Source organism: Streptomyces sp. NPDC055243 (assembly GCF_044544025.1).
Classification (GTDB): domain Bacteria; phylum Actinomycetota; class Actinomycetes; order Streptomycetales; family Streptomycetaceae; genus Streptomyces.
In genome coordinates this window covers 225,199-279,389 of the sequence record NZ_JBITWR010000011.1, presented here as the reverse complement: position 1 = coordinate 279,389, position 54,191 = coordinate 225,199, and the positions used below count along the sequence as shown (strand labels likewise).

At 67.5% G+C, this 54,191-nt stretch carries 63 protein-coding genes and 4 tRNA genes (2 of these 67 only partly in view); 7 read left to right on the top strand and 60 right to left on the bottom strand.

Going from position 1 to position 54,191, the window contains the following annotated elements:
• The 39 genes from map to ACIGXX_RS30045 all read right to left on the bottom strand — a co-directional run.
• Positions 1-263: the 5' portion of a type I methionyl aminopeptidase gene (map, locus tag ACIGXX_RS30235; RefSeq protein WP_351170459.1), read on the bottom strand. It extends 574 nt beyond the left edge of the window; only the first 263 of its 837 coding nucleotides appear in the window; it begins with the start codon at positions 261-263; its stop codon lies beyond the left edge, outside the window.
• 97 nt (positions 264-360) lie between these two features.
• The gene (locus ACIGXX_RS30230) at positions 361-1,014 is read right to left on the bottom strand and encodes an adenylate kinase (protein ID WP_351170429.1); all 654 of its coding nucleotides are present in this window, start codon (positions 1,012-1,014) and stop codon (positions 361-363) included.
• A complete protein-coding gene (secY, locus tag ACIGXX_RS30225; protein ID WP_351170426.1) occupies positions 1,014-2,327 on the bottom strand; it encodes a preprotein translocase subunit SecY in 1,314 nt (437 codons plus the stop codon). The genes ACIGXX_RS30230 and secY overlap by 1 nt, the downstream gene beginning before the upstream one ends.
• Before the next feature lie 224 nt (positions 2,328-2,551).
• On the bottom strand, positions 2,552-3,007 hold the full coding sequence (gene rplO, locus ACIGXX_RS30220; RefSeq protein WP_249588330.1) for a 50S ribosomal protein L15: 456 nt from the start codon (positions 3,005-3,007) through the stop codon (positions 2,552-2,554).
• Between the two features lies 1 nt (position 3,008).
• Positions 3,009-3,191, bottom strand: coding sequence for a 50S ribosomal protein L30 (gene rpmD, locus ACIGXX_RS30215; protein WP_041985698.1), 183 nt, complete (start codon positions 3,189-3,191; stop codon positions 3,009-3,011).
• Positions 3,191-3,793 (bottom strand): 30S ribosomal protein S5, encoded by a 603-nt coding sequence (rpsE, locus tag ACIGXX_RS30210; protein WP_160506669.1) that lies wholly within the window; start codon positions 3,791-3,793, stop codon positions 3,191-3,193. Before rpsE ends, rpmD begins: the two co-directional genes overlap by 1 nt.
• 46 nt (positions 3,794-3,839) lie before the next feature.
• Positions 3,840-4,223 carry a 50S ribosomal protein L18 gene (gene rplR / locus ACIGXX_RS30205; protein WP_351170421.1) on the bottom strand — a complete coding sequence of 128 codons (384 nt, stop codon included), beginning with the start codon at positions 4,221-4,223 and terminating at the stop codon, positions 3,840-3,842.
• Positions 4,224-4,226: 3 nt separating this feature from the next.
• Positions 4,227-4,766 (bottom strand): 50S ribosomal protein L6, encoded by a 540-nt coding sequence (rplF, locus tag ACIGXX_RS30200; protein ID WP_160506667.1) that lies wholly within the window; start codon positions 4,764-4,766, stop codon positions 4,227-4,229.
• A 21-nt stretch (positions 4,767-4,787) separates the two neighbouring features.
• Positions 4,788-5,186 carry a 30S ribosomal protein S8 gene (gene rpsH, locus ACIGXX_RS30195; RefSeq protein WP_030359017.1) on the bottom strand — a complete coding sequence of 133 codons (399 nt, stop codon included), beginning with the start codon at positions 5,184-5,186 and terminating at the stop codon, positions 4,788-4,790.
• A 224-nt stretch (positions 5,187-5,410) separates the two neighbouring features.
• Positions 5,411-5,596, bottom strand: coding sequence for a type Z 30S ribosomal protein S14 (locus ACIGXX_RS30190; RefSeq protein ID WP_003948630.1), 186 nt, complete (start codon positions 5,594-5,596; stop codon positions 5,411-5,413).
• A gap of 5 nt (positions 5,597-5,601) precedes the next feature.
• Complete coding sequence (rplE, locus tag ACIGXX_RS30185; RefSeq protein WP_344522014.1) at positions 5,602-6,159, bottom strand: 50S ribosomal protein L5; 558 nt, start codon at positions 6,157-6,159, stop codon at positions 5,602-5,604.
• Positions 6,159-6,482, bottom strand: a complete 324-nt coding sequence (gene rplX / locus ACIGXX_RS30180) for a 50S ribosomal protein L24 (RefSeq protein WP_160506664.1) — start codon at positions 6,480-6,482, stop codon at positions 6,159-6,161. Before rplX ends, rplE begins: the two co-directional genes overlap by 1 nt.
• A 2-nt stretch (positions 6,483-6,484) precedes the next feature.
• Entirely contained in the window at positions 6,485-6,853 is a 369-nt protein-coding gene (gene rplN, locus ACIGXX_RS30175; protein ID WP_073768975.1) for a 50S ribosomal protein L14, read from the bottom strand.
• Between the two features lie 108 nt (positions 6,854-6,961).
• Complete coding sequence (rpsQ, locus tag ACIGXX_RS30170; RefSeq protein WP_055564830.1) at positions 6,962-7,246, bottom strand: 30S ribosomal protein S17; 285 nt, start codon at positions 7,244-7,246, stop codon at positions 6,962-6,964.
• Positions 7,246-7,470 carry a 50S ribosomal protein L29 gene (gene rpmC / locus ACIGXX_RS30165; protein WP_003998824.1) on the bottom strand — a complete coding sequence of 75 codons (225 nt, stop codon included), beginning with the start codon at positions 7,468-7,470 and terminating at the stop codon, positions 7,246-7,248. The genes rpsQ and rpmC overlap by 1 nt, the downstream gene beginning before the upstream one ends.
• Positions 7,470-7,889 (bottom strand): 50S ribosomal protein L16, encoded by a 420-nt coding sequence (rplP, locus tag ACIGXX_RS30160; RefSeq protein ID WP_135332557.1) that lies wholly within the window; start codon positions 7,887-7,889, stop codon positions 7,470-7,472. The genes rpmC and rplP overlap by 1 nt, the downstream gene beginning before the upstream one ends.
• Positions 7,890-7,894: 5 nt before the next feature.
• The gene (gene rpsC / locus ACIGXX_RS30155) at positions 7,895-8,737 is read right to left on the bottom strand and encodes a 30S ribosomal protein S3 (protein WP_160506663.1); all 843 of its coding nucleotides are present in this window, start codon (positions 8,735-8,737) and stop codon (positions 7,895-7,897) included.
• Positions 8,737-9,084: a 50S ribosomal protein L22 gene (gene rplV / locus ACIGXX_RS30150; RefSeq protein WP_016645177.1), complete on the bottom strand. Its 348-nt coding sequence runs from the start codon at positions 9,082-9,084 to the stop codon at positions 8,737-8,739. The genes rpsC and rplV overlap by 1 nt, the downstream gene beginning before the upstream one ends.
• 41 nt (positions 9,085-9,125) lie before the next feature.
• Entirely contained in the window at positions 9,126-9,407 is a 282-nt protein-coding gene (gene rpsS / locus ACIGXX_RS30145; protein ID WP_160506662.1) for a 30S ribosomal protein S19, read from the bottom strand.
• Between the two features lie 12 nt (positions 9,408-9,419).
• Entirely contained in the window at positions 9,420-10,256 is an 837-nt protein-coding gene (gene rplB, locus ACIGXX_RS30140) for a 50S ribosomal protein L2 (RefSeq protein ID WP_160506661.1), read from the bottom strand.
• 39 nt (positions 10,257-10,295) lie between these two features.
• The gene (rplW, locus tag ACIGXX_RS30135; protein ID WP_351170411.1) at positions 10,296-10,712 is read right to left on the bottom strand and encodes a 50S ribosomal protein L23; all 417 of its coding nucleotides are present in this window, start codon (positions 10,710-10,712) and stop codon (positions 10,296-10,298) included.
• A complete protein-coding gene (rplD, locus tag ACIGXX_RS30130) occupies positions 10,712-11,365 on the bottom strand; it encodes a 50S ribosomal protein L4 (protein ID WP_160506659.1) in 654 nt (217 codons plus the stop codon). The genes rplW and rplD overlap by 1 nt, the downstream gene beginning before the upstream one ends.
• A gap of 7 nt (positions 11,366-11,372) precedes the next feature.
• Positions 11,373-12,017: a 50S ribosomal protein L3 gene (gene rplC, locus ACIGXX_RS30125; RefSeq protein WP_160506658.1), complete on the bottom strand. Its 645-nt coding sequence runs from the start codon at positions 12,015-12,017 to the stop codon at positions 11,373-11,375.
• Between the two features lie 13 nt (positions 12,018-12,030).
• The gene (rpsJ, locus tag ACIGXX_RS30120) at positions 12,031-12,339 is read right to left on the bottom strand and encodes a 30S ribosomal protein S10 (protein ID WP_003948644.1); all 309 of its coding nucleotides are present in this window, start codon (positions 12,337-12,339) and stop codon (positions 12,031-12,033) included.
• 504 nt (positions 12,340-12,843) lie between these two features.
• A complete protein-coding gene (tuf, locus tag ACIGXX_RS30115) occupies positions 12,844-14,037 on the bottom strand; it encodes an elongation factor Tu (protein ID WP_351170407.1) in 1,194 nt (397 codons plus the stop codon).
• Positions 14,038-14,190: 153 nt separating this feature from the next.
• Positions 14,191-16,317, bottom strand: a complete 2,127-nt coding sequence (gene fusA, locus ACIGXX_RS30110) for an elongation factor G (RefSeq protein ID WP_351170404.1) — start codon at positions 16,315-16,317, stop codon at positions 14,191-14,193.
• A gap of 39 nt (positions 16,318-16,356) precedes the next feature.
• Complete coding sequence (rpsG, locus tag ACIGXX_RS30105) at positions 16,357-16,827, bottom strand: 30S ribosomal protein S7 (RefSeq protein WP_003974303.1); 471 nt, start codon at positions 16,825-16,827, stop codon at positions 16,357-16,359.
• 2 nt (positions 16,828-16,829) lie between these two features.
• Positions 16,830-17,201, bottom strand: coding sequence for a 30S ribosomal protein S12 (rpsL, locus tag ACIGXX_RS30100; protein ID WP_003948652.1), 372 nt, complete (start codon positions 17,199-17,201; stop codon positions 16,830-16,832).
• A gap of 502 nt (positions 17,202-17,703) precedes the next feature.
• A complete protein-coding gene (locus ACIGXX_RS30095) occupies positions 17,704-21,603 on the bottom strand; it encodes a DNA-directed RNA polymerase subunit beta' (RefSeq protein ID WP_351170401.1) in 3,900 nt (1,299 codons plus the stop codon).
• Positions 21,604-21,699: 96 nt separating this feature from the next.
• The gene (rpoB, locus tag ACIGXX_RS30090) at positions 21,700-25,185 is read right to left on the bottom strand and encodes a DNA-directed RNA polymerase subunit beta (protein ID WP_351170398.1); all 3,486 of its coding nucleotides are present in this window, start codon (positions 25,183-25,185) and stop codon (positions 21,700-21,702) included.
• A gap of 558 nt (positions 25,186-25,743) precedes the next feature.
• Positions 25,744-26,124: a 50S ribosomal protein L7/L12 gene (gene rplL / locus ACIGXX_RS30085; RefSeq protein ID WP_249588338.1), complete on the bottom strand. Its 381-nt coding sequence runs from the start codon at positions 26,122-26,124 to the stop codon at positions 25,744-25,746.
• A gap of 113 nt (positions 26,125-26,237) precedes the next feature.
• On the bottom strand, positions 26,238-26,768 hold the full coding sequence (rplJ, locus tag ACIGXX_RS30080) for a 50S ribosomal protein L10 (RefSeq protein WP_351170395.1): 531 nt from the start codon (positions 26,766-26,768) through the stop codon (positions 26,238-26,240).
• Positions 26,769-27,042: 274 nt separating this feature from the next.
• Positions 27,043-28,011, bottom strand: a complete 969-nt coding sequence (locus ACIGXX_RS30075) for a hypothetical protein (protein WP_383820239.1) — start codon at positions 28,009-28,011, stop codon at positions 27,043-27,045.
• Between the two features lie 65 nt (positions 28,012-28,076).
• Positions 28,077-28,967, bottom strand: coding sequence for a hypothetical protein (locus ACIGXX_RS30070; RefSeq protein ID WP_351170389.1), 891 nt, complete (start codon positions 28,965-28,967; stop codon positions 28,077-28,079).
• A gap of 155 nt (positions 28,968-29,122) precedes the next feature.
• A complete protein-coding gene (rplA, locus tag ACIGXX_RS30065; protein WP_351170386.1) occupies positions 29,123-29,845 on the bottom strand; it encodes a 50S ribosomal protein L1 in 723 nt (240 codons plus the stop codon).
• An 86-nt stretch (positions 29,846-29,931) separates the two neighbouring features.
• Positions 29,932-30,366, bottom strand: coding sequence for a 50S ribosomal protein L11 (rplK, locus tag ACIGXX_RS30060; protein ID WP_160506641.1), 435 nt, complete (start codon positions 30,364-30,366; stop codon positions 29,932-29,934).
• 166 nt (positions 30,367-30,532) lie between these two features.
• Entirely contained in the window at positions 30,533-31,477 is a 945-nt protein-coding gene (gene nusG / locus ACIGXX_RS30055; protein ID WP_351170382.1) for a transcription termination/antitermination protein NusG, read from the bottom strand.
• An 89-nt stretch (positions 31,478-31,566) separates the two neighbouring features.
• Positions 31,567-31,854 (bottom strand): preprotein translocase subunit SecE, encoded by a 288-nt coding sequence (gene secE, locus ACIGXX_RS30050; RefSeq protein WP_190084400.1) that lies wholly within the window; start codon positions 31,852-31,854, stop codon positions 31,567-31,569.
• Positions 31,855-31,959: 105 nt separating this feature from the next.
• Positions 31,960-32,032: transfer RNA gene (locus ACIGXX_RS30045), tRNA-Trp, on the bottom strand.
• Between the two features lie 192 nt (positions 32,033-32,224).
• Between ACIGXX_RS30045 and ACIGXX_RS30040 the strand changes: the two genes are divergently transcribed.
• Both ACIGXX_RS30040 and ACIGXX_RS30035 read left to right on the top strand, forming a co-directional pair.
• On the top strand, positions 32,225-33,451 hold the full coding sequence (locus ACIGXX_RS30040; RefSeq protein WP_351170379.1) for a pyridoxal phosphate-dependent aminotransferase: 1,227 nt from the start codon (positions 32,225-32,227) through the stop codon (positions 33,449-33,451).
• A gap of 142 nt (positions 33,452-33,593) precedes the next feature.
• On the top strand, positions 33,594-34,613 hold the full coding sequence (locus ACIGXX_RS30035) for an adenosine deaminase (RefSeq protein ID WP_351170376.1): 1,020 nt from the start codon (positions 33,594-33,596) through the stop codon (positions 34,611-34,613).
• Here ACIGXX_RS30035 and ACIGXX_RS30030 read toward each other — a convergent pair.
• Positions 34,603-35,202 carry a TetR/AcrR family transcriptional regulator gene (locus ACIGXX_RS30030; RefSeq protein ID WP_351170373.1) on the bottom strand — a complete coding sequence of 200 codons (600 nt, stop codon included), beginning with the start codon at positions 35,200-35,202 and terminating at the stop codon, positions 34,603-34,605. The two genes, ACIGXX_RS30035 and ACIGXX_RS30030, sit on opposite strands and share 11 nt — an antisense overlap.
• A gap of 87 nt (positions 35,203-35,289) precedes the next feature.
• On the opposite strand from ACIGXX_RS30030, the gene ACIGXX_RS30025 reads away from it, so the two are divergent.
• Positions 35,290-35,922, top strand: a complete 633-nt coding sequence (locus tag ACIGXX_RS30025; protein WP_361468974.1) for an NAD(P)H-binding protein — start codon at positions 35,290-35,292, stop codon at positions 35,920-35,922.
• A 100-nt stretch (positions 35,923-36,022) separates the two neighbouring features.
• Here the strand turns inward: ACIGXX_RS30025 and ACIGXX_RS30020 are convergent, their stop codons facing one another.
• The 6 genes from ACIGXX_RS30020 to ACIGXX_RS29995 all read right to left on the bottom strand — a co-directional run bounded on the left by ACIGXX_RS30020 (position 36,023) and on the right by ACIGXX_RS29995 (position 38,618).
• Positions 36,023-37,078, bottom strand: coding sequence for a UDP-N-acetylmuramate dehydrogenase (locus tag ACIGXX_RS30020; RefSeq protein ID WP_399980288.1), 1,056 nt, complete (start codon positions 37,076-37,078; stop codon positions 36,023-36,025).
• A gap of 109 nt (positions 37,079-37,187) precedes the next feature.
• On the bottom strand, positions 37,188-37,616 hold the full coding sequence (locus ACIGXX_RS30015; RefSeq protein ID WP_351170367.1) for a MaoC family dehydratase: 429 nt from the start codon (positions 37,614-37,616) through the stop codon (positions 37,188-37,190).
• Between the two features lie 4 nt (positions 37,617-37,620).
• On the bottom strand, positions 37,621-38,085 hold the full coding sequence (locus ACIGXX_RS30010) for a MaoC family dehydratase N-terminal domain-containing protein (RefSeq protein WP_351170364.1): 465 nt from the start codon (positions 38,083-38,085) through the stop codon (positions 37,621-37,623).
• An 83-nt stretch (positions 38,086-38,168) separates the two neighbouring features.
• Entirely contained in the window at positions 38,169-38,333 is a 165-nt protein-coding gene (gene rpmG, locus ACIGXX_RS30005) for a 50S ribosomal protein L33 (RefSeq protein ID WP_004571794.1), read from the bottom strand.
• Between the two features lie 91 nt (positions 38,334-38,424).
• Positions 38,425-38,497, bottom strand: a tRNA-Met gene (locus ACIGXX_RS30000).
• 48 nt (positions 38,498-38,545) lie between these two features.
• Positions 38,546-38,618, bottom strand: a tRNA-Thr gene (locus ACIGXX_RS29995).
• Between the two features lie 341 nt (positions 38,619-38,959).
• On the opposite strand from ACIGXX_RS29995, the gene ACIGXX_RS29990 reads away from it, so the two are divergent.
• From ACIGXX_RS29990 to ACIGXX_RS29980, 3 genes are all read left to right on the top strand, one after another.
• Positions 38,960-40,255 (top strand): amidohydrolase family protein, encoded by a 1,296-nt coding sequence (locus tag ACIGXX_RS29990; RefSeq protein ID WP_351170362.1) that lies wholly within the window; start codon positions 38,960-38,962, stop codon positions 40,253-40,255.
• A 143-nt stretch (positions 40,256-40,398) separates the two neighbouring features.
• The gene (locus ACIGXX_RS29985) at positions 40,399-41,055 is read left to right on the top strand and encodes an NAD(P)H-binding protein (RefSeq protein WP_351170359.1); all 657 of its coding nucleotides are present in this window, start codon (positions 40,399-40,401) and stop codon (positions 41,053-41,055) included.
• A 113-nt stretch (positions 41,056-41,168) separates the two neighbouring features.
• On the top strand, positions 41,169-41,546 hold the full coding sequence (locus tag ACIGXX_RS29980; protein WP_351170356.1) for a nuclear transport factor 2 family protein: 378 nt from the start codon (positions 41,169-41,171) through the stop codon (positions 41,544-41,546).
• A gap of 46 nt (positions 41,547-41,592) precedes the next feature.
• On the opposite strand, the gene ACIGXX_RS29975 is transcribed toward ACIGXX_RS29980, so the two are convergent.
• Together ACIGXX_RS29975 and ACIGXX_RS29970 are read right to left on the bottom strand one after the other, a co-directional pair.
• The gene (locus ACIGXX_RS29975; protein ID WP_366461893.1) at positions 41,593-41,823 is read right to left on the bottom strand and encodes a hypothetical protein; all 231 of its coding nucleotides are present in this window, start codon (positions 41,821-41,823) and stop codon (positions 41,593-41,595) included.
• Between the two features lie 104 nt (positions 41,824-41,927).
• Positions 41,928-42,009: transfer RNA gene (locus ACIGXX_RS29970), tRNA-Tyr, on the bottom strand.
• A gap of 201 nt (positions 42,010-42,210) precedes the next feature.
• On the opposite strand from ACIGXX_RS29970, the gene ACIGXX_RS29965 reads away from it, so the two are divergent.
• A complete protein-coding gene (locus tag ACIGXX_RS29965; RefSeq protein WP_351170350.1) occupies positions 42,211-42,699 on the top strand; it encodes a YajQ family cyclic di-GMP-binding protein in 489 nt (162 codons plus the stop codon).
• A gap of 105 nt (positions 42,700-42,804) precedes the next feature.
• On the opposite strand, the gene ACIGXX_RS29960 is transcribed toward ACIGXX_RS29965, so the two are convergent.
• The 12 genes from ACIGXX_RS29960 to ACIGXX_RS29905 form a co-directional block, all read right to left on the bottom strand.
• A complete protein-coding gene (locus ACIGXX_RS29960) occupies positions 42,805-43,071 on the bottom strand; it encodes a GlsB/YeaQ/YmgE family stress response membrane protein (protein ID WP_190084388.1) in 267 nt (88 codons plus the stop codon).
• 157 nt (positions 43,072-43,228) lie between these two features.
• Positions 43,229-43,621 (bottom strand): YccF domain-containing protein, encoded by a 393-nt coding sequence (locus tag ACIGXX_RS29955; RefSeq protein ID WP_351170347.1) that lies wholly within the window; start codon positions 43,619-43,621, stop codon positions 43,229-43,231.
• Positions 43,618-44,481: a zinc metalloprotease HtpX gene (gene htpX, locus ACIGXX_RS29950; protein ID WP_351170344.1), complete on the bottom strand. Its 864-nt coding sequence runs from the start codon at positions 44,479-44,481 to the stop codon at positions 43,618-43,620. Before htpX ends, ACIGXX_RS29955 begins: the two co-directional genes overlap by 4 nt.
• Positions 44,482-44,666: 185 nt before the next feature.
• Positions 44,667-46,205, bottom strand: coding sequence for an NADH-quinone oxidoreductase subunit N (locus ACIGXX_RS29945; protein WP_399980278.1), 1,539 nt, complete (start codon positions 46,203-46,205; stop codon positions 44,667-44,669).
• Positions 46,202-47,800 carry an NADH-quinone oxidoreductase subunit M gene (locus ACIGXX_RS29940; protein WP_399980274.1) on the bottom strand — a complete coding sequence of 533 codons (1,599 nt, stop codon included), beginning with the start codon at positions 47,798-47,800 and terminating at the stop codon, positions 46,202-46,204. Before ACIGXX_RS29940 ends, ACIGXX_RS29945 begins: the two co-directional genes overlap by 4 nt.
• Positions 47,801-47,806: 6 nt before the next feature.
• Positions 47,807-49,801 (bottom strand): NADH-quinone oxidoreductase subunit L, encoded by a 1,995-nt coding sequence (locus ACIGXX_RS29935; protein WP_399980271.1) that lies wholly within the window; start codon positions 49,799-49,801, stop codon positions 47,807-47,809.
• On the bottom strand, positions 49,798-50,193 hold the full coding sequence (gene nuoK, locus ACIGXX_RS29930; RefSeq protein ID WP_351170332.1) for an NADH-quinone oxidoreductase subunit NuoK: 396 nt from the start codon (positions 50,191-50,193) through the stop codon (positions 49,798-49,800). The genes ACIGXX_RS29935 and nuoK overlap by 4 nt, the downstream gene beginning before the upstream one ends.
• Positions 50,193-50,864 carry an NADH-quinone oxidoreductase subunit J gene (locus tag ACIGXX_RS29925; RefSeq protein ID WP_399980267.1) on the bottom strand — a complete coding sequence of 224 codons (672 nt, stop codon included), beginning with the start codon at positions 50,862-50,864 and terminating at the stop codon, positions 50,193-50,195. Before ACIGXX_RS29925 ends, nuoK begins: the two co-directional genes overlap by 1 nt.
• A complete protein-coding gene (locus ACIGXX_RS29920; protein WP_366461886.1) occupies positions 50,861-51,436 on the bottom strand; it encodes an NADH-quinone oxidoreductase subunit I in 576 nt (191 codons plus the stop codon). Before ACIGXX_RS29920 ends, ACIGXX_RS29925 begins: the two co-directional genes overlap by 4 nt.
• Complete coding sequence (locus tag ACIGXX_RS29915; RefSeq protein ID WP_351170323.1) at positions 51,436-52,404, bottom strand: complex I subunit 1 family protein; 969 nt, start codon at positions 52,402-52,404, stop codon at positions 51,436-51,438. The genes ACIGXX_RS29920 and ACIGXX_RS29915 overlap by 1 nt, the downstream gene beginning before the upstream one ends.
• Positions 52,401-53,696, bottom strand: a complete 1,296-nt coding sequence (locus tag ACIGXX_RS29910; RefSeq protein ID WP_399980262.1) for an NADH-quinone oxidoreductase subunit C — start codon at positions 53,694-53,696, stop codon at positions 52,401-52,403. The genes ACIGXX_RS29915 and ACIGXX_RS29910 overlap by 4 nt, the downstream gene beginning before the upstream one ends.
• Positions 53,693-54,191, bottom strand: partial view of an NADH-quinone oxidoreductase subunit B gene (locus ACIGXX_RS29905; protein WP_399980259.1) — the 3' portion only. Its footprint extends 158 nt past the window's final position; the window shows 499 of its 657 coding nt (coding positions 159-657); the start codon falls outside the window, past its right edge; the stop codon is at positions 53,693-53,695. The genes ACIGXX_RS29910 and ACIGXX_RS29905 overlap by 4 nt, the downstream gene beginning before the upstream one ends.

Genomic DNA, 54,191 nt, shown 5'->3' with positions numbered 1-54,191 from the left:
TCCTTCAGGACGGTCTTGTCGTCCGGGATGCCGTGCACGACGACCTCGTTGACCGAGGTGCAGATCGTCGCCGGAAAGCCGCCGTACCCCAGGAAGTTCGACTTCGCGCCGTGCTCGGCGATCACCTTGCGGGCGACGTCGTCCAGGTCCTTCGTGGTGGCACCCGGCACCGCCGCCTCACGCGTCGCGGCGTGGATGGCGGCGACGACAAGGCCCGCCTCACGCATCTTCGCGATCTGCTCGGGGGTCTTGATCTGCACCATGGGGCTTCCGCTCTCCGTCATCCGTCCAACAACGCTACGTACACAACACTACGGCCGCGGTCCCCCGAGGGGCACCGCGGCCGAGACAGCGTACTGGCTACTTGTCGCCCTTGAGGGCACCCATCGCGCGCTTGGTGACCTCGTCCACCTTGCCGAGCGCGGAGATCGTCACCACCAGGCCCTGGGCCTTGTAGTGGTCGATGATCGGCTCGGTCTCGCGGTGGTACACGTCGAGACGCTTGCGCACGGTCTCTTCCTGGTCGTCACCGCGCTGGTAGAGCTCGCCACCGCAGACGTCGCAGACGCCCTCGGTCTTCGGCTTGCTGTACGTCACGTGGAAGACGTGGCTGGAATCGTTCCGGCAGATGCGGCGGCCGGCGATGCGCTTGACCACCTCGTCCTCGGGCACCTCGAGGTCGAGCACCGCGTCGAGCTGCTGGCCGTCGGCCTTGAGCGACTCGTCCAGGGCCTCGGCCTGCGACACGTTCCGCGGGAAGCCGTCGAGCAGGAAGCCGTTCTCGGCGTCCGGCTGCGTCATGCGGTCGTGGGCCATCCCGATGGTGACCTCGTCCGGGACCAGGTTGCCCGCGTCCATGAACGCCTTGGCCTGCTTGCCCAGTTCCGTGCCCTGGCTGATGTTGGCGCGGAAGAGGTCGCCCGTGGAGATGTGCGGGATCTTCAGGTTCTTGGCGAGGAACGCGGCCTGCGTTCCCTTGCCCGCACCGGGCGGCCCGACGAGGACGATTCGCATCAGCGGAGGAACCCTTCGTAATTGCGCTGCTGGAGCTGGCTCTCGATCTGCTTCACGGTCTCCAGACCCACACCCACGATGATCAGGATGCTTGTCCCGCCGAACGGGAAGTTCTGGTTCGCGCCGAAGCCCACCAACGCCATCGTCGGTACGAGAGCGATCAGACCCAGATACAGCGAGCCCGGCCACGTGATCCGGTTGAGTACGTAGCTCAAGTACTCAGCGGTCGGGCGGCCAGCCCGGATGCCCGGGATGAAGCCACCATACTTCTTCATGTTGTCCGCGACTTCCTCGGGGTTGAACGAGATAGCCACGTAGAAGAAGGCGAAGAACACGATCAACAAGAAGTACGTCGCGATGTAAATCGGGTGGTCGCCCTTGGTCAGGTTCGCCTCGATCCACTGCTTCCACCCGGAGTTGCCACCCGCGAACTGGGCGACGAGAGCCGGGATGTAGAGAAGCGAGGAGGCGAAGATCACAGGGATGATGCCCGCCTGATTGACCTTCAGCGGAATGTACGTCGAGGTGCCGCCGTAGGAACGGCGGCCGATCATGCGCTTCGCGTACTGGACCGGAATGCGGCGCTGAGCCTGCTCCACGAAGACGACCAGACCGACCATGACCAGACCGACCGCGATGACGGTGCCGAACTCGATCCAGCCGTCGGCCAGGGAGCCCTGCTTCTTGATCGCCCAGAGGGCGCTCGGGAAGGTCGCGGCGATCGAGATGAACATCAGGATCGACATGCCGTTGCCGATGCCGCGGTCGGTGATGAGCTCACCGAGCCACATGACGCAGGCCGTACCGGCGGTCATCGTGATGACCATGGTGACGGTCACGAAGATGGACTGGTCCGGAACGATCTCGGTGGCGACGGGGCAGCCGGAGAAGAGCGAGCCCGTGCGAGCGGTGGCCACGAGGCCGGTCCCCTGGAGGATCGCGAGCGCGACGGTGAGATAACGCGTGTACTGCGTGATCTTCGCCGTGCCGGCCTGGCCCTCCTTCTTCAGGGCCTCGAGCCGCGGGATCACCACGGTCAGCAGCTGCAAGATGATGCTCGCCGTGATGTACGGCATGATGCCGAGGGCGAAGATCGTGATCTGCAGGAGCGCCCCGCCACTCATCATGTTCACCAGGCCGAACAACCCCTGGTTGGAGTTGGCCTGGTCCATGCAGGTCTGGACGTTCTTATAGCTGACGCCGGGAATCGGGACATGCGTACCGATTCGGTAGATCACGATGATGCCGAGCGTGAAGAGCAGCTTCTTGCGCAGGTCGGGCGTCTTGAACGCCCGGGCGAACGCGGTGAGCACGGTGCCTCCTGCGACCCCCGCGCGCGTGCGCAAGAGGTAGTGGTCTGAGGATCGACGAATACATATCAGTCAGAAAAACCGCACGGGCAGACCGCACGGAGCTTAGACAGTGCACGCCACCTTACCGGCGACCGTGCCCCCCTTGGAACGACCAACCGGGGATGCCCCATATGTGGGGCATCCCCGGCTGGGAATCGCTCAAGTCATCGAGATGCCTGAAGAATTCAGACGAGCTCGGTGACGGTACCGCCGGCGGCGGTGATCTTCTCCTTGGCGGAGCCGGAGACGGCGTCAACCGTCACCTGCAGCGCCACGGTGACCTCACCCTGGCCGAGGACCTTGACGAGGCTGTTCTTGCGAACGGCACCCTTGGCGACGAGACCCTCGACGGTGACCTCGCCACCCTCGGGGAACAGCGCGCTCAGCTTGTCGAGGTTCACGACCTGGAACTCGGTCTTGAACGGGTTCTTGAAGCCCTTGAGCTTCGGGAGGCGCATGTGGAGGGGCATCTGCCCGCCCTCGAAGCGCTCCGGAACCTGGTAACGGGCCTTGGTGCCCTTGGTACCACGGCCTGCGGTCTTACCCTTGGACGCCTCACCACGACCCACACGGGTCTTGGCGGTCTTGGCGCCCGGGGCGGGCCGGAGGTTGTGGACCTTCAGCGGGTTCTGCTCCGCCATGTCAGTCGACCTCCTCAACCGTCACGAGGTGGCGGACGGTGTTAGCCATTCCGCGGAACTCGGGGCGGTCTTCCTTGACGACCACGTCGTTCAGGCGCTTGAGCCCGAGCGAACGCAGCGTGTCGCGGTGGTTCTGCTTGCTGCCGATGTACGACTTCGTCTGCGTGATCTTGAGGCGAGCCATTACGCACCCGCCCCGGCACGTGCACGAAGCAGGGCCGCGGGAGCGACGTCCTCGAGGGGCAGACCACGGCGAGCCGCGATCTCCTCGGGACGCTGCAGGCCCTTGAGGGCCGCCACGGTCGCGTGCACGATGTTGATCGCGTTCGAAGAACCGAGCGACTTCGACAGGATGTCGTGAACGCCGGCGCACTCGAGCACAGCACGCACCGGGCCACCGGCGATAACACCGGTACCGGGGGAAGCAGGCTTGAGCAGGACGACGCCTGCGGCCTTCTCGCCCGTGATCGGGTGCGGGATGGTGCCCTGGATACGCGGAACCTTGAAGAAGTTCTTCTTGGCCTCTTCAACGCCCTTGGCGATGGCCGCGGGAACTTCCTTGGCCTTGCCGTATCCGACACCTACGGTGCCGTCACCGTCGCCCACCACGACCAGCGCGGTGAAGCTGAAGCGGCGACCACCCTTGACTACCTTGGCGACACGGTTGATCGCGACAACGCGCTCAACGTATGCGGTCTTCTCGGCGGCAGCGCCACCGTCGCGACCCTTCCGGTCCCGCCGCTCGCCGCCACCGGCACCGCTTCCGCGGCGCTGGGGTCCAGCCATTGGAATTACCTCTCTCTGTTACGTCCGCTAGCTCCGGAACCGGGGCTTAGAACTTCAGCCCGGCTTCGCGGGCGGCGTCCGCCAGAGCGGCAATGCGCCCGGCGTACTTGTTGCCACCGCGGTCGAACACGACGGCCTCGACACCCGCAGCCTTGGCACGCTCGGCGACGAGCGCGCCGACCTGCTTGGCCTGCGCAGACTTGTCGGCCTCGCCACCGCGGATCGTCGCGTCCAGGGTCGACGCAGACGCAAGGGTGTGACCCTTGAGGTCGTCGATGACCTGAGCAATGATGTTGCGGTTCGAGCGAGTGACGACGAGGCGCGGACGCTCCGCCGTACCCGACACGTGCTTGCGGATCCGGATGTGGCGGCGAGCCTTGGCGGCACGCTTGTAAGCGTCACCCTTGGCGATCTTTACACCGTATGCCATGGCTTACTTACCTGCCTTTCCGACCTTGCGGCGGATGACTTCGCCCTCGTACTTGACACCCTTGGCCTTGTACGGGTCGGGCTTGCGCAGCTTGCGGATGTTGGCCGCAACCTCGCCGACCTTCTGCTTGTCGATGCCCTCGACCGAAAGCTTGGTCGCGGACTCCACCTTGAAGGTGATGCCCTCGGGGGCCTCGACGAGGATCGGGTGGCTGTAACCCAGCGAGAACTCCAGGTTGGAGCCCTTCGCGAGTACGCGGTAACCGACACCGCTGATTTCGAGCTTCTTCACGTAACCCGTGGTCACGCCGGTGATCATGTTCGCCACCAGCGTGCGGGACAGGCCGTGCAGGGCCTTGTTCTGACGCTCGTCGTTCGGGCGGGTGACGTTCAGAACGCCGTCCTCACCCTTAGCGATGTCGATCGGCGCGACAACGGTGTGGGAAAGGGAGCCCTTGGGACCCTTAACCGAGACCGTCCGGCCGTCGATGGTGACGTCCACGCCGGCGGGAACCGTGATGGGGAGCTTGCCAATACGCGACATTAGCTATTCCTCCGTTCCCGACTACCAGACGTAGGCGAGGACTTCCCCACCTACGCCCTTCTTGCCTGCCTGCTGGCCGGTGAGCAGACCGTGGGACGTGGAGATGATCGCCACGCCCAGGCCGCCGAGCACCTTCGGCAGGTTGGTGGACTTCGCGTAAACCCGGAGACCGGGCTTGGAGATCCGCTTGATGCCCGCAATGGAGCGCTCACGGTTCGGGCCGAACTTCAGCTCGAGAACGAGGTTCTTGCCAACCTCGGCGTCCTCGACCTTCCAGCCCGTGATGAAGCCCTCCTGCTGGAGGATCTCCGCGATGTGAGACTTGATCTTGCTGTGCGGCATCGCCACGGAGTCGTGGTACGCCGAGTTCGCGTTACGCAGACGAGTCAGCATGTCCGCGATCGGATCAGTCATGGTCATGAATTGGCCTTCGGCCTCTCTCGCCGTGGTTTCCTATCTGCGCCATCCCTCTCCCCACTCAGAGGCGGGACGGGTGCGGCGCGGGGACCTACGGCGTAGTAAGTCGGTCAGGGCGGCAGGCGCCCAACCCTCCTAGCCTAAGGCATGGAGAGGTGGGCCACCTACCGACCAGATACTTACCGAGAGCCTCCAGTAATTCCCAAGTCCCTGAGGACAGAGGGGAATTACCAGGAGCTCTTGGTCACGCCCGGCAGCTCGCCACGGTGAGCCATCTCACGAAGGCAGACGCGGCACAGGCCGAACTTGCGGTACACGGAGTGCGGACGGCCGCAGCGCTGGCAGCGGGTGTAGCCGCGCACACCGAACTTGGGCTTACGAGCAGCCTTGGCAATAAGTGCCTTCTTCGCCATCTCGGTTACGCCTCCTTGAAGGGGAAGCCGAGGTGACGAAGGAGCGCACGGCCCTCAGCGTCGTTGGTCGCCGTGGTGACCACGGTGATGTCCATACCCCGGACGCGGTCGATCTTGTCCTGGTCGATCTCGTGGAACATGACCTGCTCCGTGAGACCGAAGGTGTAGTTGCCACGGCCGTCGAACTGCTTGGGGGACAGACCACGGAAGTCGCGGATGCGCGGAAGCGCGAGCGACAGGGTGCGGTCCAGGAACTCCCACATGCGGTCGCCACGGAGCGTGACGTGGCAGCCGATCGGCTGACCCTCGCGCAGCTTGAACTGCGCGATGGACTTCCGGGCCTTGGTGATGGCCGGCTTCTGACCCGTGATGGTGGTCAGGTCACGGACGGCACCGTCCATGAGCTTCGAGTCACGGGCGGCGTCGCCGACACCCATGTTGACCACGATCTTGACGAGGCCGGGGGTCTGCATGACGTTCTCGTACGAGAACTCTTCCTGCAGCTTGCCCGCGATCTCCTCGCGGTACTTCGTCTTCAGACGCGGGCTGGTGGTGGTCGTCATCAGATGTCCTCACCCGTCCGCTTGGCAACGCGGATCTTGTTGCCGTCATCGTCGAAGCGGAAACCGACACGCGTGACGACCTTGTTGCCGTCCTTCTCCACGACCAGCTGGACGTTGGAGACGTGGACAGGGGCTTCGGTGGTCACGATGCCGCCGGCCTGCGAACCGCTGGCGGTCGGGCCGGCCTTCGTGTGCTTCTTGACCCGGTTGACACCCTCGACCAGGACACGCTCGTCGCGCGGGTAAGCGGCAATGACCTTGCCCTGCTTGCCCTTGTCCTTACCGGTGATGACCTGAACCAGGTCGCCCTTCTTGATCTTCATGCTTACAGCACCTCCGGCGCGAGCGAGATGATCTTCATGAACTTCTTCTCGCGCAGCTCACGACCGACCGGGCCGAAGATACGGGTGCCGCGAGGGTCGCCGTCGTTCTTCAGAATGACGGCGGCGTTCTCGTCGAAGCGGATGTACGAGCCGTCGGGACGGCGGCGCTCCTTGACGGTGCGAACGATGACGGCCTTGACGACGTCACCCTTCTTCACGTTGCCACCGGGGATCGCGTCCTTGACGGTGGCGACGATGACGTCACCGATGCCCGCGTAGCGGCGACCCGAGCCACCGAGAACACGAATGGTGAGAATTTCCTTCGCACCCGTGTTGTCGGCGATCCGAAGTCGCGACTCCTGCTGGATCACGTCTATCTCCTGTTTGTCTGCCGGTTCCCGGCGGGGGTCTTTTCCCTTGCGGGAACCGACCCCCACCGAGCCTGGCGGAACTGATCCGAGGGGAAATCCCCTCGGAAATTACTTGGCCTTCTCGAGGATCTCGACGATGCGCCAGCGCTTGGTCGCCGACAGCGGACGCGTCTCCATCAGGAGGACGCGGTCGCCGACGCCGGCAGCGTTCTGCTCGTCGTGCGCCTTGAGCTTGTTCGTACGGCGGATGACCTTGCCGTACAGCGCGTGCTTCACGCGGTCCTCGACAGCGACGACGACGGTCTTGTCCATCTTGTCGCTGACGACCAGACCCTCACGGGTCTTGCGGAATCCGCGGTCAGTCTTGGTCTCAGTCACGTTGCTCTCGCTCATCAGGCGCTCTCCACCGTCTCGATGCCCAGCTCGCGCTCACGCATCAGGGTGTAGATCCGCGCGATGTCCTTACGGACGGCCTTGAGCCGCCCGTGGTTCTCGAGCTGACCGGTCGCCGCCTGGAAGCGGAGGTTGAACAGCTCTTCCTTGGCTTCGCGAAGCTTCGCGAGAAGCTCCTCGTCGCCCAGTTCGCGCAGCTCGGACGCCTTGGTACCGGCCGACATCACGACTCACCTGCCTCGCGCCGAACAATCCGGCACTTCATCGGAAGCTTGTGAGCAGCGCGGGTAAGCGCCTCACGCGCAGTCTTCTCATTCGGGTAGGACAGCTCGAACATCACCCGTCCGGGCTTGACGTTCGCGACCCACCACTCGGGGGAACCCTTACCGGAACCCATGCGGGTCTCGGCGGGCTTCTTCGTCAGCGGGCGGTCCGGGTAAATGTTGATCCAGACCTTGCCGCCACGCTTGATGTGGCGGGTCATCGCGATACGAGCCGCCTCGATCTGGCGGTTGGTCACGTACGCCGGAGTGAGGGCCTGAATGCCGTACTCGCCGAACGCAACCTGCGTACCACCCTTGGACATACCGCTGCGCTTGGGGTGGTGCTGCTTGCGGTGCTTGACCCTACGAGGGATCAGCATGTCGGTCAGGCCTCCGTTCCGGTGCTCTCAGCCGGAGCGGCAGCTGCGGCGGGAGCGTCGGCCTTGGGGGCCTCGGCAGCCGGCGCGGACTGCTGCTGCGGCTTGCGGCCGCGGCCGCCACGCTCGCCACCACGGCCACCACGGGCCGGGCGGTCGTTGCCGCCACCACGGGCCGGGCGGTTACCCGCACGGGCCGCGGCGTTCTCGGCGCGGACCTCGGCGATGTTCTTGACGTCGCCCTTGTAGATCCAGACCTTCACGCCGATGCGGCCGAAGGTCGTCTTGGCCTCGAAGAAGCCGTAGTCGACGTTCGCACGGAGGGTGTGCAGGGGCACGCGGCCCTCGCGGTAGAACTCCGAGCGAGACATCTCGGCGCCGCCGAGACGGCCGCCACACTGGATCTTGATGCCCTTGGCGCCGGCCTTCATCGTCGACTGCATGCTCTTACGCATGGCGCGACGGAAGGAGACGCGGGAGGACAGCTGCTCTGCAACGGCCTGCGCGACCAGCTGAGCGTCAACCTCGGGGTTCTTGACCTCGAGGATGTTCAGCTGGACCTGCTTGCCCGTGAGCTTCTCGAGGTCGCCGCGGATGCGGTCGGCCTCGGCGCCACGGCGGCCGATGACGATGCCGGGACGCGCGGTGTGGATGTCCACCCGCACGCGGTCACGGGTGCGCTCGATCTCAACCTTCGAGATGCCGGCGCGCTCCATGCCGGACGTCATCATCCGACGGATGGCGACGTCTTCCTTGACGTAGTCCTTGTACAGCTTGTCGGCGTACCAACGCGACTTGAAGTCGGTGGTAATGCCGAGCCGGAACCCGTGCGGGTTTACCTTCTGGCCCATTACCGGGTTCCTTCCTTGCTGCTGACGACCACGGTGATGTGGCTGGTCCGCTTACGGATCCGGTAGGCGCGACCCTGTGCACGCGGACGGAACCGCTTCAGGGTCGGACCCTCATCCACGTACGCCTCGCTGATAACCAGCGAAGAGGCGTCACTGTGGTCGTAGTTGTGCGCGGCATTGGCAATGGCGCTGTCAAGCACCTTGCCTACCGGCACGCTCGCGGCCTGCGGGGCGAAACGCAGGACCGCCTGAGCCTCCGTGGCATCCATGCCACGGATGAGGTCCACCACTCGGCGGGCCTTCATGGGCGTGACGCGGATGTACCGCGCCTGGGCCCTGGCTTCCATGGTTGTCCCTTCGGTGTAAGTCATAGTCGTTCCACCCCGCGCTAGCGGCGCTTCGACTTCCGGTCGTCCTTGACGTGGCCGCGGAAGGTGCGAGTCGGCGAGAATTCACCGAGCTTGTGGCCGACCATCGCCTCGGTGACGAACACCGGGATGTGGGTCTTGCCGTTGTGCACCGCGATCGTGTGGCCCAGCATGGCCGGGACGATCATCGAGCGACGGGACCAGGTCTTGATGACGTTCTTGGAACCTGCTTCGTTCTGGACATCCACCTTCTTGATGAGGTGTCCGTCGACGAAGGGCCCCTTCTTGAGACTGCGCGGCATCTAAACCCGCTCCTAGCGCTTCTTGTTCGTCTTGCGGCGGCGGACGATGTACTTGTTGCTCGCCTTCTTCGGCGAACGAGTACGACCCTCCTTCTGACCCCAGGGCGAGACCGGGTGGCGACCACCGGAGGTCTTGCCCTCACCACCACCGTGCGGGTGGTCGACCGGGTTCATCGCCACACCGCGAACGGTCGGGCGAACGCCCAGCCAGCGCTTACGGCCGGCCTTGCCCCAGTTGATGTTCGACTGCTCGGCGTTGCCGACCTCGCCAATCGTGGCGCGGCAGCGGACGTCGACCAGACGGATCTCACCGGACGGCATACGAAGGTGGGCCATGGAGCCCTCCTTCGCCAGCAGCTGCACGGAGGCACCCGCGGAACGGGCGAACTTCGCGCCGCCGCCGGGCCGCAGCTCGATGGCGTGGATGGTCGTACCGACCGGGATGTTGCGGAGCGCCAGGTTGTTGCCCGGCTTGATGTCCGCGCCCGGTCCGTTCTCGACCCGGTCACCCTGCGACAGGTTGCGGGGGGCCAGGATGTAGCGCTTCTCGCCGTCCGCGTAGTGCAGGAGCGCGATGCGCGCGGTGCGGTTCGGGTCGTACTCGATGTGCGCGACCTTCGCCGGCACGCCGTCCTTGTCGTGACGACGGAAGTCGATCACTCGGTAGGCGCGCTTGTGTCCGCCACCCTGGTGGCGAACGGTCACACGACCGGCGTTGTTACGGCCGCCCTTGCTGTGCAGCGGGCGGACCAGCGACTTCTCCGGCGTGGACCGCGTGACCTCGACGAAGTCGGCGACGGAGGAGCCACGGCGGCCCGGCGTCGTCGGCTTGTACTTGCGGATTCCCATTTCTCAGTCCTCGTCCGATATTCGGACCAGGGCGCTCCGTTAGGAGGCCTGGCCGAAGATGTCGATACGGTCGCCCTCAGCGAGGGTCACGATGGCGCGCTTGGTGTCAGCCCGCTTGCCGAAACCGGTCTTGGTCCGCTTGCGCTTACCCTGCCGGTTGATCGTGTTGACCCCGGTGACCTTGACCGAGAAGACCGCCTCGACGGCCTGCTTGATCTGGGTCTTGTTGGCGCCGGGCGCTACGACGAAGGTGTACTTGCCCTCGTCGAGAAGCGCGTAGCTCTTCTCAGAGACGACCGGCTTGACGAGGACGTCACGGGGGTCCGTGAAGCTCTTGCTCAGCGGCGTCTCAACGGTGTTCTTGCCCTCGGTGGCGTGGCGCTTCGCCTTGGCGAGGCGCGCTGCCTTGGCGACCTTGGCCGCCTTGGGGGCGATGCTCGGGTGACGCGTAGCCATCAGGCTTCGCTCCCTTCGGTCTCATCGGCCTTGGGGCCAGACACGAAGGACTCGAAGGCGGCCTTGGTGAAGACCACGTCGTCCGAGACGAGCACGTCGTACGTGTTCAGCTGGCCCGGCTCCAGGATGTGCACCTGGGGCAGGTTGCGGGCGGAGAGCAGCGAAGTCTCGTCCGCACGGTCGATGACCAGGAGCACGTTCTTGCGCTCGCTGACCTTGCCGAGCAGCGTCTTCGCGGCCTTCGTGGAGATGTCGCCCTCGACCACGTTGGTGACAACGTGGATACGAGCGTTGCGGGCCCGGTCGGTGAGGGCGTGGCGCAGGGCCGCGGCCTTCATCTTCTTCGGGGTCCGCTGCGAGTAGTCACGCGGCTGCGGGCCGTGGACGACGCCACCGCCTGCGAACTGCGGCGCACGGGTCGAACCCTGGCGCGCGCGGCCGGTGCCCTTCTGGCGGTACGGCTTCTTACCACCACCGCGGACTTCACCGCGGCGCTTGGTCTTGTGCGTGCCCTGACGGGCAGCTGCCAGCTGAGCGACGACGACCTGGTGGAGAAGCGGGATGCTGATCTTCTCTACGTCGAAGATCTCCGCGGGGAGCTCGACCGTCCCGGCCTTGTCGCCTGCCGGCGAAAGGATGTCAATGGTGCTCATCGGTTCCTCAAACCCCCTTGGCCGCAGTACGGACCAGGACGAGGCCACCGTTCGGACCGGGGACTGCGCCCTTGATCAGGAGCAGGCCCTTCTCCGCGTCAACGGCGTGAACGGTCAGGTTCTGGGTGGTAACCCGCTCGTTGCCCATACGGCCCGCCATGCGGAGGCCCTTGAACACACGGCCCGGGGTGGCACAGCCACCGATGGAACCGGGAGAGCGGTGCTTGCGCTGGGTGCCGTGACCGGCGCCGAGTCCCTTGAAGTTGTGACGCTTCATGACACCGGCGAAGCCCTTGCCCTTGCTCTTGCCCGTGACGTCAACCTTGACGCCGGACTCGAACACCTCGGCAGTCACCTCCTGGCCCAGCGTGTACTCGCTGGCGTCAGGGGTGCGGATCTCCACCAGGTGGCGGCGGGGAGTTACGTCGGCCTTGGCGAAGTGACCCTTGAGGGGCTTGTTCACCTTGCGAGGGTCGATCTCGCCGAAGGCGATCTGGACCGACTCGTAGCCGTCGGAGTCATTCGTACGGACCTGGGTAACGACGCAGGGCCCGGCCTTGACGACGGTGACCGGGACGACACGGTTGTTCTCGTCCCAGACCTGGGTCATGCCGAGCTTCTCGCCCAGGACGCCCTTGATCTGCTTAGTCATCTGTCCGCGCCTCTCAGAGCTTGATCTCGATGTCGACGCCGGCCGGAAGGTCCAGGCGCATCAACGAGTCAACGGTCTTGGGCGTCGGGTCGAGGATGTCGATCAGGCGCTTGTGCGTGCGCATCTCGAAGTGCTCGCGCGAGTCCTTGTACTTGTGCGGCGACTTGATGACGCAGTACACGTTCTTCTCAGTGGGCAGCGGCACCGGGCCTGCGACCGACGCACCAGTGCGAGTCACCGTCTCGACGATCTTCTTCGCCGAAGAGTCGATGACCTCGTGGTCGTAGGCCTTGAGCCGGATGCGGATCTTCTGTCCCGCCATGGCTACTTGGTAGTCCTTTGTCTCGAACGCTCTGGCTCCCGGAAGGCCCTTTTTTCTACTTCCTCCGACCCACGCGGTCGGGCGTGTCGCAGTCCCGCTCACGGAGATTTCCCGAAGGATTTCCCTGCTAGGGGCTGCGGCCCAGATGACCGCGGGTCCGGGGGAAGAAACCCACCGGGCGCCTGGTTAAGCCTCCGCGCTGCACTTCCCGAAAGATTCCCGTACGTCCGCTCCAGTGCTGCCTTACGGCAGATGGGGCGACGAGTACTGTGGGACTCGCTTCCGGTCCTCCCGGCGGGAGGCGCGCAGCATCGGCACTCAACCGAGCAACCTGGACAGTGTGCCACACGTAGGACGCCGAAAGCCAATCGGGCCGAACTGTCAAGCTGCCACGACCGTCATTCACCCACGCAAAGAGCCCCGCACACCCAGAAGGCGTGCGGGGCTCTTCGCTGCGCTCAGTTCAGAGCGACCGGGTTACCCCGATCTTCAAGCAAGCGGAGCTTACTTGTTGATCTTGGTGACCTGGCCGGCGCCGACGGTCCGGCCACCCTCACGGATGGCGAACTTCAGGCCCTCTTCCATCGCGACGGGCTGGATGAGCTCAACGGTCATCTCAGTGTTGTCGCCCGGCATGACCATCTCGGTGCCCTCGGGGAGGGTCACGACGCCGGTCACGTCCGTGGTGCGGAAGTAGAACTGCGGGCGGTAGTTGTTGAAGAAGGGGGTGTGACGGCCACCCTCGTCCTTCGACAGGATGTAGGCCTGGGCCTCGAACTCGGTGTGCGGCGTGACCGAACCGGGCTTGATGATGACCTGGCCGCGCTCGACGTCCTCGCGCTTGATGCCACGGAGGAGCAGACCGACGTTCTCACCGGCCTGGCCCTCGTCGAGCAGCTTGCGGAACATCTCGATACCGGTGACCGTGGTGGTGGTCTTCTCGGTCTTGATGCCGATGATGTCGACGGTCTCGTTGACCTTGAGGATGCCGCGCTCGATACGACCGGTGACGACGGTGCCACGACCGGTGATCGTGAAGACGTCCTCGATCGGCATCAGGAACGGCTTGTCGACGTCACGCTCGGGCTCCGGGATGGACTCGTCGACAGCCTTCATCAGGTTGAGGACGGACTCACCCCACTCCTTGTCGCCCTCGAGCGCCTTGAGCGCCGAGACCTTGACGACCGGGAGGTCGTCGCCCGGGAACTCGTACTCGGAGAGGAGCTCACGGACCTCGAGCTCGACGAGCTCCAGGATCTCCTCGTCGTCCACCATGTCGGCCTTGTTCAGCGCGACGACGATGTACGGAACGCCGACCTGGCGGGCCAGGAGCACGTGCTCCTTGGTCTGCGGCATCGGGCCGTCGGTGGCGGCGACCACGAGGATGGCGCCGTCCATCTGCGCGGCACCCGTGATCATGTTCTTGATGTAGTCAGCGTGACCCGGGCAGTCGACGTGCGCGTAGTGACGCGTCTCCGTCTGGTACTCGACGTGCGCGATCGAGATCGTGATACCGCGCTGGCGCTCCTCGGGAGCCTTGTCGATCTGGTCGAAGGCCGAGGCCTCGTTCAGGTCCGGGTACGCGTCGTGCAGCACCTTGGTAATGGCGGCCGTGAGGGTCGTCTTACCGTGGTCAATGTGACCGATGGTGCCGATGTTGACGTGCGGCTTAGTCCGCTCGAACTTTGCCTTCGCCACTGAATCCTCCTGCGGAGTGGTTCTGTACGCCTTGCTTCATCGGCGCCAGGTGATCTTTGCTGGGATACCCGGGGCCCGGGGCACCCGACCCGAAAGAGGGTCGGAATGCCCCGGAGGCTCCGGAGTCAAGCCTAAAGCGTCAACTCGGGTGAGTTACTCGCCCTTGGCCTTCGCGATGATCTCCTCGGCGACGTTCCGCGGAACCTCGGCGTAGGAGTCGAACTGCATTGAGTAGCTTGCGCGACCCGACGTCTTGCTGCGGAGGTCTCCGACGTAGCCGAACATCTCCGAGAGGGGCACGAGGCCCTTCACGACGCGAGCGCCGCTGCGCTCCTCCATGGCCTGGATCTGGCCACGGCGGGAGTTGATGTCACCGATGACATCGCCCATGTAGTCCTCGGGCGTGGTGACCTCTACGGCCATCATCGGCTCGAGCAGCACGGGCTTTGCCTGGCGCGCGGCCTCCTTGAAGGCCTGCGAACCGGCGATCTTGAACGCCAGCTCGGACGAGTCGACCTCGTGGTAGGCGCCGTCGAGAAGCGTGATGCGAACACCAGTCATCTCGTAGCCCGCCAGGATGCCGAACTGCATGGCCTCCTGCGCACCGGCGTCCACCGACGGGATGTACTCCCGCGGGATACGGCCACCGGTGACCTTGTTCACGAACTCGTACGACGCCTCGCCGCCCTCGATGGGCTCGATCGCGATCTGCACCTTGGCGAACTGACCGGTACCACCGGTCTGCTTCTTGTGGGTGTAGTCCACGCGCTCGACGGCCCGACGGATCGTCTCGCGGTACGCGACCTGGGGCTTGCCGACGTTCGCCTCGACGCGGAATTCGCGCTTCATGCGGTCGACGAGCACCTCGAGGTGAAGCTCGCCCATACCACCGATGATGGTCTGGCCGGTCTCCTCGTCCGAGTGCACCTGGAAGGAGGGGTCCTCCTCCGAGAGACGCTGGATGGCTACACCCAGCTTCTCCTGGTCACCCTTGGACTTCGGCTCGATGGCGACCTGAATGACCGGCGCCGGGAAGTCCATGGACTCCAGGATGACCGGCTTCTTGTCGTCACACAGCGTCTCACCGGTGGTGGTCTGCTTCAGGCCCATGACGGCGACGATGTCACCGGCGCCCACCGACGCGATCTCCTCACGCTTGTTCGCGTGCATGCGGTAGATCTTGCCGATGCGCTCCTTCTTGCCCTTGACGGAGTTCAGCACCGCAGTGCCGGCCTCCAGGCGACCGGAGTAGATCCGGACGAAGGTGAGCTTGCCGAGGTGCGGGTCGCTCGCGATCTTGAACGCCAGAGCCGAGAGCGGCTCCTCGTCCGAAGGCTTGCGCTTGACGACGACCTCGGGGTCCTTGACGTCGTGGCCCTCGATGGCCTCGACGTCCAGGGGGGAAGGCAGGTAACGCACGACCGCGTCGAGCAGGGGCTGGACGCCCTTGTTCTTGAACGCGGTGCCGCAGAACACGGGGGTGACGGTGGTGTCGCCGCCCTTGCCGGAGGCGATGGTGACGCGGCGAATGGCCTCGTACAGCTGCTCCTCGGTGGGCTCCTGGCCCTCGAGGTACAGCTCCATCATCTGCTCGTCGTTCTCCGCGACGGCCTCGAGCAGCTTGCCGCGCCACTCGTCAGCAGCCTCGACGTGCGTCGCCGGGATGTCGACGATGTCGTACGCCTCGCCCATCTTGGTCTCGGCGGACCAGACGAAGGCCTTCATCGTGACGAGGTCGACGACACCCTTGAAGTCAGCCTCTGCGCCGATGGGCAGCTGCATGACGATGGGGGTCGCACCGAGGCGGTCGATGATCATGTCGACGCAGCGGTGGAACTCGGCACCCGTACGGTCGAGCTTGTTGACGAAGCAGATGCGCGGCACGCCGTAGCGGTCCGCCTGACGCCACACGGTCTCGGACTGGGGCTCAACACCGGCGACGCCGTCGAACACGGTCACGGCACCGTCGAGCACACGGAGCGAACGCTCTACCTCGACGGTGAAGTCGACGTGGCCCGGGGTGTCGATGATGTTGATCGTGTGATCGACGTCGTTCAGCGGCCAGTGACAGGTGGTGGCAGCAGAGGTGATCGTGATGCCACGCTCCTGCTCCTGCTCCATCCAGTCCATGGTGGCGGCACCGTCGTGGACCTCACCGATCTTGTACGAGACACCGGTGTAGAACAGGATCCGCTCGGTGGTCGTCGTCTTGCCCGCGTCGATGTGGGCCATGATGCCGATGTTGCGCACCTTGGCCAGGTCAAGTGAAGTGGTAGCCATATCGGCTCAGTCTTCTCTCGGTCTCGATGTGGGTAGCGACTACCAGCGGTAGTGCGCGAAGGCCTTGTTGGACTCGGCCATCTTGTGGGTGTCCTCACGCTTCTTCACAGCGGCACCAAGGCCGTTGGAGGCGTCGAGGAGCTCGTTGAGGAGACGCTCGGTCATCGTCTTCTCGCGACGGGCGCGGGAGTAACCGACCAGCCAGCGCAGGGCCAGCGTGTTGGCGCGACCGGGCTTGACCTCGATCGGAACCTGGTAGGTCGCACCACCGACGCGGCGGGACTTGACCTCGAGGGTCGGCTTGATGTTCTCGAGCGCGCGCTTGAGCGTGATGACCGGGTCGTTGCCGGTCTTCTCGCGCAGGCCCTCCATGGCGCCGTACACGATGCGCTCGGCGGTGGAGCGCTTGCCGTTCAGCAGCACCTTGTTGATGAGGGAGGTCACCAGAGGAGAACCATAGACCGGGTCGATGATGACCGGGCGCTTCGGGGCGGGGCCCTTACGAGGCATTTCTACTTCTCCTTCTTGGCGCCGTAGCGGCTGCGGGCCTGCTTGCGGTTCTTGACACCCTGGGTGTCAAGGGAGCCGCGGATGATCTTGTAACGAACACCCGGCAGGTCCTTCACACGGCCACCACGCACGAGCACGATGGAGTGCTCCTGCAGGTTGTGTCCCTCACCCGGAATGTAGGCCGTAACCTCGATCCCGGAGGTCAGACGCACACGCGCGACCTTACGGAGGGCCGAGTTCGGCTTCTTCGGGGTGGTCGTGAACACACGCGTGCAGACGCCGCGGCGCTGGGGCGAACCCTCAAGTGCGGGCGTCTTGTTCTTCTCGACCTTGTCCTGCCGGCCCTTCCGGACCAGCTGCTGGATCGTAGGCACTACTTCTCCGGTTTCTGTGTGCCGAATAGTAAAGCTAACCTGAAACATCGCCGACCCACGCGGTCGGGTGTGTCGAATACTGCAGACTCCGGCCGCAAGGCGGAAAGAGGCGCAGATTGCGGTGGCCGTTCTCGGACTCGCGATGCGGCTGAAGACACGCGCGCGAGCCCAGGCACACCCCAGGCACAAGGTCTGAGCGTACCTACCTCATCGGGGTTGGTCAAAACAAATGCGATGGGCCCCGACACGCCGGGCATCTGGCCGGATCAGGGACACCGCGAATTCCTTGATCGATTGTCGCTGAGCGGACCGCTCCCCCACGCGCATGAGCCATGGACCTGCGGGGTCGGGGAGAGCGCCCCCGGGCCCGGAGAGGCCCTCCCAGCCCGCAGAGACGCCTCTGGAAGGGCTCCGCGGCCCCTGGAAACGCCGAAGGGCGCCCACCCCGTACGAGACGGGGTGGACGCCCTTCGGTTCAACTCAAGCGACTAGCTGACCACGCCTACTGGTTGTAGGGCCCGTAGTCGTAGTCCTCCAGCGGAACAGCCTGGCCGGAGCCCGTGCCGAAGGGCGAGTAGTCGATGTCGTCGTAACCGACGGCCGAGTACATCGCTGCCTTGGCTTCCTCGGTCGGCTCCACCCGGATGTTGCGGTAGCGGGAGAGACCCGTACCGGCCGGGATGAGCTTACCGATGATGACGTTCTCCTTGAGGCCGATCAGGGAGTCGGACTTGGCGTTGATCGCCGCGTCCGTCAGGACCCTGGTCGTCTCCTGGAAGGAGGCCGCGGACAGCCACGACTCCGTCGCCAGCGAGGCCTTGGTGATACCCATCAGCTGCGGACGGCCGGAGGCCGGGTGGCCGCCTTCCGTGACCACACGACGGTTCTCGGTCTCGAACTTCGAGCGCTCGACGAGCTCGCCCGGCAGCAGCTCCGCGTCGCCGGACTCGATGATCGTCACGCGGCGCAGCATCTGCCGGATGATGATCTCGATGTGCTTGTCGTGGATCGACACGCCCTGGCTGTTGTAGACCTTCTGGACTTCGCCGACCAGGTGGACCTGGACCGCGCGCTGACCGAGGATCCGCAGCACGTCGTGCGGGTTGGTGGCACCGAAGGTGAGCTTCTGGCCCACCTCGACGTGGTCACCCTCACGCACGAGGACCTTGGCGCGCTTCGAGATCGGGAAGGGAGTCTCGTCGCTGCCGTCGTCCGGCGTGACGACGATCTTCTTGGTCTTCTCGGTCTCCTCGATACGGATGCGGCCTGCCGCCTCCGAGATCGGGGCGACACCCTTGGGCGTACGAGCCTCGAAGAGCTCGACGACACGGGGCAGACCCTGGGTGATGTCGTCACCGGCCACACCACCGGTGTGGAACGTACGCATCGTCAGCTGCGTGCCGGGCTCACCGATGGACTGGGCGGCGATGATGCCGACCGCCTCACCGATGTCGACCAGCTTGCCGGTGGCGAGCGAACGGCCGTAGCAGAAGGCACAGGTGCCGACCGCGGACTCGCAGGTCAGGACCGAACGGGTCTTGACCTCCTCGACGCCGTTGGCGACCAGGGCGTCGATCAGGACGTCACCGAGGTCGACGTTGGCCGGCGCGATGACCTTGCCGTCGATGACGACGTCCTCGGCCAGCATGCGGGCGTACACCGAGGTCTCGACGTTCTCCGTCTTGCGGAGCACACCGTCCTCGCCCTTGACCGCGATCTTCAGCTTCAGACCGCGCTCGGTGCCACAGTCCTCCTCGCGAATGATGACGTCCTGAGAGACGTCGACCAGACGACGGGTGAGGTAACCGGAGTCGGCGGTACGAAGAGCCGTGTCCGCAAGACCCTTACGAGCACCGTGAGTCGAGATGAAGTACTCCAGCACCGACAGGCCCTCACGGAAGGAGGCCTTAATCGGGCGCGGGATCGTCTCGTTCTTGGCGTTCGACACCAGACCACGCATACCGGCGATCTGACGCATCTGCATCATGTTTCCTCGGGCACCCGAGTCAACCATCATGAAGATGGGGTTCGTCTTGGGGAAGTTCGCGTTCATCGCCTCGGCAACCTCGTTGGTCGCCTTGGTCCAGATCGCGATGAGCTCCTGCGTGCGCTCGTCCTTGGTGATCAGACCGCGCTCGTACTGCTTCTGGACCTTCTCGTCCTGCGCCTCGTAGCCCGCGACGATCGCCTTCTTGGCCTCGGGGACCACGACGTCGGAGATGGCCACGGTGACACCGGAGCGGGTCGCCCAGAAGAAGCCGGACGCCTTCAGGTTGTCGAGCGTCGCCGCCACGATGACCTTGGGGTAGCGCTCGGCCAGGTCGTTGACGATCTCGGAGAGCTGCTTCTTGCCCACCGAGTAGTCGACGAACGGGTAGTCCTCGGGCAGCAGCTCGTTGAAGAGCGCGCGGCCCAGGGTCGTACGCAGCCGGAAGCTGTCGCCCTGCTGGTACTCCTGCTCGCCCTCTTCGACGGCCGGCGGGGTCCAGCCGCGCGGCGGGATGGTGCCCACCGGGAAGCGGATGTCGACCTTCGCCTGGAGCGAGAGCTCCTTGGCGTCGAACGCCATGATCGCCTCGGCCGTGGAGCCGAAGGACCGGCCCTCGCCGATGACCTTGCGCTCTTCCTCGTCGGTCGTGAGGAAGAAGAGTCCGAGCACCATGTCCTGGGTCGGCATGGTGACGGGACGACCGTCGGCCGGCTTCAGGATGTTGTTCGAGGACAGCATCAGGATGCGGGCCTCGGCCTGCGCCTCTGCCGAAAGCGGCAGGTGCACGGCCATCTGGTCACCGTCGAAGTCCGCGTTGAACGCGGTGCAGACGAGCGGGTGGATCTGGATGGCCTTGCCCTCGACCAGCTGCGGCTCGAAGGCCTGGATGCCGAGGCGGTGCAGCGTCGGCGCACGGTTCAGGAGAACCGGGTGCTCGGCGATGACCTCTTCCAGGACGTCGTACACGACCGTGCGGCCGCGCTCGACCATGCGCTTGGCCGACTTGATGTTCTGCGCGTGGTTCAGGTCGACCAGGCGCTTCATCACGAACGGCTTGAAGAGCTCCAGGGCCATGGCCTTGGGCAGACCGCACTGGTGCAGCTTCAGCTGCGGGCCGACGACGATCACGGAACGCGCGGAGTAGTCCACACGCTTACCGAGAAGGTTCTGACGGAATCGACCCTGCTTGCCCTTGAGCATGTCGCTCAGGGACTTCAGCGGGCGGTTACCGGGACCGGTGACCGGGCGACCACGACGACCGTTGTCGAAGAGGGCGTCCACGGCCTCCTGGAGCATGCGCTTCTCGTTGTTCACGATGATCTCGGGAGCACCGAGGTCGAGAAGCCGCTTCAGGCGGTTGTTGCGGTTGATGACGCGGCGGTACAGGTCGTTCAGGTCGGAGGTCGCGAAGCGGCCACCGTCCAGCTGCACCATCGGACGCAGGTCCGGCGGGATGACCGGCACGCAGTCGAGCACCATGCCCTTGGGGCTGTTGCTGGTCTGCAGGAACGCGGAGACGACCTTGAGGCGCTTGAGCGCACGGGTCTTCTTCTGGCCCTTGCCGGTACGGATGATCTCGCGAAGCCGCTCGGCTTCCTCATCCAGGTCGAACGACTCAAGGCGCTTCTGCAGGGCAGCGGCACCCATCGAACCGTCGAAGTACGTGCCGAAGCGGTCACGCAGCTCGCGGTAGAGCAGCTCGTCACCCTCCAGGTCCTGGACCTTGAGGTTCTTGAAGCGGTTCCAGACCTCGTCGAGACGGTCGATCTCGCGCTGCGCACGGTCGCGCAGCTGCTTCATCTCCCGCTCGGCACCTTCGCGCACCTTGCGGCGCACGTCGGCCTTGGCGCCCTCGGCCTCGAGCTCGGCCAGGTCGGTCTCGAGCTTCTTGGCGCGGGCCTCCAGGTCGGAGTCGCGACGGTTCTCGACCTGCTGACGCTCCACGGAGACGTGCGCCTCCAGGGAGGGCAGGTCACGCGTACGGCGCTCCTCGTCCACGAACGTGATCATGTACGCCGCGAAGTAGATGACCTTTTCGAGGTCCTTCGGGGCGAGATCAAGCAGGTAACCGAGGCGCGACGGGACGCCCTTGAAGTACCAGATGTGCGTGACAGGCGCGGCCAGCTCAATGTGGCCCATCCGCTCACGACGCACCTTGGCGCGAGTTACCTCGACGCCACAGCGCTCGCAGATGATGCCCTTGAAGCGGACACGCTTGTACTTACCGCAGTAGCACTCCCAGTCCCGGGTCGGACCGAAGATCTTCTCGCAGAAGAGTCCGTCCTTCTCGGGCTTGAGCGTGCGGTAGTTGATGGTCTCCGGCTTCTTGACCTCGCCGTGGGACCACTGTCGGATGTCGTCCGCGGTGGCAAGGCCGATCCGCAGCTCGTCGAAGAAGTTGACGTCGAGCACTTTGTCGTCAATCCCTCTTTCGGGGTCGAGTCTCAATCATGGTCTGAACGGGTCCGGGGAGAGCCGGCCGGATACGAGATCCGGCCGGCCAACCCGTCAGACCTCTTCGACGCTGCTCGGCTCGCGCCGGGACAGGTCGATACCGAGCTCTTCCGCCGCGCGGAAGACGTCCTCGTCGGTGTCGCGCATCTCGATGGACATGCCGTCCGAGGACAGCACCTCCACGTTGAGGCAGAGCGACTGCATTTCCTTGATGAGCACCTTGAAGGACTCGGGAATGCCGGGCTCGGGGATGTTCTCGCCCTTGACGATGGCCTCGTAGACCTTCACGCGGCCGGTCACGTCGTCGGACTTGATCGTCAGCAGCTCCTGGAGGGCGTAAGCGGCGCCATAAGCCTCGAGCGCCCACACCTCCATCTCACCGAAGCGCTGGCCACCGAACTGAGCCTTACCACCCAGCGGCTGCTGGGTGATCATGGAGTACGGACCGGTCGAGCGAGCGTGGAGCTTGTCGTCGACCAGGTGGTGCAGCTTGAGGATGTACATGTACCCGATCGAGATCGGGTCCGGGAACGGCTCGCCGGAGCGTCCGTCGAACAGTCGCGCCTTGCCGGACGGCAGGACCATGCGGTCGCCGTCGCGGTTCGGGACGGTGTGCTCGAGCAGACCGGTCAGCTCGTCCTCGCGGGCGCCGTCGAAGACCGGGGTCGCGACGTTCGTCCGCGGGGCGACCTGGTCGGCGCCGATGCGCTGCAGGCTCTGCGCCCACTCCTCGCTGAGACCGGAGACGTCCCAGCCCTGGCTGGCGAGCCAGCCGAGGTGGATCTCCAGGACCTGACCCGGGTTCATTCGGGACGGGACACCCAGCGGGTTGAGGATGATGTCGACCGGCGTGCCGTCCTCAAGGAAGGGCATGTCCTCGATCGGAAGGATCTTGGAGATGACACCCTTGTTGCCGTGCCGGCCGGCGAGCTTGTCGCCGTCCGTGATCTTGCGCTTCTGCGCCACGTAGACACGAACCAGCTGGTTCACGCCCGGCGGCAGCTCGTCGCCCTCTTCACGGTCGAAGACGCGTACGCCGATGACCTTGCCGATCTCACCGTGCGGCACCTTCAGCGAGGTGTCGCGCACCTCGCGCGCCTTCTCACCGAAGATCGCGCGGAGCAGGCGCTCCTCGGGGGTCAGCTCGGTCTCACCCTTGGGCGTGACCTTGCCGACGAGGATGTCGCCGGCGACGACCTCGGCACCGATCCGGATGATGCCGCGCTCGTCGAGGTCGGCGAGGACCTCCTCGGAGACGTTCGGGATGTCCCGGGTGATCTCCTCCGGGCCCAGCTTGGTGTCACGGGCGTCGACCTCGTGCTCCTCGATGTGGATCGAGGAGAGGACGTCGTCCTGCACGAGGCGCTGCGACAGGATGATCGCGTCCTCGTAGTTGTGACCCTCCCAGGGCATGAACGCCACGAGCAGGTTCTTGCCGAGGGCCATCTCGCCCTCTTCGGTCGCGGGACCGTCGGCCAGGACCTGGCCCTCGATCACGCGGGCGCCCTCGTCGACGACAACCTTCTGGTTGACCGAGGTGCCCTGGTTCGACCGGGAGAACTTCGCGATGCGGTACGTGGTGTACGTGCCGTCGTCGTTCGTGACCGTGACGTAGTCCGCGGAGACCTCCTGGACCACACCCGCCTTCTCGGCCTTGATCACGTCACCGGCGTCGACCGCACAGCGGTACTCCATGCCGGTGCCGACGAGGGGAGCCTCGGCGGTGATCAGCGGCACGGCCTGACGCATCATGTTCGCGCCCATGAGGGCACGGTTGGCGTCGTCGTGCTCGAGGAACGGGATCATCGCGGTCGCGACCGACACCATCTGGCGCGGCGAGACGTCCATGTAGTCGACGTCGTCGCCGGGGATGTAGTCGATCTCGCCGCCACGACGGCGGACCAGGACGCGCGACTCGGTGAAGCGCATGTCCTCACCCAGCACGGCGTTGGCCTGGGCGATCACGAAGCGGTCTTCTTCATCGGCCGTCAGGTAGTCGACGTCGTCGGTGACGACGCCCTCGACGACCTTGCGGTACGGCGTCTCGACGAAGCCGAACGCGTTGACGCGGCCGTACGAGGCGAGCGAACCGATCAGACCGATGTTCGGGCCTTCAGGCGTCTCAATGGGGCACATGCGGCCGTAGTGAGACGGGTGCACGTCACGGACCTCGAAGCCGGCCCGCTCACGGGAGAGACCACCCGGGCCAAGCGCCGACAGACGGCGCTTGTGGGTGAGACCCGACAGCGGGTTGTTCTGGTCCATGAACTGCGACAGCTGGCTGGTGCCGAAGAACTCCTTGATGGAGGCGACGACCGGCCGGATGTTGATCAGGGTCTGCGGCGTGATCGCCTCGACGTCCTGGGTCGTCATGCGCTCACGCACGACGCGCTCCATACGAGCCAGACCCGTGCGGACCTGGTTCTGGATGAGCTCGCCGACGTTGCGCAGACGACGGTTGCCGAAGTGGTCGATGTCGTCGGTCTCGACGACGATCGACGTACCGCTGTCACCAACGGTCTCGGTCTCACCGGCGTGCAGCTTCACCAGGTACTTGATCGAGGCGATGATGTCCTCGACCGTGAGGATGCCCGCGTCGAGCGGAGCGTCCGCACCCAGCTTCTTGTTGACCTTGTAGCGGCCGACCTTCGCGAGGTCGTAGCGCTTGGGGTTGAAGTAGAGGTTCTCAAGCAGCGTCTGAGCAGCCTCGCGCGTCGGCGGCTCGCCCGGACGGAGCTTGCGGTAGATGTCGAGCAGCGCGTCGTCCTGGCCCTGGGTGTGGTCCTTCTCCAGGGTGGCGCGCATGGACTCGTACTCGCCGAACTCCTCGAGGATCTGCTCGGTCGTCCAACCGAGAGCCTTGAGCAGAACGGTGACCGACTGCTTGCGCTTGCGGTCGATGCGCACACCGACCATGTCGCGCTTGTCGATCTCCATCTCCAGCCAGGCACCCCGGGACGGGATGATCTTGGCGGAGAAGATGTCCTTGTCGGACGTCTTGTCGATCGAGGAATCGAAGTAGACACCCGGCGAACGGACCAGCTGCGACACGACGACACGCTCGGTGCCGTTGATGACGAAGGTGCCCTTGTTCGTCATGAGCGGGAAATCGCCCATGAAGACCGTCTGGGACTTGATCTCGCCGGTCTCGTTGTTGGTGAACTCGGCGGTGACGAAGAGCGGGGCTGCGAACGTGAAGTCGCGCTCCTTGCACTCGTCGATGGAGTTCTTCGGAGGCTCAAAACGGTGGTCGCGGAACGTCAAGGACATCGACCCAGAGAAGTCCTCGATCGGAGAGATCTCCTCGAAGATCTCCTCCAGACCGGACTTGGTGGGGACGTCCTGTCCACTGTCGAGAGCCGCCTCGACTCGACCCTTCCACGCTTCATTCCCGAGCAGCCAGTCAAAGCTCTCGGTCTGCAGCGCAAGAAGGTTCGGAACCTCGAGGGGCTCCCTGATCTTTGCAAAGGAGATGCGCAGCGGGGCGGTGCTGGCGCCGTTGTTCGTATTCGCGGTCGAGGCAGTGCGCGAGGCGGCCAAGAGGGGGTCCTTCCGAGGGCTCGGACTCACTACGCGCGTACCGGTCCCAGGTTGGACACAGAGACAGAAATCCCCGGTCAGGGAAGTTTCGATCCACAGTGCTCAAGCATGGGCATGCCCCTGGTGACGGGCAGGAGGCAGCTAACAGGCAGCGCAAAGGGTCAGTGTAGCCACTAGGCCCACTGATGTCCAGTGCGGGTTTTTGAAGACCCTCGTTGTTCTCAACCCCTGCTGCAAGCCACGCCCTCGATGCACATCGATACTGCCCTCTTCGCCGTCGATCCATGCCTCGGATGCGGATCGATGTGACGACGCGTCCTGAGAATTGCGCGCTGCGTGCGGTTCGTCAAGGCCCCCCTGCCCCGACTTGGCTCTCAGAGGTCACCGTCACGGCTGTTCCGAGGCACAACGAAGATCACCATACTCGTCGCGGCGGGCTGCGCAAGGCAGCCGTCGGGGTGCGCCGGAGAACGCCGAAGGGCGACCACCCAGATGGGTGATCGCCCTTGGCGGACGTCGCGTGAACGACGCTCAAAAGGAGTCAGACGACTCGCGAGGTTACTTGACCTCGACCGAGGCGCCGGCAGCCTTGAGGGACTCGGCAGCCTTCTCGGCGGCCTCCTTGGCGACCTTCTCGAGGACCGGCTTCGGGGTGCCGTCGACGAGGTCCTTGGCCTCCTTCAGGCCGAGCGAGGTGAGCTCGCGCACGACCTTGATGACCTGGATCTTCTTCTCGCCGGCGCCGGTGAGGATGACGTCGAACTCGTCCTGCTCCTCGACGGCCTCGGCAACGGCGCCCGGGCCGGCCGGGGCGGCGGCGACGGCCGCGGCGGCGGTGACGTCGAACTTCTCCTCGAAGGCCTTCACGAACTCGGAGAGCTCGATGAGGGTGAGCTCCTCGAACTGAGCAAGCAGGTCTTCCTGGCTGAGCTTCGCCATGATGGGCGATCCTTCCACTATTTCGGCTGGTGCCGGGTGTACATGAAGGCGGGCGTACGTTTGGCCCGCTGCGACCGTCGCCCTAGCGGGCGGCGATCAATGCGCGAGCCGAATTACTCGGCACCGCCCTGCTCGGCCTTCTTGGCACGAAGCGCTTCCGCGGTGCGGACGAACTTCGACGGCAGAGCCTGGAAGAGCTGCGCAGTCTGCGTCTGCTTGCCCTTCAGCGCGCCGGCCAGCTTGGCGAGCAGAACCTCGCGGGACTCGAGGTCCGCGAGCTTCTTGAACTCATCGGCGGACAGCGCCTTACCGTCAAGGACACCGCCCTTGATGATGAGGTTGGGGTTGTCCTTGGCGAAGTCACGAAGACCCTTCGCCGACTCCACCGGGTCACCGGTGACGAAGGCAACTGCCGTCGGACCCGAGAACAGGTCGTCCAGCGTGTCGATCCCGGCCTCGTTGGCCGCGATCTTGGTCAGCGTGTTCTTCACCACGGCGTACTCGGAGTTCTCACCGAGGGAGCGGCGCAGCTGCTTGAGCTGGGCCACGGTGAGACCCCGGTACTCGGTCAGCACGGCGGCGTTCGAGCTGCGGAACTTGTCCGTGAGCTCGGCTACCGCGGCAGCCTTGTCGGGCGTCGGCATAGAGCGTCGGCCTCCTTCCGGGTGATGAGGACCGCTCAGAAGGGGCTGACAAAACAAAACGCCCCGGCGCAGGCGCACGGGGCGAGGGCTCGACCTGACGGAATCCCGTCCGGGAGCACTTTCCACAGCAACCTACGCGGGTCGTCCGCAGTTTCAGCGGATCCTTCGGTCACCGCACCCTCTTGCGAGCACACGGCAACGACCAGCGGTCTTTGGCTTCTGTGGAAGAGTACGCGAACGGGTTCGCGTCAGGCAAATCGGCCAAGAGCCGAGGTCAGACGCCGCTGTCGGACTCCGGCTTCCCGAGATCCTCCAGCTCCTTGAACATGTCCATCAGGTCGAAGGTCTTGCCGGCCGGCGGCGGGGTCACCTTGGCTGCCGCGCCGTACTCGGTGAACTTCTGGGACGTCTTCATCGTGCCCTCGGGGGACTTGATGTCGATGTCCATGCGGACCGGGTAGTCGTCCTCGTTGACCCAGACCTCGGTGTCGTACCCCTTGATCCCCGCCTTCTCGATGCCCTTGAGCAGCTCTTCGCGCTCACTCTTGCCGAGCATCTCGTCGAGGCCCTTGTTGGACTCCATCATTTCCTTGACGGAGAGCCGGCCCTGGTAGCGCTGGGTCTGTACGCCGTCGACCTTGGCCGGGCCGACGTGCTTCAGGTTCGGCGAGTCCAGGAGCATCGCCAGCTGCTGCGCCGGGTCCTGGTTCATGCTGTCCAGGCCGCCGGTCAGCTGCTTGGCGGCCTTCTCGTCGCCGACCTGCTCCGCGATGGCGTTCAGGTCCATCTTGGCCCACTGCTTGCCGTCCATGTCCTTGGCGGCGACGGCCCCCATGTCCATGTACATCACGTTGTCGAGCCAGAGCATCCGGACCTTCTCCGGAGCATCGGGATCGCCGTCCGTGAGCGCCGAGCCCGACATCGTCATATCCATGACCGTCGGGTCCCAGCCCATGACGCCGGACATCTTCATGTCGCTGGAGGCGCCGCCCATCGACTTGGGCGCCGTCATCGTCATCTCGACCTTGGCCGACTTGGCCTTCGCGGTCTTCTCGTACGCCGCCGTGATGACCTCGGTCACCTGCGACCGGGACTGGGTCTCCCCCGAGCCCGTCCCCTTGGCCTTGCCGTCGCTGTCGGAGCCCTGGCAGGCCACCGCGCCCGTACACAGCAGCGCGGTGGCGAGCACGGCGCCCGCCACTCTCTTACGTCCCTGATCCCCACGTATGGAAACAGCAGTCATGACCCCACCCCTAGGAACACATGATCGACACAATTCGGTCCGGCGAGAATACCCGACCGGCGAGATCAAGCCTGCGGCTGCTGGTTCATGAGGTCCTTGAAGCTCATGGTGTCCGAGGCCGGGGGCTTCTCCACGGACACCGGGGTGCCGTAGTCGCTGTAGTAGGCGATCTGGGAGAACTCGCCGTCGGCCATTTTGCCCTTCTCGGCCTTCTTGACCAGCAGGTCGTCGCCGTCGACCCAGATGTCGATCGTCTGCTTGCTCAGGCCCACCTGCTTGAACTGCTTCCTCAGCTCAGCCATCTGCTCGGCGTCGAGATCCGCGTTCTTGCCGGTGAAGTCCGCCGCGTCGACGGTCCCGGAGTAATGGGTCGTCTTCGTGCCGCGCACGGTCTCCTCGCCCACGCGCTTCACGTCACCCGAGGCGAGCAGCATCTTGACCGACTGGTTCGGGGTGGAGTTCTGCATCTGGTCCTTGAAGGCGTCGCCGGCGGCCCCGCTGATCTCGGCCAGCGTGGCGTAGTCGTACTCGATCCAGTGCTTGCCGCCGCCCGCCTGCGCCGCGAACTTGTCGCCCATGTTCGCGTAGAAGCCGTTCTTCAGATAGCGGTAGTCGATCTTCGACTGGCCCATCTGCTTCATCTGCTCGGCCTGGGCGCCGCCCGTGAGGGTCGCCGTCATGGTGCCGGTGATGCCGTCGGACCACTCCATGGAGCCCGTCATGTCCATCGACATCTTGCTGCCCATGACCGTCTTGCCCTCGATCTTGGCCGAGTCGGCGTTGTCGGTCTCGTTCTCGATGGTGCGCAGGGCGGCTATGGGGCTGAGGGCCACGGAGCCCTTCTTCTTGCCCTTCGCGTCACCGTCGCCGCCGGAGGAGCCACAGGCCGCGACCCCGGTCAGCGCGGCGGCCACCGCGATCGAAAGACCCGCGCGTCGCATGGTCGTGCTGTTCATGACATCCCACCCCTTGCACTCGTGTGAATCCTGCACGCTAGCGCAGTCCCCCGACAGCTCCGACGGACCCGCGCTCATACGAGGACGGGCCCCGCACCTCGAAAGGTTGCGGGGCCCGTCATCTAAAACGCGTACGCGACGCGACTGCCGTCGGATCAGACGGCGGCCGGGTCCTCCTCGGTGAGGAGGTTGCGGGTGCGGTTGCTGTCCAGCGGAATGCCGGGGCCCATCGTGGTGGCCAGCGCGGCCTTCTTGATGTAGCGACCCTTGGCGGCCGACGGCTTCAGACGGAGGATCTCCTCCAGCGCGGCGGCGTAGTTCTCCACCAGCTTGGTGTCGTCGAAGGACACCTTGCCGATGATGAAGTGCAGGTTCGAGTGCTTGTCGACGCGGAACTCGATCTTGCCGCCCTTGATGTCGTTGACAGCCTTCACGACATCGGGGGTCACGGTGCCGGTCTTCGGGTTCGGCATCAGACCACGCGGACCGAGCACGCGGCCGAGGCGGCCGACCTTGCCCATGAGGTCCGGGGTGGCGACGACGGCGTCGAAGTCCAGGCGGCCCTTCGCGACCTCGTCGATCAGCTCGTCGGCGCCGACGATGTCGGCCCCAGCGGCTTCCGCGGCCGCAGCACGGTCACCGGTCGCGAAGACCAGGACCCGGGCGGTCTTGCCGGTGCCGTGCGGGAGGTTCACGGTGCCACGGACCATCTGGTCGGCCTTGCGCGGGTCGACACCCAGGCGGAAGGCGACCTCGACGGTGCCGTCGAACTTGGTCGAGGAGGTCTCCTTGGCGAGACGGACGGCCTCGAGCGGGGCGTAGAGCTTGTCCCGGTCGATCTTCGCGTCCGCAGCGCGGAGAGTCTTGCTGCGCTTCACTTCTGCTCCTGTGGTTTCAGGTGTGGAGTCGTGGTGCGGACCAGCGCTTGGCCCTACCACTGAGAAAGGTCAGACGGGGAAAGCTCTTAGCCCTCGACCGTGATGCCCATGGAACGGGCGGTGCCGGCGATGATCTTCGACGCGGCGTCCAGGTCGTTGGCGTTGAGGTCTTCCATCTTGGTGGTGGCGATCTCGCGGACCTGCGCCTCGGTGATCTTGGCGACCTTGGTCTTGTGCGGCTCGCCGGAGCCCTTCTCGACACCCGCGGCCTTGAGGATCATCTTGGCGGCCGGCGGAGTCTTGGTCACGAAGGTGAAGGAGCGGTCTTCGTAGACCGTGATCTCCACCGGGATGACCCAGCCACGCTGCGACTCGGTCGCGGCGTTGTAGGCCTTGCAGAACTCCATGATGTTGACGCCGTGCTGGCCCAGCGCGGGGCCGACCGGCGGGGCCGGGTTGGCTGCGCCGGCCTGGATCTGGAGCTTGATAAGCCCCGTGACCTTCTTCTTCTTGGGAGGCATTGCTCTCTCCGGGTCCTAGTGAGAGTTTCCAGCCACCATCCAGTCATCCGGATGGTGGCATACCGCACCACGATAACGGGTATAGTCGCGCGGCCAAAAACCGAGCAGGTCAGACAGGCTTTGAGAGCCCGTCTGACCTGGTCGGAGGCGTATGTTCCAGAGGAGGCTAGTTCTTCTGGATCTGGTCGAAGCTGAGCTCGACCGGGGTCTCGCGGCCGAAGATCTCGACGAGGCCCTTGACCTTCTTCGAGTCGGCGTTGATCTCGTTGATCGTCGCCTGCAGCGTCGCGAACGGACCGTCGGTGACGGTGACCGAGTCGCCGACCTCGAAGTCCAGCACCTGGACCTCGACCTTGCGGGACGGAGCTGGCTTGCCCTCGGCCTCGGCGGCCTCGCGGGCTGCCTTCTCCTCGGCCTCGGGGGCGAGCATCTTGACGATCTCGTCCAGGGTCAGCGGGTACGGGTCGTAGGCGTTGCCCACGAAGCCGGTCACGCCGGGAGTGTTGCGGACGACGCCCCAGGACTCGTTCGTCAGGTCCATGCGCACCAGGACGTATCCGGGGAGCTTGTTCTGACGGACGGTCTTGCGCTCGCCGTTCTTGATCTGCGCGACCTCTTCCTGCGGCACCTCGGCCTGGAAGATGAAGTCCTCGACGTTCAGCGAGACGGCACGCTGCTCGAGGTTGGTCTTCACGCGGTTCTCGTAACCGGCGTACGTGTGGATGACGTACCACTCGCCGGGGAGGGTGCGGAGCTCCTCGCGCAGGGCCACGATCGGGTCGACCGGCTCGGCCTCCTCCTCGTCCTCCGCGGACTCGGCGGCCTCTTCGGACTCGGCGGCGGCTTCGGACTCGTCCTCGGCTACGGCCTCGTCGTCCTCGTCGGACTCGGCGGCGGCTTCGTCGCCGGCCTCGGCGTCATCGGCCGACTCGGCGTCGCTCTCGACGTGCAGAGCCGACTCTTCGGCGGGTGCGCCCGCGGCGGCGTCAGCAGCCTCGGCCTGGTCCGGGTCCTCGGCGTCCGCCGCCTCGACGATGTCGAGCTGGTCCTCCACGGACTCCTCGGAATCCATGCGCGGCTCAACGGCGTCGTTCAGGTTCGGGTCAGACACGGTGGCTGCTTCTTCCTGGATACAGAGGGGTGGAACGCGCGAAACGGGCGCCGGGAACGGCGCCCTTCGCTCTCGACTCAGCCATCGGCTCAGCCGAAGACGTACTTGACGGCCTGGTTGAACCCATAGTCAATCACGGTCACAAGGCCGATCATGATGACGACGAAGACAATCACCACGGTCGTGTACGTCGTGAGCTGACTGCGAGTCGGCCAGACGACCTTGCGGAGTTCCGCGACGATCTGGCGGTAGAAGAGCGCGAGACGGCCGAAGGGGCCCTTCTTGCCGCGCTTGCCGCCCTTACGGGCCTTCTTCTTGGACTCCGGCGCCTCGTCCTGGGCATCAGGCATGTCGATGGAGCCCACGGCGTCCGTCACTCGTCCTCACCTGATTCCGGGTCGTGGCCGTGCCGCGCCCGGTATGAGCCGCACGGCGGTGCAATGCAGTACGTACATGCGCACACATCCGAGAGGAGTGTGTAGCAGGGCCGGAGGGACTTGAACCCCCAACCGCTGGTTTTGGAGACCAGTGCTCTACCAATTGAGCTACGACCCTTTGATTTCCCCCAACCTACCGCATCCGCCCGGGTGCACAGAGTGCGGTGAGAGGGTGCGGCCGGTGAGGGCCAACGAGCAGTGAGTGTACGTGCTCTGCGGCCCTCCGTCGAACAGAATCAGTTCCGGTGGTCCCGAAACAAACACCGAAACCCGTGTGCCGGGGGTGTTTCGGGTCTGGAACGATGGGGCGATGAGCGCTTCCACTTCTCCCACCGAGCGCCGGGTCTCCGCCCGCATCGGCGCGATCTCCGAGTCCGCGACCCTCGCCGTCGACGCCAAGGCGAAGGCCCTCAAGGCCGCCGGGCGGCCGGTGATCGGTTTCGGCGCGGGTGAGCCCGACTTCCCGACGCCCGACTACATCGTCGAAGCCGCCATCGAAGCCTGCAAGAACCCGAAGTACCACCGCTACACCCCGGCCGGCGGCCTCCCCGAGCTCAAGGCCGCGATCGCCGCGAAGACGCTGCGCGACTCGGGCTACGAGGTCGACGCCTCGCAGGTCCTGGTGACCAACGGCGGCAAGCAGGCGATCTACCAGGCGTTCGCCGCGATCCTGGACCCGGGCGACGAGGTCATCGTCCCGGCTCCCTACTGGACGACGTACCCGGAGTCGATCCGTCTCGCGGGCGGCGTGCCGGTCGAGGTAGTCGCGGACGAGACCACGGGCTACCGCGTGTCGGTGGAACAGCTGGAGGCCGCTCGCACGGAGCGCACGAAGGTCGTCCTCTTCGTGTCGCCGTCGAACCCGACGGGTGCCGTCTACAGCGAGGCCGACGCCGAGGCGATCGGCCGCTGGGCCGTCGAGCACGGCCTGTGGGTGATGACGGACGAGATCTACGAACACCTCGTCTACGGAGACGCGAAGTTCACCTCGCTCCCGGCGATCCTGCCCGAACTGCGCGACAAGTGCATCGTGGTCAACGGAGTGGCCAAGACGTACGCGATGACCGGCTGGCGCGTGGGGTGGATCGTCGGCCCGAAGGACGTGGTGAAGGCCGCGACGAACCTCCAGTCGCACGCCACGTCGAACGTCTCCAACGTCGCGCAGGTCGCGGCCATCGCGGCCGTCTCCGGCGATCTGACCGCCGTCGACGCGATGCGCGAGGCCTTCGACCGGCGCCGCAGGACCATCGTGCGGATGCTGAACGAGATCGACGGCGTGCTCTGCCCCGAGCCGGAGGGCGCCTTCTACGCGTACCCCTCCGTGAAGGGCCTCATCGGCAAGGAGATCCGCGGCAAGCGCCCGCAGGACTCCGTGGAGCTCGCCGCGCTGATCCTGGAGGAGGCCGAGGTCGCGGTCGTTCCGGGCGAGGCCTTCGGGACGCCGGGTTACCTGCGTCTTTCGTACGCCCTGGGCGACGAGGACCTCGTCGAGGGCGTCTCGCGGCTCCAGAAGCTCCTGGCCGAGGCCCGCGACTGACGTCCCGGTGAGTTTTCGCGCTCCACGCGCGCGTGCGGGCCGTCTCCCCTCTCCGGGGAGGCGGCCCGCTTCTTCGTTCGGAGATGTGCACGAAGGGGAAAGTGGCTACCGGGACGCTACGTGCGTACGGCAAGATCCTGGAATGGAGCGTGTACGGGACGTAAAAGAGCTGCCGAAGGCCCATCTGCATCTGCACTTCACCGGGTCGATGCGGCCCACGACCCTGCTGGAACTCGCCGACAAGTACGGGGTGCGGCTGCCCCCGGCGCTGACCGGCGGTGAGCCTCCGCAGCTGCGGGCGACCGACGAGCGCGGGTGGTTCCGCTTCCAGCGGCTCTACGACATGGCGCGGTCCTGCCTGCGGGAGCCGGAGGACATCCAGCGCCTGGTGCGGGAGGCCGCGGAGGAGGATCTGCGGGACGGGTCGGGGTGGCTGGAGATCCAGGTCGACCCGACGTCGTACGCGCCCCGGCTCGGTGGGCTCATCCCGGCCCTGGAAATCATCCTGGACGCCGTCGAGAGCGCCTCGCGGGACACCGGCCTCGGAATGCGCGTGCTCGTCGCCGCGAACCGCATGAAGCACCCTCTGGACGCCCGCACGCTGGCCCGGCTCGCGGTGCGGTACGCCGATCGCGGCATCGTCGGCTTCGGGCTCTCCAACGACGAACGCCGGGGCTTCGCACGTGACTTCGACCGGGCCTTCGCGATCGCGCGGGACGGCGGCCTGCTCGCGGCGCCGCACGGCGGTGAGCTCAGTGGGCCCGCTTCGGTGCGGGACTGCCTGGACGACCTGCACGCGGGGCGGATCGGGCACGGGGTGCGGGCCGCCGAGGACCCGCGGCTCCTGAAGCGGCTCGCCGAGCGGGGCGTGACCTGCGAGGTGTGCCCGGCGTCGAACGTGGCGCTCGGGGTCTACGAGAAGCCCGAGGACGTGCCGCTGCGGACCTTGTACGACGCCGGCGTGCCGATGGCTCTCGGTGCCGACGACCCGCTGCTCTTCGGGTCGCGGCTCGCGGCCCAGTACGAGATCGCGCGCAAGCACCACGCCTTCGACGACGGCGACCTGGCCGAACTCGCCCGGCAGTCGGTGCGCGGCTCGGCCGCCCCCGTCGGCATACAGGAGAAGCTCCTGGCGGGGATCGAGGAGTGGCTCAGCGGCTGATGCCCGCGAGGAGGGTACGGGCCAGGGCGGCGGCGAACTCGTCGACGGGCTGCGGGGGTCGCTTGCCGACCGTGGCGTCGTAGGCGAAGGCGCGCTGGGCGCAGGCGCCCAGGAGCAGTGAGGCGGCGGCGAAGGTGTCGGCTCCCGGGGCGATCCGGCCGGCGTCGCGTTCGGTGCGGAGGTAGGCGTCGAGGGCCTCGATGGGCACGTGCGGGCCCGTGCCCATCTCCTGCATGGAGTCCTCGTGGCGGCGCTTGAGCTTGGTCTCGGCGTAGAGGGACGCGGCGATCGGGAAGCTCTGGGCGTAGAAGTGGCTGGCCAGGCGGGCGATCTCGGCGAGGTTCTCCTCCACCGGGCGCTCCCCCGGGTCCTCGGCGAGGCGGCGCAGGAGCGGGCCCAGGCGGGGCAGCCGCTCCTGGAGGACGCCCACGAACAGCTCCTCCTTGCTCGCGAAGTGCTTGTAGAGCGCCGCTTCGGAGCAGCCCGCCGCCTTGGCGATCTCCTTGGTGGTGGCACGGGCGAGCCCGATGGTGAGCATGAGGTCGTGGGCCGCGTCGAGGATGCGGGCCCGGGTGGGCTTCTGCTGCATGTGCTGTCCAACCAAGCTTGACGAATGGGTGAGTGGATACTCACCCTAGAGGTGAGTGAATACTTACCCACCTGGGGAGGGTGCGCAATGAGGCTCACGGTGTTCGGTGCGACCGGCGGTGTCGGCGGGGAGATCGTGCGACAGGCTCTCGCGGCGGGCCACGAGGTCACGGCCGTCGTGCGTGACCCCGCGCGGCTGAATGCGACGGGAGGGGGCCTTGAGGTGTTCGGGGCCGACCTGACCGACCCGGAGGCCCTACGGGCCGCGGTGACCGGCCGGGACGCGGTCCTCTCGGGGCTCGGGGTGCGCAAGAAGGCGGACGCGGGGATCGCAACCGTGCTCACGCGCTCGGTGGTGCACGCCATGGAGGCCGAGGGGGTGCGCAGGCTGGTGGTGGTGAGCGCGGCACCGGTCGGCCCTCCGGCCGAGCGCCAGCCCCCGGCCGACCGGGTCATGGGCTCGCTGGTCGGCAAGATCCTCAAGCCCGTGTACGACGATCTGCGGGCCATGGAGGCCGAGCTGGCGAGCAGCGCGACGGACTGGACGTCCGTGCGCCCGCCGAGGCTGCAGGACAAGCCGTTGACGGGCATCTACCGCAAGGTCGTCGGGGGCACACCGGTCAGCGGGCGGTTCATCGGCAGGGCAGATGTGGCGCACGCGATGCTGGCGGTGGTCGACGACCTGGCGACGGTGAAGCAGGGCGTGGGCGTCGCCTACTAGCCGTCTACTGGTCGCCTACTGACCGACCACCGGCCGACCACCGGCCGACCGCAGGTCTTCGTAGAGGCCCGCTAGAGGCCCTGGAGGCAGCGGAGGGCCACTAGAGGCTGACGCCCACCGTAACCGGCTCGTTGACCAGCGTGACCCCGAAGGCGTCCCGCACTCCGGCGACGACCTCACGGGCGAGGGCCAGCAGGTCCTCCGTGGTCGCGCCGCCGCGGTTGGTGAGGGCGAGGGTGTGCTTGGTGGAGATGCGGGCCCGGCCCTCTCCGTAGCCCTTGGTGAAGCCCGCCTTGTCGATGAGCCAGGCGGCGGAGGTCTTCACGCGGCCGTCGTCCGTGGGGAAGGCGGGGGGCGCCACGTCCGGGCCGAGACGGTCCACCACGCGCGCGTGGAAGGCGGCGAACTCGTCCTCGGTGAGGATCGGGTTGGTGAAGAAGGAGCCGGCCGACCAGCTGTCGTGGTCCTCGGGGTCGAGCACCATGCCCTTGCCCGCGCGCAGCTTCAGGACGGTCTCACGGGCGACGGCCGCCGGCACCCGGTCACCCGCGTTCACCCCGAGCGTGCGGGCCGTCTCGGGGTACTTGAGGGGGGCGCTCATTCCCTGGGCGTCCTCCAGCTCGAAGCGGACGCGCAGCACCACGAAGCGGTCGGGATCGGCCTTGAAGCGACTGTGCCGGTACGAGAAGTCGCACTCGGCGTTCGTGACGGTGACCGTCTCGTGCGTCTTCCTGTCGTACGCGACCACTTCGGTGATCGTCGACGAGACCTCCTGGCCGTACGCCCCCACGTTCTGGATCGGCGTGGCGCCCGCGGAGCCGGGAATCCCGGCGAGGCACTCGATGCCCGCGAGACCGGCCTCCACGACGCGGGCCACCGCGTCCGTCCACACCTCACCGGCCGCCAACTCGAGCTTCGTACCGTCGAGTTCGAAGCCCTTCGTGGCGATGCGCAGCGCGGTCCCGTCGAAGCCCTTGTCGCCGATGACCAGGTTCGAGCCACCGCCGATGAGCAGCAGCGGGGTCCCGGATTCGTCGGCTTCGCGGACGGCGGCGATCACCTCGGCGTCGGTCGTCGCGGTGATCAGACGGGCCGCGGGACCGCCGAGCCGGAAGGTGGTCAGCGGGGCGAGGGGAGCATCGTGAAGTTCCTGCACGTGCTCAAGGGTACGGTCCGTGGCCCCACCGCTCGGGCGGGGCCACGGACCGTACCGGGCCAGAGGCGCCGAGCCGGTTCAGACACCGGCCGGCACGCGCCCACGAAGATCAGGCGAGCTGGACCACGGCGCGGGACATGCCGAGGACCTTCTGGTCCCCGCTCTTCGCCAGCAGGTCCACCCGGACCCGGTTGTCGTCGAGCTTCTGGGCGACCTTGGCGCTGACCTCGATCAGCGCGCCCTTGTCGTCGTTCGGGACCACGACGGGCTTGGTGAAGCGCACGCCGTACTCGACGACGGCGGCCGGGTCGCCCACCCAGTCCGTCACCACGCGGATCGCCTCGGCCATGGTGAACATGCCGTGCGCGATCACGTCGGGGAGCCCGACCTCGACCGCGAACTTCTCGTTCCAGTGGATCGGGTTGAAGTCACCGGAAGCGCCCGCGTACCGCACGAGTGTGGCGCGTGTCACGGGAAAGCTCTGGGCCGTCAGCTCGGTGCCGACCTCGACGCTGTCGTACGAAATCTTGGCGGTCATCGCCTCAAGCTCCCTCTGCCGCAGGCTCCGCCGCACGCGCGACGAGCTTGGTCCAGGCGGTCACGACGTGCTCGCCGGCCTCGTCGTGGACCTCGCCGCGGATGTCCAGGATGTCGTTGCCCGCCAGCGACTTGATGGCCTCGATGGTCGAGGTGACCGTGAGCCGGTCCCCCGCCCGCACCGGGCGGGTGTACGAGAACTTCTGGTCCCCGTGCACGACGCGGCTGTAGTCGAGCCCCAGCTGCGGGTCCTCGATGACCAGGCCCGCGGCCTTGAACGAGATGGCGAACACAAAAGTCGGCGGGGCGATCACATCCGGGTGCCCGAACGCCTTGGCGGCCTCCGCGTCGGTGTACGCGGGATTGGCGTCGCCCACCGCCTCGGCGAACTCACGGATCTTCTCCCGGCCGACCTCATACGGATCGGTGGGCGGGTAGGACCGCCCTACGAAGGACTGGTCGAGCGCCATGGACTCGGCACCTCCTGCAGGTATGGGTAAACGACGCGAGGCCGCCCCCAGAATCGGGGACGGCCTCGTGTACGAGCCTGTATCTAGCGCGTTTCGCGGTGCGCAGTGTGCGCGTTGCAGCGCGGGCAGTGCTTCTTCATCTCAAGACGGTCCGGGTCGTTACGCCGGTTCTTCTTGGTGATGTAGTTCCGCTCCTTGCACTCCACGCAGGCCAGCGTGATCTTCGGGCGGACGTCTGTGGCAGCCACGTGAGTGCTCCTTGACGGACGGATGGACGGATGAACGCAAAAAAAGAGTAGCCGATCGAAGGTCCGACCCCACAATCGGCTACCAATTGAGTAGCGGTGACCGGACTTGAACCGGTGACACAGCGATTATGAGCCGCTTGCTCTACCGACTGAGCTACACCGCTGTAGATGCCGGATCCCCTCGCCCGAAGGCGAGGATCACTCGACATCAGAGCCCCAATACGGAATCGAACCGTAGACCTTCTCCTTACCATGGAGACGCTCTACCGACTGAGCTATTGGGGCGAGCGATGAAGACATTACACGGTTGGTCGCCGATCGCCCAAATCCGTTTCGCCGGGGCTGTCCGGGGGCATGTCGGCAGGCGTCCCGGCCGCCTCAGCACGTCACTTCGGTGCCTCGCGCCACACCGGTTCGGCCCCTCCCGCCACTCCTGTTCGGAGCCCCGCGCCACGCCGACACGGAGCCCCGCACCACGCCGGTACGACTATTTGGCTCCTCCTCGAAGAGGGCCGGTCGTCGCCCTAGGCTCGACCCACGCTGCGTGATCTTGGACGTTCCGGTCCCGGACCCCCGGTGCCGGACCCCGCCACGCCCCGCAGCCGCCCCCGAACCTCAGGAGCGCGATGCCCGACAGTCAGCCGCAGCCCCACTCCTCCGGCTCCTCCGGCTCTTCCGGTTCCTCAGGTGATGACGCCGACGCCACCGCGCTGCTCCTGTGCGGCGCCCGGCTGACCGACGGCAGGACCGTGGACGTGCGGCTCGGCTCCGGGCGCATCGAAGCGGTCGGCACGGCGGGCAGCCTGACCGCGACCGCCGCGCGCGTGGACCTCGGCGGCTATCTCCTGCTGCCGGCCGCTGCCGAACCCCACGCGCACAGCGACACGGCACTGTCCGCGGACGCGGAGGGCCCGGTCTCGTACGAACTCGCCGACGTCCAGCGGCGGACCACCGAAGCCGCCCTGCTGCAGCTCGGGCACGGCGCGACGGCGCTGCGCTCGCACGTGCGGATCGGCGACGTCCCGGGGCTCACGTCGATGGAGGCGGTGCTGCAGGCGCGCCGTTCGCTGCGCGGCCTGGTCGACCTGACGACCGTGGCCGTGCCGCGCCTGCTGACCGGGGTGGCCGGCGCCGACGGGCTCGCGATGCTGCGGGACGCGGTGAAGATGGGCGCCTCCGTAGTGGGCGGTTGCCCCGATCTGGACCCCGATCCGACCGGGTACGTGGAGGCGGTGCTCGAAGTCGCCGCCGAGCACGGCTGCCCCGTCGATCTGCACACGGACGGCAGCGATCCGGCGCGGCTCGGGCGGCTCGCCGCGATGGCGGGCGGGCTGCGCCCCGGGGTGACGATCGGGCCGTGCGGGGGGCTCGGGCGGCTGCCGTCGGACGTGGCCGCGCGGACCGCGGAACAGCTGGCGGCGGCCGGCGTGACGGTGGTGTGCCTGCCGCAGGGCGGCTGCGGGAGCGTGGAGCGGCGGGGCGCCGTGGCTCCGGTCCGGCTGCTGCGGGCGGCCGGGGTGCGGGTGGCCGCGGGCAGCGGGGCCATGCGGGACGTGTCGAACCCCGTGGGGCGCGGGGATCCGCTGGAGGCGGCCTACCTGCTGGCCTCGCGGTGCGGGCTGCGCCCCGAGGACGCGTACGGCGCGGTGAGCGGGGCGGCGCGGGCGGCCATGGGGCTCCCCCAGGTGCGGGTGGAGGCGGGCTTCCCCGCCGAGCTGCTCGCGGTGCGCGGCGACCACCTCGCGGGGGCGCTCTCGCTCGCGTACAGCCGCATCGTGGTGCACCGGGGGCGCGTGGTGGCACGGACGAGCGCGGTGCGGGAGTACTGCGACTCGGCTGCCGCCGTGGCGCTCGACCTGCCGCGGCAGGGCCGCTCGAAGGGGGACGGCCCGGGGCGGCCGAAGGGCGCGGAACCGTCGTGAGGGCGAGGCGGTCGGAGGCGCGGAACCCTCGTGGGAGCGGGGCGGCCGAAGGGCACGGGATTCACGTGAGGCGGGTGACGCTTCCTGACGTGTCTCCCGCGTGCGCGGGGCGATCTTGCGGGGGCTGCCGTACGGTCGGAGACATGCGCATTGTCATCGCTGGAGGTCATGGTCAGATCGCGCTGCGGCTCGAGCGGTTGCTCGCCGCGCGGGGTGACGAGGTCGTCGGGCTCGTCCGCAGAAGCGGGCAGGAAGGCGACCTGCGGGCCGCCGGTGCCGAAGCGGCCCTGTGCGACCTGGAGTCGGCGTCCGTCGAGGAGGTCGCCAAGGTCCTGGAAGGCGCCGACGCGGCGGTCTTCGCCGCCGGCGCGGGGCCGGGCAGCGGGGCCGACCGCAAGACAACCGTGGACCGCGACGCCGCCGTGCTCTTCGCGGACGCCGCGGAGCGCGCCGGAGTGCGGCGTCACGTGGTCGTGTCGTCCATGGGCGCGGACCCCGCGCACCAGGGCGACGAGATCTTCGACGCCTATCTGCGGGCCAAGGGCGAGGCCGACGCCTCCGTACGCGGCCGCAAGGCCCTGGACTGGACGATCCTGCGCCCCGGCATGCTGACGGACGACGCGGGCACCGGCCTCGTGCGCCTGGAGGCCTCCACGGGGCGCGGGCCGATCCCGCGTGACGACGTGGCCGCGGTGCTCGCGGAGCTCGTCGACTCGTCGGCGACGGCAGGTCTGACCCTTGAGCTGGTCAGCGGGTCCACGCCGGTGTCCGTGGCGGTCAAGTCCGTTGCGGGGAACTGACGTCCGCTCCGGCACGGGGAACTGACGTCCGTACGGCGAAGTCGGTCTTCTGAGGGATGTCCCACGGGCGGGGCGGTGCTTGGCTGGAGAGTGCCGCCTACGTGAGGAACGCCATGCCCGCTTCCGATGTGCCCGCCGCGCAGGAAGCTCTCCTGCGGCGGATGTACGCCGTCTTCAGTACCGAAGAGCGCGACGCGTTCATCCCCCGCTCCCTGGCACCCGACGTGGACTGGCCGAATCTCCTGGACAACACCCGCGCCCGCGGCATCCCTGCGGTCCGTGCCTACTGGGCACGGCAGTTCGCGGTGATGCACCCCCTGGTGCACCTGGAGCGGCTGCGGCTCGACGACGACGGGCGGCGGGTCGTGGCGACCGTGCGGCCCGGGCTGCGGGACGAGACGGGCGACCACTGGGCGCCGACGACGGTCGAGCACGTCTACACGTTCCGTGACGACGGCCTGGTGAGCCGGATGGACGTACGGCAGCCGTGACCGCTCCCAGGGCCCTCACGGCGCCCTGAAGGGCCCTGAGAGCGCCTCAGAACAGCGGGAGCTGGCCGGGGAAGTCCGGGACCGTGTAGCCGTCCAGAGCGGGCTGTGCGGCGCCCAGCATGGCCTGCCTGCGCGAACCCGGGCAGGAGACGAGGTCACCGCTGGCGCGCTGGCCCGGCGGATCGTGGCGGGCGAACCGACCCCCGACGACGGCGATTTCACGGCGGCACTCGGGGCAGTTCCTGCGGCGCGACGAGGTGGACGGGAGGGAGGGCATGGACGACGTGGACGACATGGACGACATGGACGACATGGCCTCAGCGTACGAAAAGACCCCCTCCGACTTGCGTTTCCGCAAGACCGGAGAGGGTCTCCTTCGTGTGGCGGCGCCAGGATTCGAACCTGGGAAGGCTGAGCCGGCAGATTTACAGTCTGCTCCCTTTGGCCGCTCGGGCACACCGCCTGGGTCGCTGCCTGGAATCGTTCGCTTGGCGCGGCGCTCCGTGGCAACGACGTAAACGATACCTGATGCACAGGGGTGCTTCGCCACCCGATTGATCAGTACCCGGCGCGGGGGCGGTGGCTAGGCTTTGCGGATGCGGCCAGGGACCGAAGGCCGTGCACCAGCTGAGTACGCAGACCCCGATACAAGGAGCCACAGGACATGGCCGACTCCAGTTTCGACATCGTCTCGAAGGTCGAGCGGCAGGAGGTCGACAACGCCCTCAACCAGGCCGCCAAGGAGATCTCGCAGCGCTACGACTTCAAGGGCACGGGTGCATCGATCGCCTGGTCCGGCGAGAAGATCCTGATGGAGGCGAACGGCGAGGAGCGGGTCAAGGCGATCCTCGACATCTTCCAGTCCAAGCTGATCAAGCGCGGCATCTCCCTGAAGTCGCTGGACGCGGGCGAGCCGCAGTTGTCCGGCAAGGAGTACAAGATCTTCGCCTCGATCGAAGAGGGCATCTCCCAGGAGAACGCGAAGAAGGTTGCCAAGATCATCCGCGATGAGGGCCCCAAGGGCGTCAAGGCGCAGGTCCAGGGCGACGAGCTGCGGGTCAGCTCGAAGAGCCGCGACGACCTGCAGGCCGTACAGGCGCTGATCAAGGGGCAGGACTTCGATTTCGACGTGCAGTTCGCGAACTACCGGTAGTCCGGTTCGCGGCGTACGAAGCGGAGGGCGGGCACCCGGTTCGGGTGCCCGCCCTTGCTGCTGGCCGCAGATCGGGGGATGGCGCCTCAGCGGGCGCGCATGGCCTCAGCGGCGCGAGTGGCCGAAGAGGATGCGGTAGGCGACCAGCAGGACGAGTGAGCCGCCGATGGCGGCGGCCCAGGTCGCGCCGTCGTAGATGTCGGTGGCTATCGGGCGGTCGAAGTAGCGGGCGGAGAGCCAGCCGCCGATGAAGGCGCCTGCGATGCCGATGACGGTCGTGCCGATGAAACCGCCCGGGTCGCGGCCGGGCAGCAGGACCTTGGCCACGACACCGGCGAGCAGCCCAAGAACGATCCAGCTGATGATGCCCATGCGGTGAACCTGCCCCTCTGTCGTGCTGTTGTCCTGAAGGACGTCACCAAGGAGGGGCGCGGTTGCGGTGATCGGCCAGGTGCGGCGTATGCCACAGCCTCGGCCGGGGCTCCGGGGCGTGTGTTCGGGGGCGTGCGGTCGGGCGCGTGTGCTCGCGTCAGCGCTGTGCGAACGGCTGGTCCGTGCGCACGATTTCGCGGCCGAGCGGCATCAACGACACCGGGATCAGCTTGAAGTTGGCGATGCCCAGCGGGATGCCGATGATCGTGACGCACAGGAGGAAGCCCGTGACGATGTGGCCGAGCGCGAGCCACCAGCCCGCGAGGATCAGCCACAGGACGTTCACGATGCAGGACGGCGCGCCCGCGTCGCGGCGCTCAACTGTCGTGTAGCCGAAGGGCCACAGGGCATAGCGGCCGATCCGGAAGCTGGCGAACCCGAACGGGATGCCGATGATCGTGATGCACAGGATCACCCCGGCCAGGAGATAGCCGAGGAACATCCAGAAGCCGCACAGGACGAGCCATATGACGTTCAGGATTGTCTTCACTGGTGGCGACCTGCCATCTGCTCGAGCCGGGCAATGCGCTCCGCCATCGGCGGATGCGTGGAAAACATCTTGGACATGCCCTGCCCCGGACGGAAAGGGTTCGCAATCATCATGTGACTCGCCGTCTCGATGCGTGGCTCGGGCGGCAGCGGAAGCTGCTTGGTGCCCGCGTCGAGCTTACGCAGGGCGCTGGCGAGGGCCAGGGGGTCCCCCGTCAGCTGCGCGCCGGACGCGTCGGCCTCGTACTCCCTGGAGCGGCTGATCGCGAGTTGGATCACGGAGGCGGCCAGCGGGCCCAGGAGCATGATCAGGAGCATGCCGAAGATGCCGGGGCCTTCGTTGTCGTTCGATCTGCCGATCGGGATCAGCCAGGCGAAGTTGACCAGGAACATGATCACCGAGGCGAGTGCGCCGGCGACCGACGAGATCAGGATGTCGCGGTTGTAGACGTGACTGAGCTCGTGGCCGATGACGCCGCGCAGCTCGCGCTCGTCCAGGAGCCGCAGGATGCCGTCGGTGCAGCACACCGCCGCGTTGCGCGGATTGCGGCCCGTCGCGAACGCGTTCGGCGCCTCGGTGGGCGAGATGTAGAGACGGGGCATGGGCTGGCGGGCCTGGGTGGAGAGCTCGCGGACCATGCGGTACAGCTCGGGGGCCTCGAATTCGCTCACCGGGCGCGCGCGCATGGCGCGCAGGGCGAGCTTGTCGCTGTTCCAGTACGCGTACGCATTGGTGCCGAGCGCCACGAAGAGCGCGACGATCAGGCCCGTACGTCCGAAGAAACTGCCGATGACGAGGATGAGAGCGGACAGTCCCCCGAGGAGTACGGCGGTCTTCAGCCCGTTGTGCCGGCGGTGCACGGTACGCCCTCCTGTGGTGCGTGGGGGAACCCTCTGTCTGCTGGTGCTTCCACTCTTCAGTGGACCCTCCCGTACTGGTCAACGCCAGGCGGGGAGCACTAGTTCCCTTGTGCGCGCAGGAGCGGCGCCGGTGCGATGTGGGCCGCTCGGGTGATGCCCGAGCGGCCCTGCGGGGACGAGGCCCGTCAGAACAGGGCGGTGTCGGAGAACCTCAGGACGAGTTGCGGCGCTCCGGAGAGCGCGATGCCGAGGACCGCGGTCAGGGCGATGGCCGCCGTGAGGGGGGCCGGGACGCGGTGCTTGACCGGTTCGCCCTCGGGGGCGCGGAACAGCAGCGCGGTCCACTGGAGGTAGTAGAAGAGGGCGATCACGACGTTCACGGCCATCACCACGGCGAGCCAGCCCAGGCCCGCGTCGACCGCCGCCGAGAAGACGGTGACCTTCGCGAAGAGGCCGATGATGCCCGGCGGCAGGCCCGCGAGGCAGAGCAGGAAGAAGCCGAGCACCAGGGCCGCGAGGGGGCTCCTGGCGTACAGGCCGCGGTAGTCGCTGACGCGGTTCAGGCGCTGGGTGCGGCCGACGAGGGCGGCGACGGCGAAGGCTCCGAGGTTCACGGCCGCGTACATCAGGGCGTACGCGACGGTGGAGCCGATGGCCTTCTCCGCTTCCGCGGCGTTGTCGGCGTATCCGGCCGCCGCGATCGGCACCAGGAGGTATCCCGCCTGGCCGACCGAGGACCAGGCGAGCAGGCGTACCGCGCTGTACGCGCGCGTGGCCTGCTGACGCAGTGCCGCCACGTTGCCCGCGGTCATGGTGAGGGCGGCGAGCACGGCAAGGGCCGGGCCCCACACGTCCGCGTACGAGGGGAAGGCGACGACGGTGACGAGGATCAGGCCGGTGAAGCCGACCGCCTTGCCGACGACGGAGAGGTACGCGGCGACCGGCAGCGGCGCACCCACGTAGGTGTCGGGCACCCAGAAGTGGAAGGGCACGGCGGCCACCTTGAAGGCGAAGCCGACGAGAGTGAGGGCTACGCCGGTCTGGGCGAGCGTGTCCAGCTGCCCGTCGACGTGCCGGAGCTCGGCGGCGATCTCCGTGAGGTGCAGGGTGCCGGTCGCGGCGTACACGAAGCTGACGCCCATCAGCGTCACGGCGGTGGCGGTGACGGAGGAGAGGAAGAACTTCAGGGCCGCTTCGGAGGACCGCTTGTCGCCGTGGCGCAGGCCGACGAGCGCGAAGGCGGGCAGTGAGGCGACTTCGAGGGCGACGATCAGGGTCGCCAGGTCGCGCGAGGCGGGCAGCAGCGCGGCGCCCGCGGCGGAGGAGAGCAGCAGGAACCAGAACTCCCCTTCGGGGAGTTCCTTCTCCGTGCCGTTCGCGTCCTTGAGCGCGGTCATCGAGAGCAGCGCGGCCAGCAGGGCGCCGCCGATGACGAGCAGTTGGATGACGAGCGTAAAGCGGTCGGCGGTGTAGCTGCAGGACTCCGCGCCGCCGGTCAGGCAGAACGTCGACCGGTCGTCGTCTCGGATCGGCAGCAGGGAGAGCCCGGCGGCGGCGAGCCCGGCCACGGAGATCCAGCCGAGCAGCGCCTTCTTGTTGTCGCCCACGAAGAGGTCGGCGACGAGCACGAGGAGACCGACGACCGCCGCGATGGTGGGCGGAGCGATCGCGAGCCAGTCGACGGACTGGACGACGCCGGCGGCGCTTTCGGCGGCCACGGTCACGACTTGCCTCCTGAGAGGAGCTGCTGCACGGCCGGGTCGGTGAGGCCGAGCAGAGCGGCGGGCCAGAGTCCGGCGAGGACGGTGAGGGCGACGAGCGGGGTCCAGGCGGCGAACTCGTAGCCCTGGACGTCGGCGAGCGCCGGGGTTTCGGTCGCGGCGGCGCCCTGGGGCCCCTGAGCCACCGGCCCCATGCAGACGCGGCGTACGACGATGAGCATGTACGCGGCGGTGAGCAGGGTGCCGAAGGCGGCGATCGCCATGAAGGTGAGGAAGGCGGGGCGGCTGAGGTCGTCGGCGGGCTTGAACGCGCCGAACAGGGCGAGCATTTCGCCCCAGAACCCGGCCAGGCCCGGCAGGCCGAGCGAGGCGACGGCGCCGAAGGCGAGGAGGCCGCCGAGGCGGGGGGCCTTGCCGTAGAGCGCGGCGCCCGATTCCTGGGCGAGGGTGTCGAGGTCGCTGGTGCCGGTGCGGTCCTTGAGCGCGCCGACGAGGAAGAACAGCAGGCCGGTGATGAGGCCGTGCGCGATGTTGGCGAACAGCGCGCCGTTCACGCCGGTCGGGCTCATCGTCGAGATGCCGAGCAGCACGAAGCCCATGTGGCCCACGGACGAGTACGCGATGAGGCGCTTGAGGTCGCCCTTCGCGCCCGGCTTGGCGAGGGCGAGGCAGGCGAGCGAACCGTAGATGATCCCGACGACCGCGAAGGCCGCGAGGTACGGCGCGAAGGTCCGCATCCCGTCCGGCGTGATCGGCAGCAGGATCCGGACGAATCCGTACGTGCCCATCTTCAGCAGCACGCCGGCCAGCAGGACCGAACCGACGGTGGGCGCGGCGGTGTGGGCGTCCGGCAGCCAGCTGTGCAGCGGCCACATCGGCGTCTTGACCGCGAGCCCGATCCCGATCGCCAGAACGGCGATGACCTGCACGGATGTGGTCAGGCCCCGGCCGTTGTCAGTGGCGAGTGCCACCATGTCGAATGTGCCGGACTTGAGGCCGATGAGGAGGAGACCGAGCAGCATCACGACGGAGCCGAGCAGCGTGTAGAGGATGAACTTCCAGGCGGCCTGCGTGCGTTGGGCGCCGCCCCAGCGCGCGATGAGGAAGTACATCGGGATGAGGACCATCTCGAACGCCAGGAAGAACAGCAGCAGATCGAGGACGGCGAAGGTCGCGAGGGTGCCGGACTCGAGCACGAGGATCAGCGCGACGAATGCCTTGGGAGACGGGCCCGCAGGCATTTTGAAGTAGGAGTACAGCGCGCAGAGGAAGGTCAGCAGCGCGGTCAGGACCAGGAGGGGGAGCGAGATGCCGTCGATGCCGAGGTGGATGCGCACGTCGAGTGCGGGGATCCAGCTGATATCGGTCGTGGCCTGCATCTTTGACGGGTGGTCATGGTCGAAGCCGAGCGCCAGGGCGATCGCGGCGATGAGGATGACGCCGGTGACGATCACGCCGTGGCGCAGTACCGCCTGGTCGGGCGACTTCCCCTTCAGTCCGGGCGGGGCCGGGAGCAGGGCGGCCACGGCGCCGATGAGCGGGCCGACCACGATCAACGCCAGAAGAAGCTGCATCACGGATTCACTGATATCGATCACGGCTGCTCACGCTCCGGCGGTGGCGACGAGGACGGCGGCGACAGCCAGGACGACGGTGCCTGCGAGCAGCGCGCTCAGGTAGGTCTGCACATTGCCGGTCTGCGCGCGGCGGACGGCCGCGCCGAGCCAGCGGGGTGCGGTGCCCGCGCCGCGTACGTACGTCTCGACGACCTCGCGGTCCAGGAACCGGACGAGGCTCGCGGCGGCCTGGACGACGCGCACGAACAGGGCGGCGTAGACGGCGTCGAGGTGAAAGCCGACGGCGGCGTGCCGGTGCAGCGGGCCGAGCAGGAGGCGGCCGGGGTCGGCCGGGTCGTGGGCGGCGGCCACGTCTCCGTAGGCGGGTTCGTGCGAGGCGATGGCCTCGGCTTCGACCAGGCCTCCGTCGGCTCCCGAGTCGACGGCGACCGCGCCCATGGGGTGGCGGACGGCGAGCGCCGTGGTGTGGCGCCATGCCCCGTACGTGACGAGCCCGCCGACCAGGGCGAGTCCCGTGCCCAGGACGGAGGTGGTGAGGGTCGGGGTGAGCGAGTGGCCGTCGAACCAGTCCGGCAGGGCGCCGACGGTGAGGCCGAAGGCGAGTGACGGGACGGCGAGCACCCACAGCACGGCGGTCATCGTGACGGGCTGGCGGCCGTGGTCGGGGGCATCGGGGCCCCGGCCGTTGAAGGCGAGCAGCCACAGACGCGTCGCGTAGGCGGCGGTGAGGAGGGCGGTCAGGAGGCCGGCGACCAGGACGATCCAGCCCGCCGCGGTGGGGGCGGTCTCGGAGTGTCCGGTGGCGGCGTGCTCGGCGGCGCCCAGGACGGCTTCCTTGGAGAAGAAGCCGCTGAACGGCGGGATCGCGGCGAGCGCGAGGAGCGCCACGGTCATCGTCCAGAAGGCGTCGGGGACCCGGTCGCGCAGGCCCTTCATGCGGGACATCGCGGCGAGGGAGTTGGTGCCGGCGGCGTGGATGATCACGCCCGCGCCGAGGAAGAGCAGCGCCTTGAAGGCGCCGTGCGAGAGGAGGTGGAAGACGGCGGCGCCGCGGTCACCGACGGCGAGTGCGCCGGTCAGATAGCCGAGCTGGCCGATCGTCGAGTAGGCGAGGACGCGCTTGATGTCGTCCTGGGCGAGCGCCGCGAGGGCCGATCCGGCCATCGTGACGGCGGCCATGACGGCGAGGACGACCAGGGCTGCCGCCGATGCGGCGAAGACGGGGAGGAGCCGGGCCACGAAATAGACACCGGCGGCGACCATCGTCGCAGCGTGGATGAGCGCGGAGACGGGCGTGGGGCCCGCCATCGCGTCGGGCAGCCAGGTGTGCAGCGGGAACTGCGCGGACTTGCCCGCCACACCGGCCAGGAGCAGCAGGGCGATCAGCGTCGGGTGGTCCAGGCCGCCGTCCGCGACCTTCGCGAGGATCGTCGTGATGCGGAACGACCCGGCGTCGACGGCGAGCGCGAACAGACCGATCAGGAAGGGGACGTCGCCGAGCTTGGTGACCAGGAAGGCCTTGAGGGAGGCGGCGCGGGCTTCGGGCGTCTCCCAGTAGTGACCGACGAGGAAGTACGAGCAGATGCCCATGATCTCCCAGCCGACCAGGAGCACCATCAGGTCGCCGGAGTAGACGACGAGCAGCATCGCGGAGGTGAAGCGGGAGACGAGAGCGGCGTACGAGGGGTAGCGCGGGTCGTCGCGCAGGTAGCCCGTCGAGTAGATCTGCACACAGGAGGCGACGACGCCGACCAGGACGGCGACCAGGGCGGCGAAGCCGTCGATGTGCAGGGCGAGTTCGATGGGGACCGAGCCGGTCGGGGTGAGCTCGGTGGCGGAGTCGATGTCGGCGCCGCCGCCGTGGCGGGCCGCGACCAGGACGGCGATGACCAGCGCCGCCAGGGTGGGCAGCACGGCGAGGGGGCGTACGAGACCCGGGGCGGTGCGGCCGAGCAGCAGGCCGGCGACCGCGCCGAGGAACGGCAGGAGGGGGACGAGTACGGCGAGGGTGGTCGTGGTCACGCGGTGGCCTCAGCCTTCTGTGCCGGGGCGGGCTCTTCGCCGGCTGTGTCCTCGGCGGCCTCGGCGGCCTCGGTGTCGTCGTCGGGGCCCTCGGCGGTGTCGCGGAGTTCGTCGACGGCGGAGGAGCCGCGGTTGCGGTAGACCGCCAGGACGATCGCGAGGCCGATGCCGATCTCCGCCGCGGCGATGGCGATGGTGAAGAGGGTCAGGGCCTGGCCGGAGTGGAGGGCGTCGCGGAGCCAGACGTCGAAGGCGACCAGGTTGAGGTTGACGGCGTTGAGCATCAGCTCGACGGACATCAGGACCAGGATCGCGTTGCGGCGGGCGAGCACTCCGTACAGGCCTACGCAGAAGAGGAGGACGGCCAGGACGGCGGGATAGGCGAGGTGCATCAGCGCTGCTCCTTGTCGCTGGGGGCGTCGCTGCGGGCACCGGTCGTTCGGGGGTCGCCGGGGGCGTCGTTCAGGCGGGTCATGCGGGCGTTCCTGCGGGAGAGGACGATCGCGCCGACCAGGGCGGCGAGGAGCAGGACCGAGAGGGCCTCGAAGGGCAGCACCCAGTGCTTGAAGAGGAACTCGCCGGTCACGGCGGTGGAGCCCTGGGCCTCGTCGGCGGCGCGGTCGAGGTCGATCCATTCGGTGCGGAACGCGTCGACGACCACCCAGACCAGGGAGGCCGCGGCGAGGACGGCCACCGCGAGCGCCACGGGGCGGTTGCCCGAATCGGCGTCCGGGGAGCGGCCGATGGGAGCGCGGGTGAGCATCAGACCGAAGAGGAGGAGTACGACGACGGAGCCGACATAGATCAGGACCTGCACCCAGGCGATGAACTCGGCGGTGAGCAGGAGGTACTCGACGGCCAGGCCGCCGAGCGTCGCCACCAGCCACAGGGCGGCGTGCACCAGCTGCTTGGTGGTGACGGTGACGATCGCCGAGCCGAGGGTGACGAGGCCGACCAGCAGGAAGGCGATCTCCACGCCGGTCGGGGAGAGGAAGCCCTGGGGGGCGTCGGCCGCCAGAGGGGCGTTGGCCGCCAGGGGGGCGTGGGCTGCGAGGAGGTTCACGCGGATCCCTCCGGTCCGGCGGCTTCGGCTTCCTGGGCTTCGGCTTCCTGGGCCGCGGCCAGCTTCTCCGCCGCCTTGCGGGCGGTGGCGATCTCCTTGGGGTCCTCGGCCGCGGGGTCCAGGGCCGGCGGGGCGGGAACCGTCCACATCCAGTCGCGGAGCTTGTCGCGCTCGTGGGTGAGTTCGTGGATGTCGGTCTCGGCGTACTCGAACTCCGGGGACCAGAACAGCGCGTCGAAGGGGCAGACCTCGATGCAGATGCCGCAGTACATGCAGAGGGAGAAGTCGATGGCGAAGCGGTCGAGGACGTTGCGGCTGCGCTCGCGGCCGCCCTCGACGGCCGCCGGGACCGTCTCCTTGTGGGAGTCGATGTAGATGCACCAGTCCGGGCACTCCCGGGCGCAGAGCATGCAGACCGTGCAGTTCTCCTCGAAGAGCCCGATGACGCCCCGGGTGCGGGGCGGGAGATCGGGCTGGTGCTCCGGGTACTGCTCGGTGACGGTCTTCTTCGTCATCGTGCGGAGGGTGACGGCGAGGCCCTTGGCCAGGCCGGACCCGGGGATCGGAGGCATCAGTTGATCGCCACCTTCACGATTCCGGTGAGCGCGATCTGCGCGAGGGCGAGCGGGACGAGGAGGGTCCAGGAGAGCTTCTGGAGCTGGTCCTCGCGGAGACGGGGGTAGCTGACGCGCAGCCAGATCACGAGGAAGGCGAGCACACCCGTCTTCAGGAGGGTCCAGACCCAGCCGAGGCCGTCGGCTCCCCAGGGGCCGTGCCAGCCGCCGAGGAAAAGGACGGTGGTGAGGCCGCAGAGGACGACGATTCCGGCGTACTCGGCGAGGAGGAAGAGGGCGAAGCGCAGGCCCGTGTACTCGGTGTACGCGCCGAAGATGATCTCCGAGTCGGCGACCGGCATGTCGAAGGGCGGGCGCTGGAGTTCGGCGAGGCCCGCGACGAAGAAGACGAGGGCGCCGACGATCTGCCAGGGCAGCCACCACCACTCGAAGGCGTTGAGGATGCCGGGCAGCGAGACCGTGCCGGCCGCCATCGCCACCGATGCCGCGGCTAGCAGCATCGGGAGTTCGTACGCCAGGAGCTGGGCGGCGGTGCGCAGGCCGCCCAGGAGGGAGAACTTGTTGGCGCTGGCCCAGCCCGCCATGAGCGAGCCGAGTACGCCCACGCCCATGACCGCGAGGACGAAGAAGATGCCCGCGTCGACGAGTTGGCCGACGGCGCCTTCGCTGGGGCCGATGGGGATGGCGACCAGGACGAGGAGATAGGGCAGCAGGGCGACGGCGGGGGCGAGCTGGAAGATGCGGCGGTCGGCATCGGCCGGCACGACGTCTTCCTTCTGCGCGAACTTGACTCCGTCGGCGACGAGCTGGGCCCAGCCGTGGAAGCCGCCCGCGTGCATGGGGCCGAGGCGGCCCTGCATGTGGGCCATCACCTTGTGCTCGGTCTGGCCGACGACCAGGGGCAGGACGAGGAAGACGGCGAAGACGATGAGGAGACGCAGGGCGACGTCGAGCGCGTCGGTCACTCCGTGCCTCCTGGGCGGTCGTTGTCTTCGGGGCTGTCGGCCGGGGGGTCGGCGGGGGTGTCGGCCGGGGGGTCGGCGGGGGTGTCGGCGGTCTGCTCGGGGGCGTCCGGAGCGGGCTTCTCGGTGTCCTCGAACGCCGGGCGGGCCTGGTGCCAGGGCGCATCGGAACCGGCCGCGGGCCTCGCACGCTTCGGCTCGGGCGGGGCGGCTTCGGGTGCCGGAGCGGCCTCGGGCTTCGCCTCGGGTGCCGGAGCGACCTCAGGTGCCGGAGCGGCCTCAGGCTTCGCCTCGGGTACCGGAGCGGTCTCGGGTGCCGGAGCGGCCTCAGGCTTCGCCTCGGGCGCCGGAGCGACCTCAGGTGCCAGAGCAGCCTCAGGCTTCGCCTCGGGCGCCGGAGCGACCTCAGGTACCGGAGCGGCCTCAGGTGCCGTAGCGGCCCCAGGCTTCGCCTCGGGTGCCAGAGCGCCCCCGGGCTTCGCCTCCGGCCGCGTCTCCCCTGCCGCCGCGGGCCTTGCCGCCGCAGGCCCTGCCGCCGCCTGTTGCGAGGCCGAGCCCTGGCTCACACTGCGGGAGCGGCGCGGGGCCGGTGCCTCCGGCTGGGTGCCCTCGGTCGTTGGGCCGGCAGGCCTCTGGCCGGCCGAGCCCTCGCCCGCCGTGCGGGTCCGGCGGGCCGGGCGGTCGCCTGCCGCGCGGGCGGCGCCGCGGGCCGGGCGGGCCGGGGCCGCGGGGAGCTGGCCCTTCAGGGGGCCCCATTCGTTCGGGTCGGGCACGCCGGGAGGCAGCATCTGGCGGCGCTTGGGGCCGCCGTGCTCCGACTCCCCCGGCTCCTTCGCGCCGGGCCACGCCTTCGCGACCCGGGCCGCCAGGACGAAGTCCTTGCGCAGCGGGTGCCCCTCGAAGGTCTCCGGGAGCAGCAGCGGCACCAGGTTCGGGTGGCCTTCGAAGGCGACGCCGAACATCTCGTGCGTCTCGCGCTCGTGCCACGCCGCGCCCGCGTAGACGTCGATCGCGGTCGGCAGGACCGGGGCGTCGTGCGGAACGGTCGTACGGATGAGGAGGCGACGTACCGGAGAGAGGGCGACGACGTGGGCCGACACGAGAAAGCCCGTGCCCGGTTCGTCGACGGCGCTCAGCCAGTCGAAGTAGGTGCAGGCCAGGGTCGTGCGCGCGGTTTCGAGCGCCGCGATCCACGAGCCGGGCGGGACGTCGACCGTCAGGAGGTCGTACGACTCGTCCGCCGTCGCCTCCGCGCCGAAGAGCTCATCGACGGGGCTCGGCAGCCAGCCGGTCATGCCTTCCCCTCCCCCGCCGCGGCCCCAGACGCCGGCGCCGGCGGCTTCACGAGTCCGCTCTGGAGAGCCGCCGTCGAGGGACGGCTGCCGTTGGCGTTGCCGTACCGCTCGGCCAGCGACTCCCGCGCGATCTTCTCCTGGAGCTTGAGGATGCCCTGGAGCAGCGCTTCGGGACGGGGCGGGCAGCCGGGTACGTACACGTCGACCGGAATGATCTGGTCGACGCCCTTGGTCACCGCGTACGAATCCCAGTACGGGCCGCCGCAGTTGGAGCAGGCGCCGAAGGAGATGACGTACTTGGGCTCGGGCATCTGCTCGTACAGGCGCTTCACGGCCGGGGCCATCTTGTCCGTGACCGTGCCGGAGACGACCATCAGGTCGGCCTGGCGCGGCCCCGGCGCGAACGGGATCACGCCGAGCCGGATGAAGTCGTGCCGGGCCATGGAGGCCGCGATGAACTCGATGGCGCAACAGGCGAGGCCGAAGTTGAAGACC

Excerpts from the sequence above, each read along its gene's own strand:
- rpsE (WP_160506669.1), bottom strand. The coding sequence starts at position 3,793 with ATGGCTGGACCCCAGCGCCGCGGAAGCGGTGCCGGTGGCGGCGAGCGG.
- ACIGXX_RS30070 (WP_351170389.1), bottom strand. The coding sequence starts at position 28,967 with ATGAACAGCACGACCATGCGACGCGCGGGTCTTTCGATCGCGGTGGCC.
- fusA (WP_351170404.1), bottom strand. The coding sequence starts at position 16,317 with ATGGCTACCACTTCACTTGACCTGGCCAAGGTGCGCAACATCGGCATC.
- rplF (WP_160506667.1), bottom strand. The coding sequence starts at position 4,766 with ATGTCGCGTATTGGCAAGCTCCCCATCACGGTTCCCGCCGGCGTGGAC.
- rpsQ (WP_055564830.1), bottom strand. The coding sequence starts at position 7,246 with ATGAGCGAGAGCAACGTGACTGAGACCAAGACTGACCGCGGATTCCGC.
- rpsG (WP_003974303.1), bottom strand. The coding sequence starts at position 16,827 with ATGCCTCGTAAGGGCCCCGCCCCGAAGCGCCCGGTCATCATCGACCCG.
- rpsC (WP_160506663.1), bottom strand. The coding sequence starts at position 8,737 with ATGGGCCAGAAGGTAAACCCGCACGGGTTCCGGCTCGGCATTACCACC.
- ACIGXX_RS30035 (WP_351170376.1), top strand. The coding sequence starts at position 33,594 with ATGGAGCGTGTACGGGACGTAAAAGAGCTGCCGAAGGCCCATCTGCAT.
- rpmD (WP_041985698.1), bottom strand. The coding sequence starts at position 3,191 with ATGGCTCGCCTCAAGATCACGCAGACGAAGTCGTACATCGGCAGCAAG.
- ACIGXX_RS29910 (WP_399980262.1), bottom strand. The coding sequence starts at position 53,696 with ATGACCGGCTGGCTGCCGAGCCCCGTCGATGAGCTCTTCGGCGCGGAG.
- ACIGXX_RS30075 (WP_383820239.1), bottom strand. The coding sequence starts at position 28,011 with ATGACTGCTGTTTCCATACGTGGGGATCAGGGACGTAAGAGAGTGGCG.
- ACIGXX_RS30190 (WP_003948630.1), bottom strand. The coding sequence starts at position 5,596 with ATGGCGAAGAAGGCACTTATTGCCAAGGCTGCTCGTAAGCCCAAGTTC.
- rplP (WP_135332557.1), bottom strand. The coding sequence starts at position 7,889 with ATGCTGATCCCTCGTAGGGTCAAGCACCGCAAGCAGCACCACCCCAAG.
- ACIGXX_RS29920 (WP_366461886.1), bottom strand. The coding sequence starts at position 51,436 with ATGCCTCCGATCCCCGGGTCCGGCCTGGCCAAGGGCCTCGCCGTCACC.
- rplX (WP_160506664.1), bottom strand. The coding sequence starts at position 6,482 with ATGAAGATCAAGAAGGGCGACCTGGTTCAGGTCATCACCGGTAAGGAC.
- rplR (WP_351170421.1), bottom strand. The coding sequence starts at position 4,223 with ATGGCATACGGTGTAAAGATCGCCAAGGGTGACGCTTACAAGCGTGCC.
- rpsH (WP_030359017.1), bottom strand. The coding sequence starts at position 5,186 with ATGACCATGACTGATCCGATCGCGGACATGCTGACTCGTCTGCGTAAC.
- rplW (WP_351170411.1), bottom strand. The coding sequence starts at position 10,712 with ATGGCTACGCGTCACCCGAGCATCGCCCCCAAGGCGGCCAAGGTCGCC.
- rplV (WP_016645177.1), bottom strand. The coding sequence starts at position 9,084 with ATGGAAGCCAGGGCCCAGGCGCGGTACATCCGCGTCACGCCCATGAAG.
- nuoK (WP_351170332.1), bottom strand. The coding sequence starts at position 50,193 with ATGCACCTCGCCTATCCCGCCGTCCTGGCCGTCCTCCTCTTCTGCGTA.
- ACIGXX_RS29990 (WP_351170362.1), top strand. The coding sequence starts at position 38,960 with ATGCCCGACAGTCAGCCGCAGCCCCACTCCTCCGGCTCCTCCGGCTCT.
- ACIGXX_RS30040 (WP_351170379.1), top strand. The coding sequence starts at position 32,225 with ATGAGCGCTTCCACTTCTCCCACCGAGCGCCGGGTCTCCGCCCGCATC.
- ACIGXX_RS30015 (WP_351170367.1), bottom strand. The coding sequence starts at position 37,616 with ATGACCGCCAAGATTTCGTACGACAGCGTCGAGGTCGGCACCGAGCTG.
- ACIGXX_RS30010 (WP_351170364.1), bottom strand. The coding sequence starts at position 38,085 with ATGGCGCTCGACCAGTCCTTCGTAGGGCGGTCCTACCCGCCCACCGAT.
- ACIGXX_RS30025 (WP_361468974.1), top strand. The coding sequence starts at position 35,290 with ATGAGGCTCACGGTGTTCGGTGCGACCGGCGGTGTCGGCGGGGAGATC.
- rplE (WP_344522014.1), bottom strand. The coding sequence starts at position 6,159 with ATGACGACCACCACCAGCCCGCGTCTGAAGACGAAGTACCGCGAGGAG.
- rpsJ (WP_003948644.1), bottom strand. The coding sequence starts at position 12,339 with ATGGCGGGACAGAAGATCCGCATCCGGCTCAAGGCCTACGACCACGAG.
- ACIGXX_RS29985 (WP_351170359.1), top strand. The coding sequence starts at position 40,399 with ATGCGCATTGTCATCGCTGGAGGTCATGGTCAGATCGCGCTGCGGCTC.
- rplL (WP_249588338.1), bottom strand. The coding sequence starts at position 26,124 with ATGGCGAAGCTCAGCCAGGAAGACCTGCTTGCTCAGTTCGAGGAGCTC.
- rplO (WP_249588330.1), bottom strand. The coding sequence starts at position 3,007 with ATGGCGGAGCAGAACCCGCTGAAGGTCCACAACCTCCGGCCCGCCCCG.
- rplB (WP_160506661.1), bottom strand. The coding sequence starts at position 10,256 with ATGGGAATCCGCAAGTACAAGCCGACGACGCCGGGCCGCCGTGGCTCC.
- rplC (WP_160506658.1), bottom strand. The coding sequence starts at position 12,017 with ATGACTAAGCAGATCAAGGGCGTCCTGGGCGAGAAGCTCGGCATGACC.
- rpsS (WP_160506662.1), bottom strand. The coding sequence starts at position 9,407 with ATGCCGCGCAGTCTCAAGAAGGGGCCCTTCGTCGACGGACACCTCATC.
- ACIGXX_RS29975 (WP_366461893.1), bottom strand. The coding sequence starts at position 41,823 with ATGCCCTCCCTCCCGTCCACCTCGTCGCGCCGCAGGAACTGCCCCGAG.
- ACIGXX_RS29980 (WP_351170356.1), top strand. The coding sequence starts at position 41,169 with ATGCCCGCTTCCGATGTGCCCGCCGCGCAGGAAGCTCTCCTGCGGCGG.
- rplD (WP_160506659.1), bottom strand. The coding sequence starts at position 11,365 with ATGAGCACCATTGACATCCTTTCGCCGGCAGGCGACAAGGCCGGGACG.
- rpmC (WP_003998824.1), bottom strand. The coding sequence starts at position 7,470 with ATGTCGGCCGGTACCAAGGCGTCCGAGCTGCGCGAACTGGGCGACGAG.
- ACIGXX_RS29960 (WP_190084388.1), bottom strand. The coding sequence starts at position 43,071 with ATGGGCATCATCAGCTGGATCGTTCTTGGGCTGCTCGCCGGTGTCGTG.
- rplJ (WP_351170395.1), bottom strand. The coding sequence starts at position 26,768 with ATGCCGACGCCCGACAAGGCTGCCGCGGTAGCCGAGCTCACGGACAAG.
- ACIGXX_RS30030 (WP_351170373.1), bottom strand. The coding sequence starts at position 35,202 with ATGCAGCAGAAGCCCACCCGGGCCCGCATCCTCGACGCGGCCCACGAC.
- rplK (WP_160506641.1), bottom strand. The coding sequence starts at position 30,366 with ATGCCTCCCAAGAAGAAGAAGGTCACGGGGCTTATCAAGCTCCAGATC.
- ACIGXX_RS29965 (WP_351170350.1), top strand. The coding sequence starts at position 42,211 with ATGGCCGACTCCAGTTTCGACATCGTCTCGAAGGTCGAGCGGCAGGAG.
- ACIGXX_RS30230 (WP_351170429.1), bottom strand. The coding sequence starts at position 1,014 with ATGCGAATCGTCCTCGTCGGGCCGCCCGGTGCGGGCAAGGGAACGCAG.